At 46.8% G+C, this 57,671-nt stretch carries 53 protein-coding genes, 1 tRNA gene, 2 rRNA genes and 1 riboswitch (1 of these 57 cut by a window edge); of the genes, 36 read left to right on the top strand and 20 right to left on the bottom strand.

What is annotated here, in order from left to right; all coding sequences use genetic code 11:
• The first annotated feature begins 104 nt into the window (after positions 1-104).
• The 12 genes from KAI36_RS00430 (at position 105) to KAI36_RS00485 (ending at position 12,101) form a co-directional block, all read left to right on the top strand.
• Positions 105-3,031, top strand: a 23S ribosomal RNA gene (locus KAI36_RS00430).
• Positions 3,032-3,182: 151 nt separating this feature from the next.
• Positions 3,183-3,299, top strand: a 5S ribosomal RNA gene (rrf, locus tag KAI36_RS00435).
• A 346-nt stretch (positions 3,300-3,645) separates the two neighbouring features.
• Positions 3,646-5,103 (top strand): IMP dehydrogenase, encoded by a 1,458-nt coding sequence (guaB, locus tag KAI36_RS00440; RefSeq protein ID WP_013308172.1) that lies wholly within the window; start codon positions 3,646-3,648, stop codon positions 5,101-5,103.
• Positions 5,104-5,431: 328 nt separating this feature from the next.
• Positions 5,432-6,820 (top strand): D-alanyl-D-alanine carboxypeptidase family protein, encoded by a 1,389-nt coding sequence (locus KAI36_RS00445; RefSeq protein WP_220026572.1) that lies wholly within the window; start codon positions 5,432-5,434, stop codon positions 6,818-6,820.
• Positions 6,821-6,950: 130 nt separating this feature from the next.
• Positions 6,951-7,832, top strand: a complete 882-nt coding sequence (gene pdxS / locus KAI36_RS00450; RefSeq protein WP_025720037.1) for a pyridoxal 5'-phosphate synthase lyase subunit PdxS — start codon at positions 6,951-6,953, stop codon at positions 7,830-7,832.
• Positions 7,833-7,848: 16 nt separating this feature from the next.
• A complete protein-coding gene (gene pdxT, locus KAI36_RS00455; protein ID WP_220026573.1) occupies positions 7,849-8,415 on the top strand; it encodes a pyridoxal 5'-phosphate synthase glutaminase subunit PdxT in 567 nt (188 codons plus the stop codon).
• Between the two features lie 36 nt (positions 8,416-8,451).
• Positions 8,452-9,735 carry a serine--tRNA ligase gene (serS, locus tag KAI36_RS00460; protein WP_220026575.1) on the top strand — a complete coding sequence of 428 codons (1,284 nt, stop codon included), beginning with the start codon at positions 8,452-8,454 and terminating at the stop codon, positions 9,733-9,735.
• Positions 9,736-9,823: 88 nt separating this feature from the next.
• Positions 9,824-9,912: transfer RNA gene (locus KAI36_RS00465), tRNA-Ser, on the top strand.
• 144 nt (positions 9,913-10,056) lie between these two features.
• Positions 10,057-10,398 (top strand): hypothetical protein, encoded by a 342-nt coding sequence (locus KAI36_RS00470; RefSeq protein ID WP_013308177.1) that lies wholly within the window; start codon positions 10,057-10,059, stop codon positions 10,396-10,398.
• Positions 10,399-10,426: 28 nt separating this feature from the next.
• Positions 10,427-10,597, top strand: coding sequence for a hypothetical protein (locus KAI36_RS00475; RefSeq protein ID WP_007428073.1), 171 nt, complete (start codon positions 10,427-10,429; stop codon positions 10,595-10,597).
• Positions 10,598-10,669: 72 nt separating this feature from the next.
• Entirely contained in the window at positions 10,670-10,825 is a 156-nt protein-coding gene (locus KAI36_RS00480) for a small acid-soluble spore protein P (RefSeq protein WP_025720032.1), read from the top strand.
• Between the two features lie 199 nt (positions 10,826-11,024).
• On the top strand, positions 11,025-12,101 hold the full coding sequence (locus KAI36_RS00485) for a hypothetical protein (RefSeq protein ID WP_220026576.1): 1,077 nt from the start codon (positions 11,025-11,027) through the stop codon (positions 12,099-12,101).
• 115 nt (positions 12,102-12,216) lie between these two features.
• Here KAI36_RS00485 and KAI36_RS00490 read toward each other — a convergent pair whose 3' ends face one another.
• Together KAI36_RS00490 and tadA are read right to left on the bottom strand one after the other, a co-directional pair.
• Positions 12,217-12,783, bottom strand: a complete 567-nt coding sequence (locus KAI36_RS00490) for a GNAT family N-acetyltransferase (RefSeq protein ID WP_220026578.1) — start codon at positions 12,781-12,783, stop codon at positions 12,217-12,219.
• Between the two features lie 60 nt (positions 12,784-12,843).
• Positions 12,844-13,344 (bottom strand): tRNA adenosine(34) deaminase TadA, encoded by a 501-nt coding sequence (gene tadA / locus KAI36_RS00495; RefSeq protein WP_220026579.1) that lies wholly within the window; start codon positions 13,342-13,344, stop codon positions 12,844-12,846.
• A gap of 328 nt (positions 13,345-13,672) precedes the next feature.
• Between tadA and KAI36_RS00500 the strand changes: the two genes are divergently transcribed.
• Both KAI36_RS00500 and rluF read left to right on the top strand, forming a co-directional pair.
• On the top strand, positions 13,673-15,949 hold the full coding sequence (locus tag KAI36_RS00500) for a PAS domain S-box protein (protein WP_220026580.1): 2,277 nt from the start codon (positions 13,673-13,675) through the stop codon (positions 15,947-15,949).
• Between the two features lie 51 nt (positions 15,950-16,000).
• Positions 16,001-16,702 carry a 23S rRNA pseudouridine(2604) synthase RluF gene (gene rluF, locus KAI36_RS00505; protein ID WP_025723782.1) on the top strand — a complete coding sequence of 234 codons (702 nt, stop codon included), beginning with the start codon at positions 16,001-16,003 and terminating at the stop codon, positions 16,700-16,702.
• A gap of 135 nt (positions 16,703-16,837) precedes the next feature.
• Here the strand turns inward: rluF and motB are convergent, their stop codons facing one another.
• On the bottom strand, positions 16,838-17,665 hold the full coding sequence (gene motB, locus KAI36_RS00510) for a flagellar motor protein MotB (protein ID WP_025723781.1): 828 nt from the start codon (positions 17,663-17,665) through the stop codon (positions 16,838-16,840).
• Positions 17,658-18,452 carry a flagellar motor stator protein MotA gene (gene motA, locus KAI36_RS00515; protein ID WP_025723780.1) on the bottom strand — a complete coding sequence of 265 codons (795 nt, stop codon included), beginning with the start codon at positions 18,450-18,452 and terminating at the stop codon, positions 17,658-17,660. Before motA ends, motB begins: the two co-directional genes overlap by 8 nt.
• A 187-nt stretch (positions 18,453-18,639) precedes the next feature.
• Between motA and KAI36_RS00520 the strand changes: the two genes are divergently transcribed.
• Both KAI36_RS00520 and KAI36_RS00525 read left to right on the top strand, forming a co-directional pair.
• On the top strand, positions 18,640-18,933 hold the full coding sequence (locus KAI36_RS00520) for a hypothetical protein (RefSeq protein ID WP_013308186.1): 294 nt from the start codon (positions 18,640-18,642) through the stop codon (positions 18,931-18,933).
• A gap of 117 nt (positions 18,934-19,050) precedes the next feature.
• Positions 19,051-19,350 carry a 4a-hydroxytetrahydrobiopterin dehydratase gene (locus KAI36_RS00525; RefSeq protein WP_007428083.1) on the top strand — a complete coding sequence of 100 codons (300 nt, stop codon included), beginning with the start codon at positions 19,051-19,053 and terminating at the stop codon, positions 19,348-19,350.
• Between the two features lie 78 nt (positions 19,351-19,428).
• Here the strand turns inward: KAI36_RS00525 and KAI36_RS00530 are convergent, their stop codons facing one another.
• From KAI36_RS00530 to KAI36_RS00545, 4 genes are all read right to left on the bottom strand, one after another.
• Complete coding sequence (locus tag KAI36_RS00530; protein ID WP_025723777.1) at positions 19,429-19,935, bottom strand: GNAT family N-acetyltransferase; 507 nt, start codon at positions 19,933-19,935, stop codon at positions 19,429-19,431.
• Positions 19,936-20,238: 303 nt separating this feature from the next.
• The gene (locus KAI36_RS00535) at positions 20,239-20,739 is read right to left on the bottom strand and encodes a C40 family peptidase (protein WP_025723776.1); all 501 of its coding nucleotides are present in this window, start codon (positions 20,737-20,739) and stop codon (positions 20,239-20,241) included.
• 5 nt (positions 20,740-20,744) lie between these two features.
• A riboswitch (cyclic di-AMP (ydaO/yuaA leader) is annotated at positions 20,745-20,882 on the bottom strand.
• 276 nt (positions 20,883-21,158) lie between these two features.
• The gene (locus KAI36_RS00540; RefSeq protein WP_220026581.1) at positions 21,159-21,986 is read right to left on the bottom strand and encodes a hypothetical protein; all 828 of its coding nucleotides are present in this window, start codon (positions 21,984-21,986) and stop codon (positions 21,159-21,161) included.
• An 11-nt stretch (positions 21,987-21,997) separates the two neighbouring features.
• Positions 21,998-24,010 carry a M1 family metallopeptidase gene (locus KAI36_RS00545; RefSeq protein WP_220026583.1) on the bottom strand — a complete coding sequence of 671 codons (2,013 nt, stop codon included), beginning with the start codon at positions 24,008-24,010 and terminating at the stop codon, positions 21,998-22,000.
• A gap of 124 nt (positions 24,011-24,134) precedes the next feature.
• On the opposite strand from KAI36_RS00545, the gene KAI36_RS00550 reads away from it, so the two are divergent.
• Both KAI36_RS00550 and KAI36_RS00555 read left to right on the top strand, forming a co-directional pair.
• On the top strand, positions 24,135-24,641 hold the full coding sequence (locus KAI36_RS00550) for a YwhD family protein (RefSeq protein ID WP_220026584.1): 507 nt from the start codon (positions 24,135-24,137) through the stop codon (positions 24,639-24,641).
• A 170-nt stretch (positions 24,642-24,811) separates the two neighbouring features.
• A complete protein-coding gene (locus tag KAI36_RS00555; protein ID WP_025723773.1) occupies positions 24,812-25,363 on the top strand; it encodes an NAD(P)H-dependent oxidoreductase in 552 nt (183 codons plus the stop codon).
• Positions 25,364-25,372: 9 nt separating this feature from the next.
• Here KAI36_RS00555 and KAI36_RS00560 read toward each other — a convergent pair whose 3' ends face one another.
• Positions 25,373-25,732, bottom strand: coding sequence for a winged helix-turn-helix transcriptional regulator (locus KAI36_RS00560; protein ID WP_025723772.1), 360 nt, complete (start codon positions 25,730-25,732; stop codon positions 25,373-25,375).
• 304 nt (positions 25,733-26,036) lie between these two features.
• On the opposite strand from KAI36_RS00560, the gene KAI36_RS00565 reads away from it, so the two are divergent.
• The gene (locus KAI36_RS00565) at positions 26,037-26,543 is read left to right on the top strand and encodes a PTS sugar transporter subunit IIA (RefSeq protein WP_025723771.1); all 507 of its coding nucleotides are present in this window, start codon (positions 26,037-26,039) and stop codon (positions 26,541-26,543) included.
• Positions 26,544-26,641: 98 nt separating this feature from the next.
• Here the strand turns inward: KAI36_RS00565 and KAI36_RS00570 are convergent, their stop codons facing one another.
• Positions 26,642-27,391 (bottom strand): MBL fold metallo-hydrolase, encoded by a 750-nt coding sequence (locus tag KAI36_RS00570; RefSeq protein WP_220026585.1) that lies wholly within the window; start codon positions 27,389-27,391, stop codon positions 26,642-26,644.
• Positions 27,392-27,532: 141 nt separating this feature from the next.
• Here KAI36_RS00570 and KAI36_RS00575 point away from each other — a divergent pair, with 141 nt between their 5' ends.
• Entirely contained in the window at positions 27,533-28,078 is a 546-nt protein-coding gene (locus KAI36_RS00575; protein WP_220026586.1) for a histidine phosphatase family protein, read from the top strand.
• A 57-nt stretch (positions 28,079-28,135) separates the two neighbouring features.
• Positions 28,136-28,489, top strand: coding sequence for a YunG family protein (locus KAI36_RS00580; protein ID WP_220028016.1), 354 nt, complete (start codon positions 28,136-28,138; stop codon positions 28,487-28,489).
• 314 nt (positions 28,490-28,803) lie between these two features.
• Here KAI36_RS00580 and KAI36_RS00585 read toward each other — a convergent pair whose 3' ends face one another.
• Positions 28,804-29,616 carry a pentapeptide repeat-containing protein gene (locus tag KAI36_RS00585; RefSeq protein ID WP_025723767.1) on the bottom strand — a complete coding sequence of 271 codons (813 nt, stop codon included), beginning with the start codon at positions 29,614-29,616 and terminating at the stop codon, positions 28,804-28,806.
• A gap of 118 nt (positions 29,617-29,734) precedes the next feature.
• Positions 29,735-30,127: a VOC family protein gene (locus KAI36_RS00590; protein ID WP_220026587.1), complete on the bottom strand. Its 393-nt coding sequence runs from the start codon at positions 30,125-30,127 to the stop codon at positions 29,735-29,737.
• A 119-nt stretch (positions 30,128-30,246) separates the two neighbouring features.
• Between KAI36_RS00590 and KAI36_RS00595 the strand changes: the two genes are divergently transcribed.
• Together KAI36_RS00595 and KAI36_RS00600 are read left to right on the top strand one after the other, a co-directional pair.
• Positions 30,247-31,296, top strand: coding sequence for a hypothetical protein (locus KAI36_RS00595; protein ID WP_220026589.1), 1,050 nt, complete (start codon positions 30,247-30,249; stop codon positions 31,294-31,296).
• Between the two features lie 135 nt (positions 31,297-31,431).
• Positions 31,432-31,899, top strand: coding sequence for a transporter (locus KAI36_RS00600; RefSeq protein WP_220026590.1), 468 nt, complete (start codon positions 31,432-31,434; stop codon positions 31,897-31,899).
• 147 nt (positions 31,900-32,046) lie between these two features.
• Here the strand turns inward: KAI36_RS00600 and KAI36_RS00605 are convergent, their stop codons facing one another.
• A complete protein-coding gene (locus KAI36_RS00605) occupies positions 32,047-34,104 on the bottom strand; it encodes a transglycosylase domain-containing protein (protein WP_220028017.1) in 2,058 nt (685 codons plus the stop codon).
• A 281-nt stretch (positions 34,105-34,385) separates the two neighbouring features.
• On the opposite strand from KAI36_RS00605, the gene speE reads away from it, so the two are divergent.
• Together speE and KAI36_RS00615 are read left to right on the top strand one after the other, a co-directional pair.
• Positions 34,386-35,213, top strand: a complete 828-nt coding sequence (gene speE / locus KAI36_RS00610; RefSeq protein ID WP_053324352.1) for a polyamine aminopropyltransferase — start codon at positions 34,386-34,388, stop codon at positions 35,211-35,213.
• 269 nt (positions 35,214-35,482) lie between these two features.
• Positions 35,483-36,775, top strand: coding sequence for an MFS transporter (locus KAI36_RS00615; protein ID WP_220026592.1), 1,293 nt, complete (start codon positions 35,483-35,485; stop codon positions 36,773-36,775).
• A 214-nt stretch (positions 36,776-36,989) separates the two neighbouring features.
• Here the strand turns inward: KAI36_RS00615 and KAI36_RS00620 are convergent, their stop codons facing one another.
• The 4 genes from KAI36_RS00620 to KAI36_RS00635 all read right to left on the bottom strand — a co-directional run bounded on the left by KAI36_RS00620 (position 36,990) and on the right by KAI36_RS00635 (position 41,599).
• Positions 36,990-37,571 (bottom strand): LOG family protein, encoded by a 582-nt coding sequence (locus tag KAI36_RS00620; RefSeq protein WP_025718467.1) that lies wholly within the window; start codon positions 37,569-37,571, stop codon positions 36,990-36,992.
• Between the two features lie 13 nt (positions 37,572-37,584).
• Entirely contained in the window at positions 37,585-37,899 is a 315-nt protein-coding gene (locus tag KAI36_RS00625; RefSeq protein ID WP_025718465.1) for a MazG nucleotide pyrophosphohydrolase domain-containing protein, read from the bottom strand.
• A 209-nt stretch (positions 37,900-38,108) separates the two neighbouring features.
• Positions 38,109-39,848 (bottom strand): ABC transporter ATP-binding protein, encoded by a 1,740-nt coding sequence (locus KAI36_RS00630; protein WP_220026593.1) that lies wholly within the window; start codon positions 39,846-39,848, stop codon positions 38,109-38,111.
• Complete coding sequence (locus KAI36_RS00635; protein ID WP_220026595.1) at positions 39,845-41,599, bottom strand: ABC transporter ATP-binding protein; 1,755 nt, start codon at positions 41,597-41,599, stop codon at positions 39,845-39,847. Before KAI36_RS00635 ends, KAI36_RS00630 begins: the two co-directional genes overlap by 4 nt.
• A gap of 153 nt (positions 41,600-41,752) precedes the next feature.
• Here KAI36_RS00635 and KAI36_RS00640 point away from each other — a divergent pair, with 153 nt between their 5' ends.
• From KAI36_RS00640 to argS, 3 genes are all read left to right on the top strand, one after another.
• Positions 41,753-42,643: a LysR family transcriptional regulator gene (locus KAI36_RS00640; protein ID WP_028542580.1), complete on the top strand. Its 891-nt coding sequence runs from the start codon at positions 41,753-41,755 to the stop codon at positions 42,641-42,643.
• A 92-nt stretch (positions 42,644-42,735) separates the two neighbouring features.
• Positions 42,736-43,170 carry a YwiB family protein gene (locus KAI36_RS00645; protein ID WP_013308207.1) on the top strand — a complete coding sequence of 145 codons (435 nt, stop codon included), beginning with the start codon at positions 42,736-42,738 and terminating at the stop codon, positions 43,168-43,170.
• A gap of 2 nt (positions 43,171-43,172) precedes the next feature.
• Complete coding sequence (gene argS, locus KAI36_RS00650; protein WP_220026596.1) at positions 43,173-44,852, top strand: arginine--tRNA ligase; 1,680 nt, start codon at positions 43,173-43,175, stop codon at positions 44,850-44,852.
• 111 nt (positions 44,853-44,963) lie between these two features.
• On the opposite strand, the gene KAI36_RS00655 is transcribed toward argS, so the two are convergent.
• The gene (locus tag KAI36_RS00655; protein WP_220026598.1) at positions 44,964-45,824 is read right to left on the bottom strand and encodes a hypothetical protein; all 861 of its coding nucleotides are present in this window, start codon (positions 45,822-45,824) and stop codon (positions 44,964-44,966) included.
• Between the two features lie 126 nt (positions 45,825-45,950).
• On the bottom strand, positions 45,951-46,844 hold the full coding sequence (locus KAI36_RS00660; RefSeq protein ID WP_220026599.1) for a LysR family transcriptional regulator: 894 nt from the start codon (positions 46,842-46,844) through the stop codon (positions 45,951-45,953).
• A gap of 202 nt (positions 46,845-47,046) precedes the next feature.
• Here KAI36_RS00660 and KAI36_RS00665 point away from each other — a divergent pair, with 202 nt between their 5' ends.
• From KAI36_RS00665 to KAI36_RS00680, 4 genes are read left to right on the top strand one after another with little or no spacing between them, the layout of a single operon-like run.
• A complete protein-coding gene (locus KAI36_RS00665; protein WP_220026601.1) occupies positions 47,047-48,045 on the top strand; it encodes an ABC transporter ATP-binding protein in 999 nt (332 codons plus the stop codon).
• Between the two features lie 18 nt (positions 48,046-48,063).
• On the top strand, positions 48,064-49,134 hold the full coding sequence (locus KAI36_RS00670; protein WP_220026602.1) for an ABC transporter substrate-binding protein: 1,071 nt from the start codon (positions 48,064-48,066) through the stop codon (positions 49,132-49,134).
• Between the two features lie 4 nt (positions 49,135-49,138).
• Complete coding sequence (locus KAI36_RS00675) at positions 49,139-50,809, top strand: ABC transporter permease (RefSeq protein WP_220026603.1); 1,671 nt, start codon at positions 49,139-49,141, stop codon at positions 50,807-50,809.
• Positions 50,806-52,191: an MBL fold metallo-hydrolase gene (locus KAI36_RS00680; protein WP_220026605.1), complete on the top strand. Its 1,386-nt coding sequence runs from the start codon at positions 50,806-50,808 to the stop codon at positions 52,189-52,191. The genes KAI36_RS00675 and KAI36_RS00680 overlap by 4 nt, the downstream gene beginning before the upstream one ends.
• A gap of 9 nt (positions 52,192-52,200) precedes the next feature.
• Here KAI36_RS00680 and KAI36_RS00685 read toward each other — a convergent pair whose 3' ends face one another.
• On the bottom strand, positions 52,201-53,361 hold the full coding sequence (locus KAI36_RS00685; RefSeq protein WP_025718442.1) for a S8 family peptidase: 1,161 nt from the start codon (positions 53,359-53,361) through the stop codon (positions 52,201-52,203).
• Positions 53,362-53,765: 404 nt separating this feature from the next.
• Between KAI36_RS00685 and rpoE the strand changes: the two genes are divergently transcribed.
• From rpoE to fba, 4 genes are all read left to right on the top strand, one after another.
• Positions 53,766-54,317, top strand: a complete 552-nt coding sequence (gene rpoE / locus KAI36_RS00690) for a DNA-directed RNA polymerase subunit delta (protein ID WP_013308216.1) — start codon at positions 53,766-53,768, stop codon at positions 54,315-54,317.
• Between the two features lie 402 nt (positions 54,318-54,719).
• Complete coding sequence (locus KAI36_RS00695) at positions 54,720-56,321, top strand: CTP synthase (RefSeq protein WP_013368772.1); 1,602 nt, start codon at positions 54,720-54,722, stop codon at positions 56,319-56,321.
• A 213-nt stretch (positions 56,322-56,534) separates the two neighbouring features.
• Positions 56,535-56,903: a response regulator gene (locus tag KAI36_RS00700; RefSeq protein ID WP_013308218.1), complete on the top strand. Its 369-nt coding sequence runs from the start codon at positions 56,535-56,537 to the stop codon at positions 56,901-56,903.
• A gap of 247 nt (positions 56,904-57,150) precedes the next feature.
• Positions 57,151-57,671: the 5' portion of a class II fructose-1,6-bisphosphate aldolase gene (gene fba, locus KAI36_RS00705; protein WP_013308219.1), read on the top strand. The gene runs 334 nt beyond the window's last position; the window shows 521 of its 855 coding nt (coding positions 1-521); it begins with the start codon at positions 57,151-57,153; its stop codon lies beyond the right edge, outside the window.

Raw genomic sequence — 57,671 nt, forward strand, 5'->3', positions numbered from 1 at the left:
ATCTTGTGTAAACAAGTGAAATAAAGGTAGCTGCCTTGAATTTTATTCACACGTAAGTGTTGAACCGAAATTCAAAGCAAATCGTATTTACCATGTAAATACTAGGTTAAGCTACAAAGAGCACACGGAGGATGCCTAGGCGCCAGGAGCCGACGAAGGACGTGGCGAACAACGATAAGGCCTCGGGGAGCTGTAAGCAAGCTTTGATCCGGGGATGTCCGAATGGGGAAACCCGGCTGTCTTCATCGACAGTCACTTTCTGCTGAATACATAGGCAGAATAGAGGCAGACCAGGGGAACTGAAACATCTAAGTACCCTGAGGAAGAGAAAACAATAGTGATTCCGTCAGTAGCGGCGAGCGAACGCGGATTAGCCCAAACCAAGGAGCTTGCTCCTTGGGGTTGTGGGACGTCTCACATGGAGTTACAAAGGAACCGGTTAGATGAAGAGGTCTGGAAAGGCCCGCCAGAGAAGGTAAAAGCCCTGTAGTTCAAAACTTGTTCTCTCCGAGACGGATCCCGAGTAGTGCGGGGCACGTGAAACCCCGTATGAATCCGGCAGGACCATCTGCCAAGGCTAAATACTCCCTGGCGACCGATAGTGAAGCAGTACCGTGAGGGAAAGGTGAAAAGCACCCCGGAAGGGGAGTGAAATAGATCCTGAAACCGTGTGCTTACAAGAAGTCAGAGCCCGATCTATGGGTGATGGCGTGCCTTTTGTAGAATGAACCGGCGAGTTACGTTCCCGTGCAAGGTTAAGGTGAAGAGCTGAAGCCGCAGCGAAAGCGAGTCTGAATAGGGCGAATGAGTACGTGGACGTAGACCCGAAACCGGGTGATCTACCCCTGTCCAGGGTGAAGGTGCGGTAACACGCACTGGAGGCCCGAACCCACGCATGTTGAAAAATGCGGGGATGAGGTGGGGGTAGCGGAGAAATTCCAATCGAACCCGGAGATAGCTGGTTCTCCCCGAAATAGCTTTAGGGCTAGCCTCGGAAAAAAGAATCGTGGAGGTAGAGCACTGATTGGGTGCGGGGCCCGCAAGGGTTACCAAGCTCAGTCAAACTCCGAATGCCATAGATTTAGTTCCGGGAGTCAGACAGTGAGTGCTAAGATCCATTGTCGAAAGGGAAACAGCCCAGACCATCAGCTAAGGTCCCCAAGTGTGTGTTAAGTGGGAAAGGATGTGGAGTTGCACAGACAACCAGGATGTTGGCTTAGAAGCAGCCACCATTGAAAGAGTGCGTAATAGCTCACTGGTCGAGTGACTCTGCGCCGAAAATGTAACGGGGCTAAACACACCACCGAAGCTATGGCTTGATGCTTGCATCAGGGGTAGGGGAGCGTTGAATGCGGGTTGAAGGTGTACCGTAAGGAGCGCTGGACTGCATTCAAGTGAGAATGCCGGTATGAGTAACGAAAAGATCTGTGAGAATCAGATCCGCCGAAAGCCTAAGGGTTCCTGAGGAAGGTTCGTCCGCTCAGGGTAAGTCGGGACCTAAGGCGAGGCCGATAGGCGTAGTCGAAGGACAACAGGTCGAAATTCCTGTACCACCGTAATCCGTTATGAGCGATGGGGTGACGCAGTAGGGTAGTGACGCGGACTGATGGATGTCCGTCTAAGCAGTGAGGCTGGTGTGTAGGCAAATCCGCACATCGTAAGGCTGGGCTGTGATGGGGAGCGAAAATTGTAGTAGCGAAGGTCATGATCTCAGACTGCCAAGAAAAGCCTCTAGCCAGGAGAAGGTGCCCGTACCGCAAACCGACACAGGTAGGCGAGAAGAGAATTCTAAGGCGCGCGGAAGAACTCTCGTTAAGGAACTCGGCAAAATGACCCCGTAACTTCGGGAGAAGGGGTGCCTCGGTAGGGTGAATAGCCCGAGGGGGCCGCAGTGAAAAGGCCCAAGCGACTGTTTAGCAAAAACACAGGTCTGTGCGAAGCCGCAAGGCGAAGTATACGGGCTGACGCCTGCCCGGTGCTGGAAGGTTAAGGGGAGTGGTAAGCCCTTCGGGGCGAAGCTATGAACCGAAGCCCCAGTAAACGGCGGCCGTAACTATAACGGTCCTAAGGTAGCGAAATTCCTTGTCAGGTAAATTCTGACCCGCACGAATGGCGTAACGACTTGGGCGCTGTCTCAACGAGAGATCCGGTGAAATTTTAATACCTGTGAAGATGCAGGTTACCCGCGACAAGACGGAAAGACCCCATGGAGCTTTACTGCAGCTTGATATTGAATTTGGGTACGATCTGTACAGGATAGGTGGGAGCCGTTGAATCTTGAGCGCCAGCTTGAGAGGAGGCATCCTTGGGATACCACCCTGATCGTATCTAGGTTCTAACTTGGTACCGTAATCCGGTGCGAGGACAGTGTCAGGTGGGCAGTTTGACTGGGGCGGTCGCCTCCTAAAGAGTAACGGAGGCGCCCCAAGGTTCCCTCAGAATGGTTGGAAATCATTCGAAGAGTGCAAAGGCAGAAGGGAGCTTGACTGCGAGACCTACAAGTCGAGCAGGGACGAAAGTCGGGCTTAGTGATCCGGTGGTACCGCATGGAAGGGCCATCGCTCAACGGATAAAAGCTACCCTGGGGATAACAGGCTTATCTCCCCCAAGAGTCCACATCGACGGGGAGGTTTGGCACCTCGATGTCGGCTCATCGCATCCTGGGGCTGAAGTAGGTCCCAAGGGTTGGGCTGTTCGCCCATTAAAGCGGTACGCGAGCTGGGTTCAGAACGTCGTGAGACAGTTCGGTCCCTATCTGTCGTGGGCGTAGGAAATTTGAGAGGAGCTGTCCTTAGTACGAGAGGACCGGGATGGACGTACCGCTGGTGTACCAGTTGTTCCGCCAGGAGCACCGCTGGGTAGCTATGTACGGAAGGGATAAGCGCTGAAAGCATCTAAGCGTGAAGCCCCCCTCAAGATGAGATTTCCCAATTAGTAAGACCCCTTGAAGACGACGAGGTAGATAGGTTGGGGGTGGAAGTGCAGTAATGCATGGAGCTGACCAATACTAATCGGTCGAGGGCTTATCCTAAAATAAAACGCAAATGAGTTTCGGATCCAGTTTTCAGGGTGTAACCTTGAAGGTATGTACAAGTGACATACGACAAGCGCATGGCTATTCATTCACACGATAAGTGATGAACCGAATAACCGTACGGTAGAATTTACGATGTAAATTCATGTTTGGTGGCGATAGCGGAGGGGTTCCACACGTACCCATCCCGAACACGACCGTTAAGCCCTCCAGCGCCGATGGTACTTGGACCGCAGGGTCCTGGGAGAGTAGGACGTCGCCAAGCAGCAAGCAAAGAGGATCATGATCTCATTGAGATCATGATCCTCTTTGGTATATTACGGTACAAACCACTTATATAATTGCTTCTATGCTGCGCATTCAAAGAGGAGATATGCTCTTGTAAATAGTTATTACCTTTGGAAACGCTTATTTTTAAAGGTTGTCCTTCGTAGGAGTACAGTTGTTTGTACAGGGAAATACTAAAGGTTAGGGCTATTGATGAAGGCTTGACACCCCTATACCGCTTTGCTAAGATGGCAATAATATATTTTCAGAGAGCCTTGATTTGTCCATGTCGGACAGACAACAAGACCAATACAGACTAAACAATTTGAAGGAGGATCATCTTGGTGTGGGAAGATAAATTCGGTAAGGAAGGCCTTACCTTTGACGATGTTTTGCTGGTACCTCGCAAGTCGGTGGTTCTGCCCAAAGAAGTAAGCGTAGCGACTCGTTTGAGTGATAACGTAAAGCTGAATATTCCTTTGATGAGTGCTGGTATGGATACTGTTACGGAGGCAGTGTTGGCAATCGCGATGGCTCGTGAGGGCGGTATCGGTATTATTCATAAAAATATGTCGATTGAACAGCAAGCGGTAGAGGTGGATCGGGTTAAACGTTCGGAGAGCGGTGTTATCACCAATCCATTCTCATTGACTCCGGATCATTTGGTATCCGATGCTGAAGCAGTTATGGGTAAATACCGTATTTCTGGTGTACCTGTTGTAAACGAAGAAAACAAACTGGTGGGTATTATTACTAACCGCGATCTTCGCTTTATTCACGATTTTAACCTTAAAATCAGTGAAGTCATGACGAAGGAAGAACTGGTAACTGCACCTGTAGGTACGACTTTACAGGAAGCGGAAGTCATTTTGCAAAAGCATAAAATTGAAAAGCTCCCTTTGGTCGATGATGAAAATTATCTCAAAGGCCTTATCACTATTAAAGATATTGAGAAAGCTATTCAATTTCCGAACGCAGCGAAAGATGCACAAGGCCGTCTTCTGGTCGGTGCGGCTGTCGGCATTTCCAAGGATACATTTGATCGGACTGAAGCACTTGTAAAAGCTGGTGTGGATATGATTGTAGTGGACTCTGCTCACGGGCATCATATTAACATTATTGAAGCAGTCCGCAAGCTGCGTGAAGCTTATCCTGATCTGACGATTGTAGCAGGTAATGTAGCTACTGGTGACGGAACGCGCGAATTGATTGAAGCTGGAGCATCGGTCGTAAAAGTCGGTATTGGTCCAGGCTCCATCTGTACAACACGCGTAATCGCAGGGATTGGTGTTCCACAAGTAACAGCAATTTATGATTGTGCAACAGTAGCACGTGAATATAATATTCCGATTATTGCAGACGGCGGTATTAAATACTCCGGTGAAATTACAAAGGCCATTGCGGCAGGAGCTTCTGCGGTAATGCTGGGAAGTCTTTTTGCAGGTACGGAAGAAAGCCCAGGCGAATCTGAAATTTATCAAGGACGCCGTTTCAAAGTATATCGTGGCATGGGATCTATGGCTGCGATGAAGCAAGGTAGTAAAGATCGTTATTTCCAAGATGACGACAAGAAATTGGTACCGGAAGGCATAGAAGGACGTGTTGCTTATAAAGGACCACTTTCCGACACTGTTCATCAGCTGTTGGGCGGTCTTCGTTCTGGTATGGGTTATTGCGGTACAGCTAATATTGAGGAGCTTCGTAACGATACAAGCTTTATCCGTATTACAGGCGCTGGTCTGCGTGAGAGCCATCCGCATGATGTGCAAATTACGAAAGAAGCACCAAACTACTCTCTATAAAGTTCGGCTGTAGTAGACTTGACGACAGGCAGAGCGTATTTCGCTCTGCCTGTCTTTTTTTAGAGATACCCCTGTGATAGAATAGACAAGTGTCCGCCTTTATGATGAAATTATTGATGAATTAGGGCACGTAGGTCTTTTGGACGATTCCTACCAGTGAAGAAGATTCGAGCAGGAAATGCTCATGACAGGATACAACTAAGAAAACGAAATAAAACTGGATTTTATAACATTAAAACATTAATTACATTGGCCAAGTAGAGGCTGTAACCACCGTCTCGTTATACATAGCGGATCGGGTTGAGGTACGAGAGGAGTTTGTATTCATTTGAAAGCGAACAATTTAAAGCAAAATACAAAACGCAGCATGATTAAAAAGAGTGTGACTGCAGTCATGGTGCTTAATATGATGTATATGTCGGCATTGCCTGTTGTAGGCAATTTCGATTCTAGCGTGGCTACTTTTGCAGCTGGAGCGGCAACACAGGCAACCAATATTACGGGGACAGGTTCTATTAACCCCCCTAGTCTGGCACTACGTTCTGCGATTTTGATCGAGCCTTCCACCGGGCAAGTATTGCTGTCTATGAATCCAGATGAGCCACTTCCACCAGCAAGTATGACTAAAATGATGACAGAGTACATCGTGGCTGAACAGGTTAAGCAAGGTAAACTCAAGTGGACGGATAAGGTTACGGTTAACGAGAATGCTTCTAAGAGCATTGGATCACGTATTTTTTTGGCTCAAGGGGATCAACATACGGTAGAAGAGCTTTATATTGCAATGGCGGTGGGTTCTGCTAATGACGCAACAGTAGCCCTTGCTGAACGCGTATCCGGAACCGAGCAGGACTTTGTAAAACTAATGAATGAAACAGCTCAGAAAATGGGCATGAAAAATACGTATTTTATCAACTCGACTGGTTTGGACCGTGGTGATATGCCGAAAGGCTTCCAGCCGGATACAGACCGGGAAACTGTAATGACAGCGAGAGATGCAGCGACATTAGCTAGTAACATTATAAAGGACCACCCGGATTATACACGGTTTACCACAATTCAATCTTACAAATTCCGACCGACTGATAAAGCACCAATTATTAACTACAATTGGATGTTAGAAGCAAACAAAAATATTACTAACTTTAGAAAGTTTGCTTATCCCGGCTTGGACGGAATGAAAACGGGCCATACGAGCAATGCTGGAAACTGTTTTACAGGAACCGCTGAGCGCAACGGAATGCGTCTCATCAGTGTAGTTATGGGAGCAGATTCAGAGCCTCATCGTTTTACAGAGACAGCTAAAGTACTGAACTATGGTTTTGATAATTTTGAAGTGAAGCAGGTTATTGCTCCAAAGACGGTGGTTAAGGGTGTTGAGAATGTGCCAGTGACCAAAGGTACGGAAACAGAAGTACCGATCGTCACCAAGGATGCAGTAAGCTTTATTGTACCTAAGGGTGCGAGCAATCCTAAGGTAACCTTTACAACGAACATTACACCAGCAAGCTCTCTGGTGGCACCTTTGAAGCAAGGGGCCAAAGTCGGAACCATTACGTACACTTACAAGACAGACGGTGTGGATAAAGGGCAGACGAAAACCGTTGATCTGGTTACTACGACGGCAGTAGAAGAGGGCGGCTGGTTCCGAATGCTTTTCCGGGCAATCGGTGATTTCTTCGGAGATCTGTTCCAAGGAATTAAGAACCTCTTCTAAAAAAGCAAAGCTAGGCGACTACCTTGTTTTTCATTACTTATTTTGCAGCTTGAAATGATTGTGTATTTGGCATTCGTGCGGTAAAATATTAAGTTAGAATCTAAACGTAACCCTTACAGGAGGCAACGACATGGAAACGGGAACTTCGCGTGTAAAAAGAGGTATGGCAGAGATGCAAAAAGGCGGCGTAATCATGGATGTCATGAACGCTGAGCAGGCTAAAATTGCAGAGGCAGCAGGAGCCACGGCTGTAATGGCTCTTGAACGGGTGCCTTCGGATATCCGTGCAGCTGGTGGGGTTGCTCGTATGGCTGACCCAACGATTGTGGAAGAAGTTATGAAGGTTGTTTCTATTCCTGTTATGGCTAAGGCTCGCATCGGTCACTTTGTAGAGGCAAAGGTACTGGAATCTCTCGGTGTTGACTATCTCGATGAGAGCGAAGTGCTGACACCTGCGGATGAAGTTTTCCATATTGATAAGCGGGAGTTCACCGTTCCATTTGTTTGTGGAGCCAAGGATCTGGGAGAAGCGCTGCGTCGTATTGGTGAGGGTGCATCTATGATCCGTACGAAGGGCGAACCGGGAACTGGGAATATTGTTGAGGCCGTTCGGCATATGCGTTTTATCAATGGTCAAATTCGCAAGGTGCAAAACTTGTCGAAGGACGAGCTGTATGCAGAGGCGAAAAACCTCGGAGTTGCGTATGAACTGCTGTTGGAAGTGCATGAGCTTGGCAAGCTGCCAGTGGTCAATTTTGCAGCGGGTGGTGTAGCAACACCTGCCGATGCCGCGTTAATGATGCATTTAGGCGCTGATGGCGTCTTTGTAGGTTCTGGTATTTTCAAGTCGGATAGCCCTGAGAAGTTTGCACGTGCAATCGTGGAAGCGACCACTCATTATACGGATTACAAGCTGATTGCAGAAGTCTCCAAGAATTTGGGAACTCCTATGAAAGGCATTGAAATTTCCAAACTGGCACCGCATGAGCGCATGCAGGATCGTGGTTGGTAAGAAAGAAGGGACCGGCATGAAAATAGGTGTATTGTCGCTGCAAGGCGCTGTAGCTGAACATATACGAAGCGTTGAACGTGCGGGTGCGGAAGGTATAGCGGTGAAGAAGATCGAACAGCTCGATGAGCTGTCCGGTCTTATCATTCCCGGTGGTGAAAGTACCACTATCGGTAAGCTAATGCGCAAGTATGATTTTATAGAGGCTGTACGTCAGTTTTCCAATCAAGGCAAGCCTGTATTTGGTACTTGCGCGGGATTGATTGTACTGGCTAAAACGATTCAAGGACAGGAAGAAGCACATTTGGGACTCATGGATATTACAGTATCGCGTAATGCATTTGGTCGCCAAAGAGAAAGCTTTGAAACAGACTTGAACATTAAAGGGATTGAGGAACCGGTTCGTGCTGTATTTATACGCGCGCCATTAATACAGTCTGTTGGAACGGGAGTAGATGTGCTGTCTGAGTATAACGGCGAGATCGTGGCAGCCCGTCAGGGTCATTTGCTGGCTTCATCCTTCCATCCGGAGTTAACAGACGATTACCGGTTACATCAATATTTTGTGGATATGGTCCGCGAATAGTGGAAAGTCAGGTTTGTAGTGTAGGAGGGATTACCTGTGTTAGATATAAAGATTTTACGTAATGAGCTTGGTCGGGTTGAGAAAGCTTTGCAGAACAGGGGGAAATCTCTGGATCTGATTAATGGTTTTACAGATCTGGATGTAAGCCGTCGTGAGTTACTTCAGGAAAGTGAAGGGCTCAAAAATCGTCGAAACGTGGTATCCGGTGAAGTAGCCAAGTTGAAGAAGAATAAGGAAAATGCGGATGATCTTATTGCAGAAATGCGTCAAGTCTCCGATCGTATTAAAGAATTAGATGAGCAAGTACGCGAATTGGAAGTACAGATCGACGAACTGGTGATGTCCATTCCGAATATTCCGAATGAAACAGTACCTGTAGGCGCATCGGAAGAGGATAATGTAGAAATCCGTCGCTGGTCGGTGCCGCGCGAGTTTTCTTTTACACCTAAAGCGCATTGGGAATTGGCTCAGGATCTAGATATTCTTGATTTTGAGGCAGCAGCTAAGGTAACGGGTTCTCGTTTTACGTTCTACAAAGGATTGGGAGCAAGATTAGAGCGTGCGCTGATTAACTTTATGATGGATCTGCACAGCAGTGAGCATGGTTATGAAGAAATGCTTCCTCCATACATTGTAAATCGGGATAGTTTGTACGGAACGGGTCAACTTCCGAAGTTTGAAGAAGATTTGTTCAAGCTGCGTGATACTGAGTATTATCTCATTCCTACGGCTGAAGTTCCGGTAACGAACTACCATCGTGAAGAGATTATGAATGCGGAGCAGCTTCCGAAATATTATGTGGCATACAGCTCTTGCTTTCGCTCAGAGGCAGGATCAGCAGGACGTGATACACGTGGCCTGATCCGTCAGCATCAGTTCAATAAGGTAGAGATGCTTAAGCTGGTTCACCCGGATACCTCTTATGAGGAATTGGAGAAAATGACGAATAACGCTGAGCGTGTTTTACAGCTGCTCGGACTTCCATATCGTGTGCTGGCACTTTGCACTGGAGATATGGGTTTTACGTCTGCCAAAACGTACGATCTGGAAGTATGGTTGCCTGAAAGTGGCATGTACCGCGAGATTTCTTCTTGTTCAAACACAGAAGACTTCCAAGCGCGTCGTGCAAACATCCGGTTTCGTCCAGATTCGAAGGCAAAGCCTGAATTTGTACATACGCTGAACGGTTCAGGATTGGCTGTAGGGCGGACTGTGGCCGCTATTTTGGAGAACTATCAACAAGAGGACGGAAGCATCGTGCTCCCAGAAGTCCTGCGTTCATACATGCGAGGTGTTGAGGTTATTGCTCCTAAGCAGTAAGTGTTGCATTCTTAGAAATCCTGTGGTAAAATAATTTTGTTGCGCCTGAGTATGTTAAAAGGGAAGCAGCTTTATCCATTTACCACCTGGAGAGGTACCGAAGCGGTCATAACGGGGCGGTCTTGAAAACCGTTAGGGGGCAACTCCACATGGGTTCGAATCCCATCCTCTCCGCCATATTCTAAATAAACCAAGTCATTCAAATACGATAGCTGATACATTGGCCTTTATGAGCTAATGATCAGAGATCGTGGAGAATGGCTTTTTTGTTGTATAAAAAGCTCGTTTTTTTCACACGTTATCAGATGTGGAGGTGCTGGCATGAATCGAGAAATGACAGTAGATCAGCAAAAGCTGGTAGAGGCCTGGCAGGAACAACTGCCGATTCTTTTGAATTCAGGGGACAAATCACAGGTACAAGCAGATGAAGCCAACAACCGGGCTATACGAATCCACATCGAGGTTGAAGGCCGACAAATGTACTCCTTTGATTTTGCATGTACTTATGTAGACTCCCGGGAAGTACAGGTTAGCTTAGTCGATGTAGAGCGGGACGGACAGTCTGTGGATGAACGAACAGATATCATTCAGCAGTTAGTGTCCGATTATACTCGGCATATTCACCAATGTGCCCAAACATTACAGTCGTTGACGCATTCGTAGGTCATGAAGGAATGAGGAGGAAGGCTACATGACAAAAGCCAAAAACGGACTGGATAAAAACCTGTCTAACATTGTTGATGATTTGGAGCAACGTCCAGTTAATAGTCATCAGGCACAGCAAGTGCAGCAGGATCGTAATGATCGCCGTCATCAGGATTCACTAAATCACGATAAAACGGAAGATCTACACCATCTATAGTCCTATTTTTAATGGTAATAAACGGATTCGTTGATGTACCAAAAATATAGACTGAGAATGGAGGATGCATAAATGAGCAAGCCTAAAGCCATTCCTGTCCCCGAAGCACAGGATTCTGGTGGAAGTAACGAAAAGCGTGAGCGTAGTCATCAGCAGGAGCCGTTATCCGGTTCCAAGAAGGTGAAACAGCGGAATCACGTGGATCACCATAATAGAGAAGGCTCATAAGCAGACAGACCTTTCTCCTAAAATATATTGCATAGTGTAAGACACCCTGGTCAGAGAGCCAGGGTGTCTTTGTGCTTATTGTAAGAAAATTTTCCAATAAGTGTTTCGCCGTTTGAGAATATGAGTTAAAATAGAGGGTGTGTATTTTTTTTGTTAGCATAAAAAAAGGGGTTAAATACGAGAGGAGAGAATCTACACAATGAGTAAAAAGTTATCCGTCTTGGTACTCACTATGGTGTTGCTTTTGACGGTAGCCCTGGTAGGTTGTAGCAAGAAGTTAGAGCCGAAGGAAGCTGTTACGAACGGTACAGCTAATGCAATGAAATTGAATTCTTATGAATCCAAAAGTCAATTCACGATTAAGGAACTGACCATTACATCCGCTTCTGTTCCAAGTGAGCAAAGTGCAATGGTAACTAGCATGCTGAAAAATGCTGATATTACGTTGGATGGTGTGTACCAAAAGGAACCTTTCCAATCTGAAATGACGCTCGGCATTCATTTGAAAGGTGATCTTTCCACCAGCTTCACGATTCCAATGGTAATGACTAAAGATAAACTGTACGTTAAAATTCCTAATATTCCATTTTACCCGCTTCCACAGGATGTTGTAGGTAAATTCCTGATCATTGATCCACAAGAACTGGCTAAACAATCAGGACAAGAATTTAACCCTGCAGCCATGGATCAGGAAAAATCGCAGAAATTTGCGAATGAAGTGATTGCTGCGATTATGAACGAGTATGATCAAGCTACGTACTTCTTTGATATTGATCCTAAAGACGCTAAATTGCCACAAGGCGTTGAAGCTAAACAAGTAGTTCAGTTTAAAATAACGAACGACAATGTGAAGCAAGCAACCAATACATTTATCACTAAGGCGCTTCCTAAAGTCCTTGATGTGATGTCTAAAGATGAATATGCTAGCATGCTTCAAGTGAAGAAGGAAGAGCTGGCTGAAGCGAAGAAAGAACTGCAATCCAACACCAGCGAAGTTAGCAAAAAGCTGGATGAGTTGAAAAACTACTTGACAGTGAAACAGTTTGATATTAACACAGCTTTGAACAAGGATAACATTCCTGTGTATCAAGACCTGAATGCGAATGTAGAGATGAATGATCCGGCTACAAAAGACAATGTGAAATTGTCCGTAACAGGCTACACGCAATATAGCAAAATCAATGCTAAGGCAGCATTTAAAGTGGGTATTCCAACAGGTGATCAAGTCCTGACTATGGAACAACTGCAACAAAAAATGCAAACTGTTGCTCCTTAAGTATGGGATGACATGATTGCAAAACATCATTTTTTTCGAATTTGATGTAAGAAAACCGCTCGGCATAAGCCGGGCGGTTTTTTATTTACTGTTAATGTTGCCCCTGTGCAGTCATTTAGCTCTGCCACACGTCATCCTCAGCTAAAAGTCCAAACATCTGGTGATCCTGCCATGTGCCCTGAATTTGTACAAGCTTGCGAGCAATGCCCTCTGGCTGGAAGCCGCATTTTTTTAATACACGTTGTGAGCGATCATTATGCAAAAGAGTACCCGCTTGGAGACGATGTAGAGATAAGGCACGAAAGGCATATTGTATGATCAACTTTAAGGCAGCGGTCATATGCCCTTTACCCTGTTCATGATGATCCATCATGTAGCCGATATCAGCGAATTGTCCAACTCCACGTACTAGATTGGAAATGGAGATATAACCGATGAGTCGTTCTTCCTTTAAGAGAAAGATACCGAACACGTAACCTCGATCTTCTTCGGCTTGCCGCAATTTCTGACGGATGTAATCCTGCTGTTTCTCTAATGTGAAAAATGAATCCTCGTTAAGCGGCTCATAAGGCGCATGGGAATCCCTATTTCGGTGCCTAAGGGCGAGAAGGGCTTCGCTATCCGCCAAGCTAAATGGCCGTAAAAAGATACCTTGAGGCGTATTATACAAGCTCATAGGCATGGGGTGATCTCCTTCCATAGGGAATTAGCAATGAGATGAAGTGTTTTGGAATTTTCCCCCTCAGGAGGAAGATGGGGGAGGAGAAAATTTGGCGGCCGCTCTTTTTTGCCGGAGATGCCGAAAAAAGCTCGTTAGCAACGAGGCACATTCCTCCTGAAGTACACCACTGGTTACCTCTGTGCAATGATTGAACCGAGGCTCCTGTAATAAATTCATCAGCGTGCCTGCACAGCCTGCCTTGGGATCTGTGGTGCCGTATATCAGATGGGGGACTCGTGATTGAACAATGGCTCCGGCGCACATCGGGCACGGCTCCAGGGTGACATACAGCCTGCAATCCAGCAGGCGCCAAGCGCCTAAGTGCTCACTGGCCTGACGAATGGCAACCATCTCTGCATGTGCGGTTGGGTCAGCATCCGTCTCGCGCAAATTGTAGCCGCGACCGATGATTTCATTATCTTTTACGATGACAGCTCCGATGGGGACTTCACCCAACGCTTCTGCCTTGTACGCTTCCTGAATGGCTTCTTTCATCCAATAGGCGTGATCCATAGTGGCCACTGGGAAAATGCTCCTTTCAAACGCGGAATTATCCAACGAACAAATATTCCGTTGTTAACATGATGTGAATAAAATTGTGGATAACACGGCACTTGTCCACAGGTTTATCCACAGTTTATAATAAAATCTGTGTATTTGTGGACTACCTGTGGATGATTATCTTCTTATATTGTAGGCAAACGCCCGTCTATTGACAATACTGTACACAAGGTGTGTATTTATGTATATCCGGTAAATGTAAATGCTGGTATCAGAGGCGCTATTACGGTATCATTGAGTTAGCAATTGCCAGTAATCGCCAGCATACGGCAAGAGGTGAGAAATCAGTGTGTCGATAAAAATCAGAATAACGATCATTTTGTCGGGGTCCGTCCTGTTTATCCTGTTGCTAAACATCGCACTCAATTATTACACGACCCACGAAAATCTAAGAAGTGACAGTGAAACTAAAATGGTTCTGACCGCTAAAATTATCGGAGGAGCTATCGAACAAACCCAACATAGCTGGGAGGCCGTTGACAAACAGCTCGGATATAATCTGTGGCTTTCTGCCACGTTGGCTGCCAATCAGCTCGATCCTGACATCCGAAATATTCAGCAGGAACAGCTTCAACAGATAGCCACACTCCACAGGGATATTAATATTTCTTTGATGATTCGAGACGGGCAGGGGTATAAGGTTGTCAAATCCTCCGATCCTAAAGAAGTAACGCCATCCGATCCATTGACCGGGCATTGGAAAAATGCAGTTGACCAATTATATGAGCATGGACAGGCTGCAATGGCGCAAGGTCAGAAACTGGATCATTTTTGGACCGGATCATTTGACTACACGGGTTCAGACTCCTCACATATTAATAAATGGGGATTTTATTATGACCAAAAACGTAACTACTTAATTCGAATTTCCTTTCAGGATACTTCAGTACAAAATTTCATAACCATCCTGAGTCCCGATGAGATCGTAAAGCAAACCCAACAAGTGGATTATCGCATCATGGAGATTACAGGAATTAACCCTGCAACCTTTGGTGGCGCTACGATGGACAAGAACGGGAACGACCGGAAATACTATTACATGTACAACAAACCGATTCAATTCGGCACGTATCAACTAACGAGAGTGCAGGAGGATCGTTTGGCCGTGTCCAGGGCTATCATCTCGGGGGAGAGTATTGTACAAGACTGCTATATTAAAGGCGAACGGGTTCTCGTCAGTTACATACCTTTTTATCCGGCTAACCGTGATGCCTATGTTATTCGTATTGTTATGAATTATGATACGATCACTTCTGTTATTTCTAAGCAATTGATTAGTTTAATTGCCATTTCTATTGTCCTTTTAGAGGTTGTGATCATTGGAAGCTATGTGCTTGCCAGTCTGTTTGTCCGTCCAATTCAGTCGATTCTGGGCAAAGTGAACGAGATGGCTGATGGTCATTTTGATACACGGCTAGAAATCAAGGGTGGTCATGAGCTTGCACAGTTGGGTGAGCGCATCAATGCGATGGCCTACAATTTGGGGGTGTATACGAGAAGACTCGAACAGATGTATGAAGAGAACCGTTCTGTAAAGGAGCATCTAGAATCGGTTATTAATCAGACAGCAGATGCGATTCATGTGACTGACGAGGAGGATCGTGTCGTTCGGGTCAATCATGCCTTCGAAGCTTTGTACGGCTGGACCAAGAAAGAATTGGTTGGTCGTAAGCTGGAGTTTGTACCTCCGCAGCAACAGGAGGAGTATGAATTTCAGAAGAAGAGCCTGCTTCAGGGAGAGAGCATCGTATCAAGTGAGTCCCTTAGAATGCGTAAGGATGGAAGTACGGTAGAGATTAGTATGAGCACGTCGCCTATTCTGGATGAAGAAGGCCAGATTTTGGGGTTTATCTGCGTGTCGCGTGATATCACGGGTCGCAACCGGATGGAGGAGCTGTTGCGTAGATCAGAGAAACTGACAACCGTCGGACAACTAGCGGCAGGTGTAGCGCATGAGATTCGTAATCCGCTAACCACGCTACGTGGCTTTCTCCAACTACAGCAGCAAAATCAAGTGTTGAATATGAAACACAACGATATTATGATGTCTGAGCTGGATCGGATTAATTTGATCGTAAGCGAGTTTTTAATACTGGCGAAGCCACAGGCAGTGCATTTTCAGAAAAAAGATGTTCGCTATATTGTGAGCGATGTGATTTCTTTACTAGATAGTCAAGCGCATCTGCTGGGCATTGTATTCAATCTTCAGGTCACGGACGAGCCTGCCCTGGTATACGCCGAAGAAAATCAGTTAAAACAGGTATTCATTAATTTACTTAAAAATAGCATGGAGGCTATGAGTAAAGGTGGTATCATCACGATTCATTTGTTCTTGGAGGGAGAAAGCGTTAAAATCTTCATACGGGACCAGGGAACGGGTATTCCTGCAGAAATGCTGTCCAAGCTAGGAGAACCTTTTTTCACAAACAAAGAAACAGGGACAGGACTAGGACTTATGGTCAGCCAGCGTATTATACAGAGTCATAAAGGCACACTGGATATTGAAAGCACAGAGGGAGAGGGAACGACAGCCCTGGTGCAGCTTCCGATTGCCAAGCCGGAGTAACGGGCTGGGGCGCAGGAGGAAGTGTGTTAGTAGAAATGGAGGGTACACAGGTTGCGCATTAACAAGTTTATCAGCGAAACCGGTTTTTGCTCGCGCCGGGAGGCAGACAAGCTGGTAGAGAGCGGCCGCGTGACGATTAACGGCGAAGTGGCTGTGCTGGGTAGTCAAGCGGAGGAAGGCGATGATGTTCGCGTGAACGGCAAGCCACTGCGCGAGAAGTCCGATCACGTCTATATTGCATTGAACAAGCCGGTGGGCATTACAAGCACAACGGAGAGCCACATTAGAGGCAATGTTGTTGATTTTGTGGGGCACCCGCAGCGGATATTCCCGATTGGACGCCTGGATAAGGATTCGGAAGGTCTCATTTTACTTACCAATGATGGAGACATTGTGAATAAGATTTTACGGGCAGAAGGCAAGCATGAGAAAGAATATATCGTAACGGTGGATCGCCCTGTCATACCGTCTTTTGTGCAGGGCATGTCCAGCGGGGTGAAAATACTCGGTCAGCGGACGCTACCTTGTGAGGTGACGCGTGTATCTGAGTATGTATTCCGTATTATCCTGACAGAAGGGAAAAATCGTCAGATCCGGCGTATGTGTGCTGCCTTCGGTTATGAAGTTAAAAAACTGCAACGGCTGCGAATCATGAATATTCGGTTGGGGTCCCTTCAGAAAGGTGCCTGGCGTGATCTGACAGAGGCTGAGAAGCTGGAGCTTGGGCAGATGCTCGATTATACGCTTAGCTAATGCCAGAGGGGCTTTATATAGCCTACAACGTATGATCCTCGTATCTGACAGGGCCAGAGTACAGGAAGCAAAAACAAAGAGGCACCAGCTGCATAAAAATGCGGCGGTGCCTTTGTTCATATAACATATGCATAATCAACCTTCACTCGAGCTTGAGGTAGGACTGATGACTTGTGTCCCGTTCTGATATTTGCGGAGAACAGATATTTCAACACGTCGGTTTTTGGAGCGTCCTTGACCATCTTGATTGCTTGCCAATGGACGATACTCGCCATAACCGATGGATACAAACTTGGTTGGATCGAGATCTGGATTGAGCAACAAGATACGCAAGAAATTCAGAGAGCGCTTGGCGCTCAAATCAAAGTTGGACGGGAACTGGCTGTTGGAGATCGGTACATTATCCGTGTGACCCGATACGATAACATCATAGCCAGGGAACTGCTGAAGCATACTAGAAATAGACTTGGCCAGCTTTCTTGCTTCCGGCTTTACTTCGGCCTGCCCGGATGAAAACAAGGCATTATCACTAATGGTGATCATTAGCTGCGATTGGTTTAGCTTGGTATTCAGCAACGGGGTCAGGCCGTTATTTTGAATATATTGATCCATCTGTTTTTTAAGCTTTTTTAAATCTTCTTCTTCCCGCTGGGCCAACTGTTTTTGCAGTTCAGAGGTAGAAGTAGCCTTCGATTTTAAGGGTTGTGATACTTGTTCTTTATTTTTGCCCATATCCATGGATTGTGACGACGGATTCGCGGCCGAGTGATCCAGCACGCCAGTGCCGCCACTAAAAGCTGCACTCAGGGATTGAGCCATAGTTTCAAATTTTTTGGCGTCGAGCGAGCTCATACCGAATAAGACAATGAAAAGAGCCAACAGAAGGGTCATTAAGTCGGAATATGGCAATAGCCAGCTTTCGTCAGCATGCTCTTCATGCGGTTCATGTCTCTTTTTACTCACTGGAATCGCCATCCTTCTGGGTCATCGTAGCCCGTTCGGTCGGAGTCAGGAAGATCGTCAGTTTCTGACTGATGGCAATCGTCGATATCCCCGATTGAATGGAAAGCAGACCTTCGACCATCATTAATTTAAGCTCTACTTCTTTTTTGGATAACCGTTTGAGCTTGTTGGACATCGGATGCCACAGGACATAACCTGTAAAAATACCGAGCAACGTCGCAATGAAGGCTGCTGCAATGGCATGAGAGAGCTTTTCCATGTCACTAAGGTCGGCCAGAGCGGCGATCAGACCTACAACCGCACCGAGTACCCCGAGCGTTGGAGCGTACATACCAGCTTGAGAGAAGATCAGCGCGCCAGAGCGATGTCGATCTTCGGTAGCATTGATATCCTCCATCAGAACGTCCCGTACGAATTCCTGATCATTTCCGTCAATAATCATTCGCATGCCGCCACGCATAAAGGGATCGTCGATTTCCTCTACCTTAGATTCCAAGGCGAGCAGACCTTCACGACGGGTAATGGATGCCCACTCGGTAAACGTACCGATGAGCTCTTTGCGGTCTAACAGTTTTTGTTCGGTGAAAATAACCTTGAACAGCTTCGGAATCCGTTTGATTTCTGCCATCGGGAAGGCCATAAATATACTCGCTGCCGTTCCGACGAAAATAATCATGTAAGCAGCGGGATTATTGACCAGATTGACGACCGGAGCGCCTTTTAAGATCATCCCGACGACCAGTGACACAATCCCGAGCACAAGTCCGATAATGGTTGAAATTTGCATGATACACCTCATCCATGAGAATAGATTTTGAATCCTTTCATGCCGCCGGGGTCGTCCTTGCCCCAAGCGCGTCATTACAAGACGGATTATAGTATTTATCGACAAAACTCTCTTTTTTGTTAAGTGCGAATTTCCGGTATAATAAGGTGATTATGTATTGAATGGCGGAACCATTGGAGGAAATGGCATGGGAGTAAAGCATGGACGTGAGTATGAACAAATTTTGAACGATTTGACAGAGGCTGTGGGACGCATCCCAGACAGCTATGAATTTTTTGAGATGGAAGCAGAAGATTGGGACAGGCTGGACCCGGCGGGGCGTCAGGAAGTCAATGAAGCTTTGGCAGAAGACTTATTTTATGCACTGGGTACAGAGCCCACAATCACTGTAGGCAGTGGCGTTGTGATCTATGAGCCGGAGCAGCATCGTATCTATGTACTCATTGGAGACGAGGAGCTGACGTCAGTCCCTTTGATTTGAGGTCCGTCTTATGGATTTATCAACGGGGCCGTGGTAATATGTACACCAATATATCGTAGTTTTGGCCGTATTTAAGCGGTCGAAAGGCTTCCGTATAAACGGGGAGGAGTTCGTAACATGCCTTTTACACAAGAAGAGATTGAAGCACATCTGGAGAAACTGGAGGGCTGGGAACTGGAGGAAGGACGTTGGATCGTTCGGAAATATAATTTTTCCAGTTTTATGAAAGGGATTGCATTCGTGGATGAAGTTGCCGCTATATCTGAAGCATTCAATCATCATCCATTTATTACGATTGATTACAAGACCGTGACTCTGCGTTTGACCTCTTGGGACGACGGCGGTATTATGGCCGTGGATATTAAGGAAGCCCAACAATATAATGAAGCTTTTGAAAAAATGCGCAGCAGTCATTGAGCTTGTAATGATCTGTCGTATGATGATAAAAGCGCCTTCGCTATACAACATCGCGGTTGTATGCCGAAGGCGCTTTTATCATAGAACCTGGGTTTGGTGCTCGGGACGATATACCATACAATAAAACGGTTTTTTGCCATCGGGAGTTTGGCGTTCATAGGTATCTGTAAGCTCAAATCCAGCCGCCTTGTAAGCCCGGATAGCGCGATGATTCCAAGTGAGTACCTCTAGATCAATTTCATTCTTCGGGTTGCGTCGTTGGGCTTCCTCTGCAATGGCACGGACAAAATCAGAGCCTTTGCCATGTCCGCATCTTTCAGGATGCATTCCAAGACCTAGCCGGGTCACACCGATCATAGGAAAATATTGAGCAAATCCCGTCAGCTTATTCTCTTCATCCAGTACAGCAACATATTGCTCTTGGCGAAGCGTGGGACTTCCAAATTCGACTTCAAGCGCCTTCATTTGTTCCCAGGGGAGCCAACCGTATATATTATAAGGTGGATCATAGCGCCACTCACAGATTGCAGCCGCTTGATGCTCGTCCATCGGTACGATCCGATAGTTAGATATTGAGGCCGGCATGTGTTCCATCCTCCTTTTACAGGTACTTCAACCATTAACAACAGATTGTAGACAAGTTGCAGGGGAATGGCAAGCGTGTTTATTTCATACCCAAGTCGGGTATACAATCAATAAGAAGGAATTACTGCTCATATGCTCCCCCAGCGCTGACGGTAAAACCGACGATGTTCGCTAAAATTGAAACCTTTTGAGGCTTCAGTTCGTCAGTAATGATAATAATTGCTGATGTAGTGGACATAAAAAACCGCAATTCGATTCCGGCCAGAATCAAATTGCGGCTAGGGTTAGCTTGCTGTGCGTTAGTTATTCTACGTTGTCGTCATCAGGAATTTCTGAAGCTACAGAATGGTAAGCGTCTGTGCTCATAATTCTTTTTGCACCGACATAGCGGTTAGCGTAATAATTTTCGTTCAGTGAGCTAACTACTACACCACGTGAAGTCGAGGAGTGGGCAAATTTCCCTTCACCTACGAAGATACCTACATGGGAAATGCCTCTTCCTGTAGTGTTGAAGAACACCAGGTCTCCAGGTCTCATTTCATCGCGGGATACAGAAGATCCCATTTTGAACTGTGATCCGGATTGATGCGGAAGTTTAATTCCCAGTTTGTTGAATACATACATTGTGAAGCCGGAGCAATCGAATCCCTCGAGTGTAGTGCCTCCGCTTCTGTAGCTCGTTCCTTTGGCATCTTGAATGACCTGGTCCATCTTAGAGTCTGCATATGCACTGCCGCCACCGAATGTAAAAGATGTAAAGGCAATGGCAAGACCCATAGCTGCGATCGTTAGCTTCTTCTTCAAAAAAAATATACCCCTTCCAATGCCTGCGAGGTTAGCTTAAGGATTCGGTAGAAGGTTCCCCTATGACCACTCTGTTGCGAGATCAATTCACCCAAACTGGTTCCCCCGCTTCCTAGGTGCCAGGAATTAGGCTTAACTTAAGATGTGCACCTTGGAGAGCAGTATTCACAATAACGTTATTTTTGAGATAAAGGTTACAATAAAGATTACAAAGTTGTTACTATCAGTTCACTGCGATTATTGTAACAAAGACGGCTGGCTTTGGCAAATGTTTCATTGCAAAAAGTTACAAAAAAAATCTGCTCCTAATGTCCAAGGAACAGATCTTGTTAACAGTATTCAGTTATGTGTCGTTTGCGCGGATATGAATCAAGATTTTTCGACAGACGGAAATGAAGTAAAAAACACAAAGGCAGGGCTTAACTTCTACTGGAGATATCGGTATGCCATAGTCTGTACTGCGAACTGATATGCCACAGCCTGACCAGACTAGTAACAAAATGATACGATTGCTGGAGAATGAGCGCCAGCATGCCAGTCCAAATCATCGCCACGGTGCCAAATAGACCGAAGACCAGCAGCACACAAGCACCAAGCAAAAGAGATATACCGACAGCTGGAAGGAGCTGGCGAAAGAAGGCGAGCAGGGACGATAGTATGGCGTGACCACCGACAGTCCCCAGTTGCATATACAGGATGCACTGCCGAATGAACCATCCGTATGCCATCCATCCCATGACATAGGGCAACAAATGCAGCAGATAAGAGGAAGATTGAAGTGCTCCTGCTACAATAGGGTAGAGTCTCGGTACTACCCAAAAGGAGGGAAGCAGCAGCAGTCCCAACTCGATGGTGTAATACAACAGCGACGACATGCCATGGCGTTTCATACCCTTGAAAAAGGACAGGCTTTGCGGTTCAGTCGCATCGGTATGCAGGCTTTGATATATTCCGGCTCTAATGAAGGGAGTGATCAGTATGCGTAGTACAGTCGCCCCTAGTAGTATCCACAAATACACATGTACTTCCCGGCTGTCCATCAGAGCAATCTGGCTCTCCATCCAAAACAAGGTCTGTCCCAGCTCGTTTTGACCCTGATCAGGATAACGGAGCAGTAGCGGGATAACGGCAGACTGCACCAGCCGATAGAGAAACACCCCCCACAGTAGTCGATACAGAAATAAAATGATAACGATATAGAATCGTATGCGCACCAGCGCCCAGCCCTCTTTTATAATAGTCCGCATCTATAGACACCTCACCATGACAGACTTCCAAGCAGTGTTTCTAACAGCTTGGTTACACTTACATTCCAACGGGTTTGTTGCTTTTCGTCCAATTCGGCCTTTAGGCTATTGTTAATATGCTTGTTCTCCAGTGCAATGGTATATAGAGGATCAAGGGTTACATAGGAAACGGGAGAAGTACTTTTGATCCGAAAAGTTGTGCTTTTGCCCGCGCCGTCCCAAGCCTTGAATATCGTGGTACCATCCTTGAAGGTAAATTGGACAGGAATCTTGGGGTAATCCGCCCCTTTTTTGCTGACCGTCACGACTGCTTCATATCCATTCTCCAGCTTGTGGTTCGTGATATGATCCACCGAAAAGTCCGCCATCTGGCCGTCATATACATACTGTTCAAAATAGTGGCTCCATGAGCGTCCGGTGACTCTCTCCACGATACGTTGAAAATCATGGGAGGACGGATGCTTAAATCGGTACGTCTGGACGTAGGTCCGCATAATCCGATCCATTTTTTTCATACCCACCTGACGTTCAATGCCCTGTAGTACCAGCTTGCCTCGAGAGTAGGCATTTTGCGCGTACTCAGTAGCCGAGCCGTACTTCCATGACTCGCGGTTGAGCGGCTGTGGGGAGGCTACCTGTCCCGATTGTAATGGCAAGTTGGGGGTAAGCCCATATTCTTGCTCCATAAGCCGCTCCTCTGCATAGGAGGTGAAGCCTTCATCCAGCCACGGCTCCTCAAATTCGTTATTGGCTACCATTCCGTAGAAATATTGATGTCCAATCTCATGAACTAATGTTCGTTCCAGACTATAGCCAGGATTCAGATTACCCGCAGCAGCGGCTGTGATGAGTGTCGGATACTCCATACCGCTGGCTCCATTGCCTGATTTGGGTGGAACCACGATGGATAGGGTGGAATATGGATAAGGCCCGTACCATTTGCTGTAGTACGAAAGGGCGGCCTTCGCGGCGCTCATATAGCGTCCTTTGAGCTCCTTGTGCGACGGGTCAAGGTAGAGCTTGATTTTGACACCAGGGACTTCAGCAGAAGAAAAGGGTTCTTCTACGGTTACAAAGTTGGGTGAAGCGGACCAGGCAAAATCGTGTACATCATCGGCATAAAATTGATATATTTTTTGGCCGTTCTGTCGAACGGCACCACGGGTGGGAAATCCGGTCGCTGCTACGATATGAGTTTCAGGCACCCGAATCCGTACGCTGTAAATTCCAAAATCGGCATAAAACTCGGAGTTACCATGATACTGGTGGAGGTTCCAGCCCTCCTCGGCGCGTCCACGCTGTCCTGCAGTCTCGTAGACGCTGAGCTTCGGGAACCACTGCCCTGCCATTACAAAATCATCTGTCGCACCCATACGAGCGAAGATGGCGGGCAGTTTTACCTCAAACTTCATATATAATGTGATTTCTTCGCCACCTCGTACCGGCTTGGGTAGACGCACCTTCACGAGCGAACGGTCGCCTGCGTTACCGTCATCTGGCTGCACATATTGGATGCGGTGCATGAGAGATAAACCGTCTTCTGTTTTTAGTTCAGTCAGCGTCATGGAGCCAAAGCCGTCTTTGGGCATGGTGTCTCCGCGCAGCTTTCCACCGGATTCCTTCATAAAGGTGGTTTCCATGGAAGAGAAGGCATTCGGGTATAGATGAAGATACAGATCATTCACGGTTTTCTTGCCCGGATGCTTCCAAGTCAGTGTCTCAGTGCCTCGCAAAACCTGTCCTTTTTCCAGAGACACATCAATGTGGTACTCTACTACCCGTTTGCTGAGGATTTCTGTAGCGGGCTGTGGAGGGTTCTTGGGCAGGTCAGGCAGGATGTTTGCCCCTAGAGGCTTGCCCATATTTGGGGCAAGCGCAGACTCAGACAGGGAGCCGTATAGTGGTTGGCCTATGGACTGCGGGTCGGATTGCAATTGGGGCTGCCAGGCAAACCATAACGTCCCTGCGAGGAGACCGAGGGCTAGTGTAGACAATAAAACGATTTTAGTGCGTGCTGGGGTCATACAATGGATACCTCCCGTTGACAAGCATCTACAGCATGTATATGTTTGCTTTCAGGAGATTATTAGTTAAAATATTTATAGTGTAGAATGAGTGTGAAGACGGAAAATGGAGGTCTAGTGACGCATGAGTGAAAATCAGCCGGACGGCAAAAAACAGATTGCACTGAACATTGTCAGTGGCAAGAGTAAACATAAGGGTTTCGGCGCAGGCTCAATCGACCTGAACAGCATGTCTCCGGTCATCATTGACCGAGGAGAGGCGAGAATTGATATCGGTGCCATGCATGCCAAAAGTAAAGTAGAACGTGGTATCAAGTTCTCTACGAATAAAGAGGATGTACCGAACGGACGCCAGGTATGGCTCGTATGGGTAGCCGTGGATCGCACGCCCGAAGGACGTATGTACGGCGGCGCCACCGCCTGCGAGATGCTGATTGACGACGAAGCCAAACGCGGCTGGAAAATCCTCGCCGATCACGTCAACCGTATGGATTACGCGCTCAAGCGTCGTTTCATGCTGGATGATCTCGGCAGCGAGGATAGAGCAGCGCTTAAAAGCCTGCTAATTTCGCATAACGAGGAATGGTGGGACGCTTCGCCTGAGGAATTGAAGCAGGCGCTGGAAGGATAGGCCCAGCGTTAACGTAGTAAAAAAAGCAGCCACATCTGTGGGCTGCTTTTTTTATTTATCTGAGTTGACACTAACCTTTTAGTAAGTAGTTGTCCTGAAAGTGCATACTTACATATTTGTAGCGCTCACTTTATACTCAAAAATAAATAATACTTAAGGAGGACAATTCTTTGAAAACTCTTGTTATCGTTACACATCCAAGCATCGAGGCATCTGTCATAAATAGGCGATGGGTAGAAGAACTCAAAAAATATCCAGAAAAGTATACTATCCACGAATTGCATAAGGTTTACCCTGACGGGAACATTGATGTGGAAAAAGAGCAGCACTTCATTGAATCACATAGCAATCTTATTTTACAGTTTCCTGTTTATTGGTTTAACAGTCCGCCTCTCCTTAAAAAATGGCTTGACGATGTTTTTGCTTATGGCTGGGCTCATGGTTCAAATGGAGGTGACAAATTAAAGAATCGTAAGGTTGCTTTAGCAGTATCTGCCGGAAGTAAAAAAGAAGATTATAGTGAAGAAGGAAGATATCGCCATACACTTGAGCAGCTATTATCTCCTTTTGAAACAACCTTCCTATATTGCAATGCAGATTATCGTTCGTTCTTTGCGTTTTATGGTACAGAAAAAGAGTCTGGCGAAAATGAGATGGGTACGTCCGAAAGCGAATTGGAGAAAAGCGCACGAGATTATTTGAATTTTATTGACAGCCTGTAATAGGAATGTTTATTGCTGTCCGTCCTCCAGAGCTGGCAAACCATTTTCCTCTCCCCACTCGCACATCATATTTAATAATGGAATGAGAGAAAGACCGCGTTTAGATAGTGAATATTCAACTTTTGGAGGGATCTGGGGAAATTCCTTGCGTATGATAAGGCCATCTGCCTCTAGCTCTTTTAACATGATGCTTAGTGTTTTGAAGGAAATGGTACCGATACTTCGCTTCAGCTCGTTATGTCGCATGACCTTATTTTCAAAAAGCCAATATATAATGATCATTTTATATTTACCGCTTATTAAGGACAACGTATATCCAAAGCCAGTGTCTTTTAGGACCACGCCAGACGGAACACAGGGTTCACTCATAAATTACACTCTCCTTTAGGTAAGTATATAATATGAATGTGCATACTTTACAACTGATCATTATGCAATTTTAGTGAAAGGATGTAAAGTATGCTCGCTATAAAATGTTTCTGTATCTTTAATTGGAGTGATTTTAGAAACGGAGAGGAGCATCTTGACATCCTGGAAAGGCATTCACTATAATTCAGATAGAAATCGCTTCCACTCCTCTTTTTATTCATTTTGTGGAACCGGTTCCTTAAAAGGTATAGTTAAGTCCTATTCACTGTTTATGAATGTAATCTCTAAATAAGGTGGCATCGTTATGTTTAAATGGTTGAAAAAGAAGGCGGCTCCTCGTATTGAAGAATTCGACATGGTAGCACCAATCAAAGGAAAAGTGGTTTCCCTTGAAGAGGTTCCAGATCCTGCGTTCTCTACGAAGGCTATGGGGGAAGGCATCGCTATTCATCCGACTGAAGGTAAAGTGACTGCTCCTTTTACGGGGAAAGTCGTCCACGTGATGGAGAAAAGTAAGCATGCTCTGATCATTGAGCATGAATCTGGTGTACAAATTTTGATACATGTCGGGATTAATACAGTTTCCCTCAAAGGACAAGGGTTTAACCCTCACGTTCAAACAGGAGATAACATTAAAGCAGGGCAATTACTGATGGAGTTTGATCTAGACGCGATTCAACAGGGTGGATTGCCTGTAATTACTCCAGTAATCGTTCCAGACGGGCAAGAGATGATCAGTCATGTGGAAATCTTGGAAGGTACATCTGCTTCTTCAGAAGTGCCCGTATTAAGAGTTCACTTAAAAGCCTAATTCTCATTCAGAAAAGACTAACCAGGAATTCCTGGTTAGTCTTTTCTTTGATGATTCACTGACCGGTCAAGGATCGGGTATGACCATGTGTTCAAAAGCTAGGATTCACATATTTCAGATATCCGCTGATTACAATTGCCTTCGTACAGCCCTCCATGAAAGCAAATCACTTTTTTAATATCATATGGCAGCAGGTTTTTAAGAGATTCTTTGGCCATATTGAAATCACAGCAGTATTGCGGGTCTGGAGCCAATAATTTGCCGCTTACTACGCGTAGAGCATCTCCTGCAATCAGGGTTTGACTGGATTTATGATAGAAACTTAGGTGCCCTGGTGTATGTCCAGCAGTATCTATAACTGCGATCCCCCCACAGAAGGGTAATTCCTCTCCCGCAACGATGGTGGAGTTTACAATAGCCTTTGGGGGATTTTCAAGTGTACGCCGGAATGCATGTCTCCATTCTACCGGAACGGATTCGGGCATGGAGCTTACAGCTTGATCTATTGCTTCTGGAGTCAGCTTTATAAGCTGTTTTTCTCCTTGTATATAAGGCCTTTCGATAGAACTGGCTAATACTTGAACTGGGGATGAGGAAGCCCGGATTATATCTGCTAAACTGCCGATATGATCAAGATCCTGGTGTGTTATTAATATGGAGGTAAGTTTATGGATTGCTAATCCGGTGCCTAGAATAGCCTCATGTAAAAGTGAGAGTTGCCCGGGGTAAGCCGTATCGACTAAAATCATGTTATCTTCGTCCCACATTAAAGTGGGGTGAATACTCTCTATACTTCCCATGATGTTAGCAGAAACCTGAAGTATGTGTATTCCCTTGTCTAATTGCATCGAATCCCTCCCATAAGAGTTGATGTAATACAAAGGAATCGTATCATGAAATATAAATATGTAAACCTATATTATAACATAAAAATAATTATTTGTAAATATACAGAATACTACATTTGTGTGACGGTTAGGAGCGATGATGTGAAGAAAATTTACTTTGTCAGACATGCCCAAGCAACCGGACAGGAACCAGATGCCCGACTCACCGATGAAGGTACCCGACAAGCTGAGCAGTTGGCTGATTTTATGGAGAATGCAGGTGTGGAATATATTGTGTCCAGCCCATGGAAACGAGCTGTGCGAACCATTCAGCCCTTGGCTGAGCGTAGACAGTTGCAGGTATATACTGATCCACGTCTTCAGGAACGTGTACTTAGCTGTGAGCATCTGGATCATTGGCTGGACGTGCTGGAGCAGACGTATTTGGACGAGGACTTGAAGCTGGAGGGAGGAGAATCATCTCGTGAAGCAGCAGATCGAGGAATCCAGCTTGTCCAGGAGCTTATAGAGCGGGCGGAAAAAACGGTTATCATTGTAACTCATGGAGCTTTACTATCTCTTCTCATTCGACATTACGATCCGCAGTTTGGTTTTGAGGAGTGGAAAAAACTTTCGAATCCCGACATATATTTGCTAGAACTGAAAGAAGCAGAAGCCAAGATTCACAGAGTGTGGAATACGGGTTGAAATAAATAAAGCACGTTCACCATAAGTGCAGAATGGAATCGAAAGGGGAGACGCATGTTGAATGCAAACCGTTTTTTAGAATTAGAAAAGGCGTTGTTTCAAGCTTGGTCTTTGGAGTCTAGCTCTAAATGGATAGCAAATAATCCTGCGGCTGGACAATGTGGTGTCACAGCGCTTGTCGTTCAGGACAGGCTTGGCGGCGATATTTTGAGGACATGGCTGGATAGTGGTTGGCACTATTACAACCGCATTGGTGAGGACATTATAGATTTTACGAGGTCGCAATTTTCAATCCCTCCACAGTATCAGGATGTATACTCCAACCGGGAGGAGGCTTTTTCGGACACCAATGCAGGGCAGTATGCAGCTTTAAGTCGGAGATTAAAGGAATTTCTGAACGAAGAAGAATAAGGGGATTTAAATCTGGATGCAGTCATAAAGACGTGATTTTTGAACCTGATCCAATGGAAGGTACTTTTTGTTGCCCAATATACATTAAAGAGCTGAGTAATCAGTAAAATTCTTGAAGATAAAAGCTGTATTTACGTTATAAAATGAGCTATACTGAGGTAAGAATAGTAGGGAGTCGTGCGCCAACACGACTCCAGTGTACAACCACTGCTTAAAGAGCAGTCGGCAGTAAGGTCCAACAATAGACCGTTACCTTTGTGGGGGGCGGTCTATTTCTTTTTTATGTAGGTAAGCAATGTTTCTTTAGAAAAAAACTAATGCAGCCAATGACCGGGAATGCTTAGAGAAGGGGGCAGTTTGGTTTTACAATTGCCCTTAGCCGAATTTAATTGCGCTTGTGTAAGAAAAATACTTCCTTCCAGATTAGCTCCACTTAAATCAGCGTCTCTAAAATCCGCACCGATAAGGTCGGTCATTCTCATATCGGCTTCTCGGAGGTCAGCAGCAATAAGTAAAACTCCTCTCAAATTGGCACCTCTAAGATTGGCGCCTCTCAAATTTGCCCCGATAAGGTCTCTACTCCTGATTTTTTTACTATATTTATTGTGCTCTAAGTTTTTCTTACCTTTTTCTCGTACTAACTCACTTGTTTGTAAAAGTAAATCATTGACTAACGCCCTATGGGTTGGTACATGAAGAACTATGAGGGATTTTGGATCTTGATTCGTAAGCTGCTCGATTTTCGCCATAGTTTTTTGTAAGTCTGTATAGATGGGGTGAGTTTCTTTTAAGTTAAGGGCTTCATTTAGGTAATAAAGCATTTCATGAAGCTGTTGCATGATGGGAAATATACTGAACATTTCCTCAGCTATTGCCGGGTCGTCTCGCCAGCTTTTTCCGTTGTATGTAACTTGGGAAATTTTTTGACCTGCTCCAAAGCAATCATATACCGTACAGCCTCGCAAGCCGTTGTTTCTTAGATTCTTATGAATATCACAACGATAATCCGCATTTAGGTTTTGACAAGGAGTTCCTCCATCCTTATTAAAAGCAAAATCAGCTGATTTTGCATAAGGCAAGGCTACACAGCATAAACCAAAACATTGCTCACAATTTGTACTATACAATAAACACACATCCTTTTACTGGCACCTATTAAATGTAATATTACCAAAAAAAGATGGAGCATGGTCTATTGTTTTTCTATAGACTTCTAGAGTCTGTTAGATCGTTTAGAGAAGAAATTTAGTCTTTTGCCAGGTTCAATTGCCATGAGACTCCGTATTTATCTTCAACCCACCCAAATTGTTGGCTTACGGGAGAGGCTTCAAGGGGCATTAGAACTCGGCCTTCCTGAGATAGCTGGTCAAACACGCTATGGATTTCTTCTTCCGAATCACAAGTGACGAATAGCGATAGAGCTGGGGTAAAAGGGTGTTTGTCGTGATGATTTTGGTCAATTGCCATAAAGGTCTGCCCTTTGAGGTTGAATACGGCATGTAACACGCTCCCATCCTCCTGATGAAAAATGCTCATGATACCAGACGGTTTAAATACAGAGGTATAATATTGCATGGCTTCTTCTGCTTGACCAGAGAACATGAAAAATGTTGTAATTTTTGGACTGGAATCATGCATGAGATCAACTCCCTAGACCGGATCGTAGATGATAACATCTTTCCTCTTTTTTAATAGAAATATTCAACAGTGGAGAAGTGCTTTATGAAGACGTACACAGGTAAAAGGAGAAAAACAGGATGATGGACGCGACAGCAAGGCTTATTGATATGTTCGGCTCAGGCAAGAAGCTGGACGCCAGCATCATTTCCGCCTATACGGATGTGGTTGCCCGATATGGGACAGTGGAGGATGCTTGGGAGTTATACAGGCTTTTTGTAGAAGATCCCCATCATTATATCAGGGGGTTACTCCTCCAGCCGATCATGAGATGCGGGGATGTTACTTTGGCGCAGGATATGTACGAGCGTTACGTTCAAAATCAGGCATCTCCAGAATATATACCTGACGGTGTGCTGTATGTGCTAGGTTATTTGGGTTATGTGGAGGCTGCTGCTGATCTTGTCGCTTTGGTGAATGGGCCATATGGAGTTGCGTCTGTGGATGCCTGTTTGGGACTGGTACATCTTCCATGCGAACCGTATCGTGAACAACTGGCGGCTGAATTGGAAAAAGCGCTGGATCAGAATTTGTTTAATGAATTCTTACCTCTGTTAAGCTTCAAATGCACTACTGAAGATATGATTCCGCGATTGGTACATTGGGGAGAGCAACGTGCTTCCGTAGACTGTAACGCAGGAATTATTGCTGGAATAGCATTGTTTGGAGAAGGGCAAAAGGATACGATTCGCTCTATCCTGTGGAATCCGTTTTGGGAGGCTCATGGAACGGCTACAGGCAGTTGTGTGTGGTCTTATTTTGCTATGCAGCATGTAGGGCTAACCTTTAGGGAGCTTGTTCAGGATATAAAAAGCTACGATGCATCCAAAGAAGATGTACAGGCATTGGAATACCGTTTGGACGTGCTATATGAGATGTTGGAACTCAAGCTAAGCTATACAGCCCGACCGATCCGGTTCGCTCGCAGCAATGAGGAATCATTTGGTCAGCTATATAGCGATTTGTTTAGCTGGTCTAACGAACATCACGATGACTCTATTATAGGCTGGATGAATGAACAGTTGGGCGTTGAGCACCGACTGCTGGAACGGTATTATGAGCTAAGGAAACGAGTCGAGATTAAAATGGTCCATGAAATTGAGCTGGAGCATGTTCAGAAAGGGAGTTAATCGTATCAGGAAATAAGAATTTTTGATGTAAAAGGACGAAATAGCGGAGTTTGGCGGCGATATGGGGATTCGCCCAGTCCACGGGCTGATGTCCCGCATAGGATACATCAGCCTAGAACACAAGGAGTGAAACACATGTCTTTACTGCCACAAGTTCCTTTCGGAACGCAACCGGGTACTCCGGGTCCATTCACGCCGTCAGGTCCTTCGATTCCACAATTTCCTGATATGCAGGATTCCTTCCCATCTCCGATAGGTCCACCACCAGGCCCAGGGCCATTTTCGCCACAGCCGTTCTCACCACCGCCGCCGCAGGGGCCATTCGGTCCGCAAGGTGGGCAGCAAACTCAAGCACCAACTTCCCCACCACCGCAATTTACGCCACCGAAGCCGCTGGTTTCGGCGTATGCGGTTGACCCTGGAGCCATTTTCGGTTGTTTGTTCCGCAACACGTTTGTATGGCTGACGAACGGAGAGCGTTTCTGGATGTACCCTGTCTTTGTAGGCAGGACATCCGTAGCGGGTTTTCGGTGGAGTGGTCGTTTTTGGTTTTATTATGGTGTAGACACTAACCGTATTGAGTCGTTTAGCTGTTATTGGTAATAGCGCAGCTTTAGGGAAGAGCGGGGCTTAATGGGATGATGGCTGATGGCACTGGCAAGAGAGGTAAATGGGTAAATGAGGTAAGTGAAGCGAAAATAAAAAGACTGAGAGAGCGCTCATCGCGTTCTCCCAGTCTTTTTTTTGCTATTAATCCATCCACCAACGCTTAAAATTGCCCCACCACGATTTCTTTTCGGCTTGTCGCTCCGCTTGGTCAGTTGGCGTTGCTGCTGGTGGATTATCTTGCCCCGACAGCGTCTCCTTTGGCTCCGTTCCGCTGACAAATACCTCCAGCCGCTTGTCCGGGCTGTCCGGTGCAGCCAGCTTGCCGCTGGCCGGGTCAATATAAGCGCTGACTACGCCGTCAGGGATAGGGAAGATTTTGGGCGGCACATTCTCCAGCGCTTTCTCCGTATATTGCGCAAAAATCGGAGCCGCCCGTCGGGCATCCTGTGTGCTGATGGCCTTGCCCTTGTCGTAGCCGACCCAGACAGCGGTGGACAGCTCGGGGGTAAAGCCGACCATCCACGCATCGGTGTTGGTCGTGCCGCTCTTGCCGGCAACCGGGCGCTTGATCAGCTTCGCAACCCGGTTGCCAGTGCCGCCTTCTTCAAATACGCCTTCCATGAGGCGTGTGAGGACGTAGGCGGAGGCGGGCTTCACCACCTGCACGGGCGCGGCTTGGGGCGCTTCGTACAGCGACCGCCCGGCCGCATCGGTGATGCGCAGCACTGCCACCGGAGCCACCTTTTGCCCGCCGCTGCCGATGACCGAGAAGGCCGAGGCCATCTCGAACGGGCTGACGGGCGACACGCCCAGCGCCAGCGAAGGTACGGGCTTGAGCTCGCTTGTAATGCCCATTTTGCTGGCGAGGTCCATGACCTTATCCGTTCCCACCTTCAAAATGGTGCTTACGGCATAGATATTATCGGACGCCGCAATTGCGCGTCGAAGATCTATTTCGCCCAAATATTTGTCTCCAAAATTTTTGGGCTTATAGGTCTTGCGGTTGTTATCGTAGTGGAACAACGTCGGTCGGCTTTCGAACTTGGACGTACTCGTCAATTCGCCGGAATCCAGCGCGCTCAGATACATAATCGGCTTGAAAGCGGAGCCTGGCTGCCGGGTTGTGGCCAGCGCATGATTATATTGATTCCCGACATAGTTCGTTCCGCCAACCATGGCCTTGACATGTCCGTTGCGCGGGTCCATGGAGATTAACGCGGTTTCCAGTCCGTTGCTGCTCTTCATGCCCTCGTTTACGGCCGCCTCGGCTGCTTGCTGCATGTGCATGTCCAGCGTGGTATAAATGCTCAGGCCACCATGCTCAAGCACTCCTTCGCTAATCCCAAGCTGATGAGTCGCCAGCTGGCGGACGTAATCGCGGAACCAGGGAGCGGCTTCCACTGTCCGGCGCTGGCTCTCGGGCCGCAGGGCCAGCATTTCCTCATAGGCCTTGGTGGCTTCGGCCGGAGTAATTTTGCCGGTGAGCGCCATGGAGTCCAGTACAATTTTCTGCCGATCCTTTGCATTTTTCATATGATTATACGGTGAATAGTAGGTCGGTCCTTTCGGAATACCTGCTAACAGGGCGCTTTCGGCCAAATCCAGATCCTTTGCGGATTTACCGAAATACATTTGCGAAGCCGCTCCAATGCCATAGGCGCCGTGACCATAGTAAATTTCGTTCAAATACATTTGCAGCAGCTCATTCTTGGTGTACTTCATTTCAAGCTGTGCGGTATAAATGGCCTCCTTGGCCTTGCGCGTCCACGTTTTCTCATGAGATAAGTACAGATTCCGTGCAAGCTGCTGAGTCAGCGTGCTGGCCCCTTGCGACATATCCCAGCGAGTCAGATTAACGATTACCGCCCGGCCCAGACCTTTGAAATCAAAGCCAAAATGATCGTAAAACTTCCGATCTTCCACAGCCAGGGTAGCTGCAATCAAATCGGGTGAAATGTGATCAAGCTGGACCGGAATGGATTCTTTGCCTCCGGCAGAGAAAGTGGCGATGACTTGCCCTTGACTATCGAGCAGACGTGAATTCCGATCCGTATCCGCGAGCGGAAGGCTGGTCGTGTACAAATAGGCGAGCAGGATGCAGGCGGCGATGACCGTCAGAATAGTGAGAGTCATCAGTCCTTGAAAGCATCGAAGCCAAAGCGGTTTACGCTTGGGGGATCGCCCGGTCGTATCGGTCATCATGCCACCTCCTTCCATAGTTGATGTTCTCAGTATAGTCAATCCGAAAGCGTCTATTCATCAGATACACACACGTGTCTATTTTAAACAAGATTAAATCTCCAAATTGCTTTTGCAGTCATTCAGGTATCACTTATAATGCAGAAAGTGTGAAATTCCAATGCGTTTGGTACAATAAATATAGCAAACTCGGCGTTTGCGTGTTGCTGATATAAGGAAAGTCAACGTTTATGCTACCGGATTGTCGGACACATACTTTGATCAGAAAGAAGGTTGGAATGATGGACTTGTGGTTTACGGAGAAGCAGACTCCCTCTTTCGGCATTACAGCAAAAATCAAACAAACCTACGTTTCTGAGAAAACAGATTTTCAGGATCTGGCTATGATCGAGACTGAGGAATTCGGCAATATGCTTGTTCTGGATGGCATGGTGATGACAACGGTTAAGGATGAATTTGTGTATCACGAAATGGTAGCACATCCTGCCTTGAATACACATCCGAATCCGAAAAAAGTTTTGGTTGTGGGCGGTGGCGATGGCGGCGTTATTCGTGAGGTCATCAAGCACCCTGAAGTGGAAAAGGCTGTATTGGTTGAAATCGACGGTAAGGTGATTGAATATTCCAAAAAATATTTGCCTGAAATCGCAGGAAAGCTGGACGAGCCTAATGTAGAAGTGCTGGTCAATGACGGATACATGCACATTATTGAACACAAAAATGAATACGACGTCATTATGGTCGATTCGACGGAGCCGGTAGGTCCGGCAGCCCCGCTGTTCGAGCGCGGGTTTTACCAAGGTATTTTTGAAGCGTTGAAGGAAGACGGCATTTTCGTTGCACAAACGGATAATCCTTGGTTCAAGGCAGACCTGATTCAGAAGGTCAACAAAGATGTGAAGGAAATTTTCCCGATTGTGCGTGTGTATGGTGCGAACATTCCGACCTATCCGAGCGGTCTTTGGACATTCACGTTGGGTAGTAAGAAGTATGATCCGCTCGAAGTAGACGAGACCCGAATTCCAGAGATGGACACCCGATATTACAGTCCGCGTCTACACAAAGCGGCGTTTGTATTACCTAAATTTGTGGAAGATTTAACGAAGTAAACATTTTAAGAAGCGTCTTAGTGGTCTTTATTGCCTGTTTTTGGGTAGGAAAGAGCGCTATAGGCGCTTTTTTGTGTTGGATAAGATTTGAAAGAGGCTATGAAAGCATACTGGACACCGGATTTCCTTTTAAGATAAAAGAAGGAAATTTAAGGGTGTGCGTAGAATATACAAAAAACCAGACAATTAACAGATTTGTAATATCAACAAGGGAGGTTTGGTTATGGAAATACATAAATTGGCGATGTACCAAAGAGGGGGAAACTTTTTTGATCAGACGCTCTTTTTATTACCTGTGGGGGTCTCAGACGATCTCCAACGTAGCAGATATCATCTACATGTTGAGTGTAGTGGTATTGGTGTTCAGTTCAAGTAATTCCTTAATGACGACTATTTTAATCCCGTTGTTCCGATTGTCTGCCCAAGTGCTTAGTGGGCTCGTTGCACCGATCGTCCTCGGCCGATTTCGGCTGACGCGCGTGTTGCTATTTTCCCAGTTTGGGCAGTTTGTCATCTTTACGCTACTGCTGCTTTATTTGTGGATCGTACCGGAGCAGAGGTCGTTTCTATTTATTTTTGTGATGGTGTTTGGTATGTCTTTTCTGGATGGCTGGACGAATCCTGCGCGTAATGCGCTTGTACCCCGTTTGGCTACGGGTGAAGGACTGATGCGGGCCAACGGCATGGTAGCGGTCAGTGATCAGGTGGTCAGGTGTGCAGGCTGGGCGTTGAGCGGAATTATTGTGGCTTGGCTGGGTTCCCTGAATACGCTTGTGATCGCATCCTGTTGTTATCTCGTAGCTGTAACTGTCACGTCCTTCGTCCGTGATCCACTGGATCAGAAGGAATTAAGTCTTGAAGCTTCGGATTCCTCAACAAATCTAGTAGAACCTGCAAAGGGAAAGGAAAAAGGCTCCCATTGGAAAGAGCTTGGGGAAGGCTGGAAAATCATTTGGCACAACCGTCGTATTCGTTCTCTGATGATCGTCGATAGTGTGGATAGTATTGGGGGTGTCTCCTGGCTCGGCGTATTTATTTTGGCGTACGTCAGCCAAGTACTGCATCGGGATGCAAGCTGGTGGGGCTTTATGAATGCGTCCTTTTTCTCGGGCACGATCTTGGGTGGATTGATTGTCGTTGGCTTGGTCAAGCGATTGCAAAAGAACAGCTTTTTGTACATGCTCGGAGCGTTGCTGGTGTATGTACTGATTACAATTGTATTTGCGCTGAATACAATTCCCGTTGCTGCACTTATTCTTTTTGCTGTATCAGGCTTACCTGTTCAAATGGCTGGTATCATTCGCCGTACCTTGCTGCAAACCAGTGCACCGGCAGCCCAGCTGCCCAAAGTGATGGCGGGAATTGATGTGCTTACCAATCTCGCTTTCGGCCTGTCCTTGTTATTCATGGGCTGGTATGCAGACCGTTTTGGTATGGTGCAGGTGTATTTGTTGGCTGCGATTATGACGACCATTGCTATCTTGATCGGCTGGTTGTATCGCAGGGATTTTCAGGAAAGTGAGCAAATGGACCATCCAACCGCTACGGGCGCTGGGATTTAAAATTGGGGTTCTCGTTAGGCGTGACACCATTCATTGGATGACTACATAATTGAATGCAGGTGTAAAAGTGAACGTGACGATTGGGGAGAATAAAAGCCTGCAATTCTCCTCAATTTTACAGGAACACCACTGGAATAACGTTGACGGTGGTGTTCCTTTTATAACTATTAAATTAATTGGTAAGTCTGTTGAGCAGTATGTGTCATTCCTAATGTCAGGTCCGTTTGCTCGTGAGATATGTTTTGACGGCAGGAGGAGTGTAATTTGTAAATTGCCGTAGGATTCCTTGCGGAGTGGTATCCGTAATTACCATCGCACGATATTTTTCCTGCATAAATTGTTCCTCAGCCATACGATCAAACAAGGATATAAGAGGATCGTAATAATGGTTAATGTTTAAAAGACCGCATGGCTTTTCATGCAAGCCTAATTGCGCCCATGTGAAGATTTCAAAGTATTCTTCCATTGTACCTGGGCCACCTGGTAAAACAATGAATCCGTCCGCAATCTCTGCCATTTTAGATTTTCGTTCGTGCATGGAATCAACAATGATTAATTCGCTCAGGCCATTATGTGCAATTTCACGGCTTTGCAAAAAGTGAGGGAGCACACCGATGACGCGACCTCCTGCATGAAGTGCCGCGTCAGCTACTGCACCCATTAAACCAACACTTGCTCCTCCATAAACCAGGCTTATTTCCTGTTCGGCAAGTGCCTTGCCCAGAGCAACAGCATGCTCTCGATAAATCTCAGACGCTCCATTACTGGAACCGCAAAAAACAGCAATGCTTTTCATATGAGATTCTCCTTTATGTATATCTTTTTGCAAGTTTTTGCTGGTGTGTTCGGAATATATCCTCCAAGGTGATGTCATACTTGTTGGCGATCACGATGAGATTACCCAGTACGTCTCCAAGTTCTTCGGTTAAATGGTCCTTGTTCTCCTCGAATGAACCATCGATCTCATCAGGCCGGTCTCTGCCGATCTCTAGGGCGCGAATAGCTCTCGCAACCTCCCCGGTTTCCTCTGCCAAGAAACCAATTCGGACAAAGATATCCAAATCCGACCAGTTTCTCTCCTGATAATATTGCTTTACCCACTTTTGAAATTCATTAATATCCATATTCAGCCTCCCAACTGAAACCCATGCATAGGTGTTGGCTATACACAAACCATAAGGTTTAGATGAAACAGAAACGTTTGTTCGTGTTTTATTATATAATATAAGAGGCGAATTTATCAAAGAAAAATTAAAAAGCCGTTTGCTTAAAAAGCAACCGACTTTTTTAAAGAACGTTGACCTTAATGATGCGACCGTATCCGGTCAGTCTTTTAAGCCGTAGTGAACTGGCTGTTATAGAGCGAGGCATAATGGCCGCCGCTGGCAAGCAGTCCCTCATGGGTGCCACTTTCGACGACATCGCCGTTTTTCATGTATAAAATCAAATCCGCTTCGCGGATGGTCGATAGTCTGTGGGCGATCACAAAGCTGGTGCGTCCGGCAATCATTTTCATAAATGCTTTTTGGATACGCGCTTCTGTCAGGGTGTCTATGCTACTGGTCGCTTCATCCAGGATCAGCATAGGTGGATCGACCAGGATCACTCTCGCGATAGTGAGCAGCTGTTTTTGGCCTTGCGACAGGCTGTCGCCTGACCCGCTGATGACCGTATCGTAGCCATGAGGCAGTCGTTTGATGAAGCTATGCGCATTGGCAGCTGTTGCAGCTGCGATGACTTCTTCGTCCGTGGCCTCCGGCTTCCCGTAAGCGATATTATCCCGAATGGTCCCGCTGAACAGCCATGTATCTTGAAGCACCATACCGAAGTTAGTCCGCAGGCTGTCCCGGCTCATGTCGTTGATATTCACTCCGTCGATGGATATTGAGCCGCTGTCCACATCGTAAAACCGCATAAGCAGATTGACGAGTGTGGTTTTGCCAGCTCCGGTCTGCCCGACAATGGCCACACGAGTGCCTGGCTTAACCTCCAAACTAAAGTTCGTAATGAGCGTACGTTCCGGGTTATAGGAGAATTTGACATGATCAAAAAGAATCGTGCCTTTGCTGCGCTCCAGCTGTACGGCGTTCGATTTTTCCGGCTGCTCTGGCGGTGAGTCCAAAATAGCGAATATGCGCTGAGCAGAAGCCGTAGCTGCTTGGAACTGAGTCAGCACACCCGTAATTTCATTAAAGGGTTTGGCGAACAAATTGGTATAAATCAGAAAGCTCGACAATCCGCCTACCGAGATCCCACCCAGAATGATGGAGATACAGCCAATCATGGCGGTGACTGAAAAAGTCATGTTGTTCACCAATCGAGTGGAGGGGTTAGACAATGATCCGTAAAACTGCGATTTCACCCCGGCTTGATACAATTGCTCGTTTCTGGCGGAAAATTCCTCAAGCGAGCGGTTTTCATAATGGAAAGCGGTAACTACCCGTTGTCCGCCAATCATTTCTTCCACGTAACCATTCAGGCTTCCTAAAATTTTGGCCTGTTCGCGGAACATACGCTGTGACCTTGTAGTAATGAACCGTGCCACACCGTATGTGATCGGGGCAGACACCAATACGACCAACGTCATTATCGGACTGATATACAGCATGAGTACAATGGAGCCTATAATTGTAATAATCCCGGTAATCAATGTGGAAAAGCCTTGCAGCAATCCATCCGACACAGCATCCATATCGTTCACAAAACGGCTAATGCTGTCTCCTTGCGGATGAGTGTCATGAAAGCTTAACGGAAGGATATTAAAATGATCAAATAACTCCCGCCGCATATCATTTACAGTCTGAAAAGCAATCCGGTTCGTCAAATACGTGAGCAGCCAGCTAAATAGACTGCCTACAACATATACAATGCCTAATCCAGCTAGAATCTGCGCAATACCTTTAAAACCCACTGCTCCCTTATCCACCATGTGGTCGATAGCTTGACCAATCATGTAGGGTCCGATCAGACTGGCAAGCACGCTGAGAAACGCACTGACGATGACCCAAAATGTTGTTTTTTTATATCGACCCACATAGGTTAACAATCTTCTCCACGTTTCCTTGCCACTCATTGGTCTACCTCCTGCGTTGAGAGCTGGGAATGATTAATTTCCTGATACACATCTGAGCTGCTCATCAACTGTTCATGTGTGCCGATACCGACAATCCGCCCCTCATCAAACACAATTATTTTATCAGCATGCTGTACGCTGCTTACTCGTTGCGAGACCAGCAGGACGGTCATGCTGGTGCTATTTTCCTGTAGCGATTTACGGAGGGCGGCATCGGTAGCAAAATCAAGTGCGCTTGAGGAGTCATCCAAAATGAGAATTTGCGGATTGCCGACAATAGCTCTGGCAATGGTAAGTCGCTGCTTTTGTCCTCCCGACAGATTAAGCCCCCCTCGGGTGATCGGAGCATCGAATTTCTCCGGCAAGTTGGAAATGAACTCATCCGCTTGCGCGATAGCTGCGGCTTGAGCGACTTCCTCATCGGTGGCGTGTTCATGCCCCCAACGGATATTATCCGCTATAGTTCCAGTGAACAGCAGCGCCTTCTGAGGAACAATACCGATTTTCTGACGCAATTGCTCAAGCTTATACTGCCGTACGTCAATGCCATCAACCTCTATACGACCTTCTACTACATCATAGAAGCGGGGAATGAGATTCACAAAGGTGGATTTCCCCGAACCTGTTCCTCCGATGATGCCGACCGTTTCACCGGGATAGATGTTTACCACTACATCGCTAAGTGCCAGTTGCCCTGTCGTATTGTATCCAAAGGAAACATGATCAAAAGAGATGGCTGGTACAGCGCCATGCTCAGTTGTTCCCTCCCTGTCTATAGGTGTAGAAGTAGCAGCAGTGTCGGAAATCGAAGCTTGCGTGTCTAGGACCTCCTGAATCCGCGCTGCTGAAGTGGCAGCCTTGGTGAACAAAATAATTAAATTGGTCACCACAATCAGAGCCAGTAAAATTTGCGTAATGTAATTAATAAAGGCAATAATCTCCCCTTGTGTAAGAGATCCATATTGGATATGGATGCCGCCGATCCACAGGATTGCAATAATAGCTCCGTTTACCACCAGCAAGGTGGCAGGGCTTAGCAAAGCAGAAATACGTCCGACACGAATAGCGGTCTGAGTCAGGTCATCTGAAGCAGTGTTGAATTTAACTCGTTCAGCTCCTCTTTTGGCAAATGCACGTATGACCCGTACGCCTGTAAGATTTTCGCTCAGCACAAGGGCGATTTTATCCAGTTTTTTTTGATATAGACGATACAGTGGTGAAGCCTTCGTAATGACCACATATAGAATCAAAGCCAGAACTGGTGTAGCCGCCAACAGCACCAAAGCCAGGCGGAAATCCAGGATCATCGACATGATAATAGCCCCGATACAAATAAAAGGAGCACGAATGACCAGACGAATCAGCATTGCTACAGCCGTTTGGAGCTGATTGACATCATTCGTAATCCGGTTAATGAGCGAGGGCGTACCGAACTTATCGAGATCAGCATAAGAAAACGATGAAATATGCTTAAACATCGTATTGCGCAGCGTAGTTCCGAATCCTTGAGAGGCACGGGCTGCGTAAAACTGACACACTAATGAACTGCCAAAGCCCAGTATAGTCATGAGTAACATCAAAAGACCCATCTGCCAAACATAATGGGTGTCTCCTTTACCTACACCATGATTGATCATTAAAGCAACCATAGTAGGCAGCAATAGTTCCAAGATGGCCTCAATCAATTTAAACAGAGGCCCAAGAATCGTTTCCTTTTTATAGGGTTTCAAAAAAACAGCAAATTTCAGCAAATAAACCATCACCTAACCTAAATAATGTATATAGCCTCATGCCGCAATAGCATAACTGAATTTGATTATGGCATATCCCCAACCATATGAATAATATTTAATATATATTAGAGATATAGGCTTTACATATATCAGTACCGGAGGTCCATAAGGATGGAATTGAGACATCTCAAGTATTTTTTGGCGATCGCAGAGGCCGGACAGATTACCGCAGCAGCCAAAAAGCTGCAAATCGCGCAGCCTCCCTTAAGTCAGCAGCTCATGCAACTAGAGGAAGAGCTTGGTGTAAAGCTCGTGCATCGAGGCTCACGAAGCATCCAGTTGACGGAGGCCGGCATCATTTTACAGAACAGGGCCAAGCAGATCTTGGAGCTAACAGATGCCACAACGAGAGAAATAAACGATTTTGCTTTGGGGATGAAGGGTACGCTCACCATTGGAACGGTCTCCTCTTCCGGCGCAGCCCTGATGAAAGACAGGCTTTCCGAATTTCATAAAACCTATGCGGGTGTAAAATTCGAAATTCATGAGGGAAATACCTTCATGATTCTTGATCTTTTGAACAAAGGAATTGTAGAGGTCGGCATCGTCAGAACCCCTTTTAATACCACCGATTTAGGGTGCAGATATGCGTCCTCCGAGCCAATGATAGCAGTGATGACAGAAGAACATGACTGGAACCCCGAACAGAAGACCATCCCGTTGTCTGATTTGAAAAATAGGCCGCTCATCGTATATCGCCGCTTTGAACAATTGATCCACGATACCTGTATGAAGCATGGCTTTGAGCCAAATTTCTTTTGCAAAAACGATGATGCTCGCACCACGCTTCACTGGGCTAATGAAGGACTAGGGATCGGTATGATTTCGCGCTCTGCGTTGTCACTCGGAAGCAATAACCAGTTAATCGTTAAGGAAATTATGTGTGAAGAATTGCATACGCGTGTGGCAGCTGTCTGGCTGAAGGATAAATACATGTCTTCTCTAGCCTCTCGATTCATTGAAAGTTTTAGCCAAGCATCCGATGAAGCTGACTTAAGGTAGCTAAATTTTTTGGATGAAAGCATCTTTTTGTAAAAACTCATTTGAATTGCAATCGGGAACTGGATATAGTAGTACAGTAGGATAGCAATAGAATGGAGTTTGAATACATGCCACATAATGCAAAGGTCCGAATCCGTCTTCATAGTCATCATGACGGAGAAGATGTGGTACAGGAACTTCCCGGAGAAGCGATCGTGCGTGGGAAGCATCTATATATAAGGTACGATGAGCCGCAAGAAAGTCCTGAGGGCGGTACGACACGGAACACAGTCAAAATCGGACCGGATGAGCTAAAGCTGATTCGTCACGGTGAGGTACAATCAGAGCAGTCGTTTGCGCTGGGACGCAGGTTGCCTGGATTTTACCGCTCGCCTTATTTAAACCTGAACATGTCTGCGCATACGCAGAAGCTCGATATTCGGATGGATGGATTCACCGGGCATGTGAGCTGGACCTATGATCTGTACGTATTTGAGGATTTCTCGGGGCATTTTGCCATCAGTTTGCATATACAGGAGGAGCAATAATCATGACAAGCAATCCACTGGAACTTATTAATCAAAAGGTGACTTCAGCAATCGAGGCCGCGGTGCTGTCTACCGGAATCGTGAGCCGCGAAGAGTTGCCGACCATTACGCTGGAGGTGCCCAAGGACAAGTCACACGGTGATTTGGCTACCAACGCCGCGATGCAGCTCACCCGCATTGCAAAGAAGAATCCACGGCAAATCGCTGAAGATTTGATCGCGAATATGGATTTAGCTTCTGCTTCTATTGAAAGTGCGGAAATCGCTGGACCGGGCTTTATTAACTTCCGCCTGAACAAGAGCTACCTTTATGCTGTTATTGGACAAGTGCAGGAGCAGGGGGCAGATTACGGGCGTATACAGGAAGGTGCAGGCAAAAAGGTACAAATCGAGTTTGTTAGCGCCAATCCGACGGGTAGTCTTCACTTAGGTCATGCGCGTGGTGCAGCCGTAGGGGATGCTCTCTGCAACGTGCTTGATTTTGCCGGATACAAAGTAACTCGTGAATACTACATTAATGATGCGGGCAACCAGATTTACAACATGAGCCGTTCTATTGAGGCGCGTTATTTGCAGGAGCTGGGACAGCCTGCGGAGATGCCGGAGGATGGTTACCATGGTGAGGATATCATCGGGTTTGCCAAGGAACTGGTGGCCGAAAAGGGCGATTCTCTGTTGTCTATGGAACCGGGAGATCGCGCCGCTTATTTCCGTGACTACGGTCTGGAAAAGGAACTGAACAAGATCAAGCGCGATCTGGAGCTGTTCCGTGTACCTTTTGACTCCTGGTTCAGCGAAACGTCGCTGTATGAAAACGGTGAAGTGCTTAAAGCGCTGAATGAGCTGCGTGACCGTGAGGAGATCTACGAGAAGGACGGAGCTACATGGCTGAATACGACCAAGTACGGCGACGATAAAGACCGCGTCTTGATCAAAAATGACGGTACATACACGTACCTGACTCCGGATATCGCTTACCATCGCGATAAATATGCTCGTGGGTATGACACGATCATCAACATTTGGGGAGCGGATCACCACGGCTACATTCCACGGATGAAGGCAGCAATGGAAGCACTGGGCAATGACCCGGATAAGCTTAAAGTGCTGATTGCCCAAATGGTCAGCTTGTTCCAAAATGGGGAAAAAGTAAAAATGTCTAAACGTACCGGCAAGGCCGTGACGATGGAAGATCTGATGGAAGAAGTGGGTGTAGACGCGATTCGTTACTTCTTCACTATGCGCAGCATGGATTCGCACCTGGATTTTGACATGGATTTGGCGATTTCCACCTCCAATGAGAATCCAGTATTCTATGTGCAATATGCGCACGCACGTGCATGCAGCGTATATCGTCAAGCCGAAGAGCAAGGTATTGCTGTGCTGCCGTTGGCAGAAGTTGACTTGTCCAAGCTGACGGCTGAGCATGAATACGATCTGTTACGCAAAATCGGCGAGCTGCCAGAAGAAGTATCGATGGCGGCTGCAAACTTTGCACCACACCGTATGATTCGCTATGTCTATGAGCTGGCTTCATTGTTCCACAGCTACTATAAGGCAGAGCGCGTCATCACAGAGGATGCCGCTCAAACGCAGGCACGCTTGGCGTTGTTTGGTGCGGTGCGCACGACCATTGCCAACGTACTGAAGCTGGTGGGCGTGTCTGCACCGGAACGTATGTAAGCAAGCAACTTTAACATCATGACCTTGTAGTCATATAAATAATAATAAAAGGAACCGTTCGTATCACCCTCAACAGGGTGGCGCCTCGGTTCCTTTTTATGTTGGATTAGCTTAGTAGCGTTCCAGTACCAAATTCGTTTTCAGGGAATCGGCGGGAACCAGCCATCCTTTGGATTGCAGCAGGTCCATCAGCTTGGTGCGGTTGCTGGCGGCAACACTGTAATCCGAGGTTTTGAAGGAGATTTCGATAATATTTTCTGTACCTGATCCGTTTGCGCTGCGAATAGGCCATACTTCAACGTCGGCATCCAATCCCTGAAAGCTACCCTCGTATTTACTGACCTGTACAGGACCGCGTACTCTGGAGTTTGCTAAGGTTTGTTTACCCCAATTGCTGTTTTTCCAGTTTTGCAGCTTGCCCGGAAGATTATCCTGCAATTGCTTTAATGCTTGATCTGGGGAAGGCAGAGCCAATCCTTTGGAGGCGTTTGTTTTCTTATCATTGGAAAAGCTTAATGTTTGCTTGCTGTACCCCCAATCCACCTCAGCCTCATAATTATCATCAGATGCGCTGAACCCTTCTTTATTCGCTTGGGTGAGCGCCGCGTCGATATTTCCGTTTGTGACCGTATAGCGCTTTTTGTAGGTTAATTCATAATTCTTTTTGTCCTCTTTTTTGCGAAATCTCACGTTCCAGCCCTCGTCATTCAATTGCAATGAATTTGTATCAAAATACTCGACGCTCAATCGTTGTACATTGTCGCTAATTTGAAACTCGTTGACGATGCCACTTTTTAATGAGCCATCCGCATTGAGGACCTGAGCCGTATCCAGTAGCAGCTTCACCTCATAGCTTGGTGTGGCATTGGCGGCAGCTTGTACCGGTTCTGCTCCTCTCCATCCTGTTACGAGCAGTACTGCACTCAGAGTTACTACCGACATCAATTTGGTGATACGAAGGCCTGTTTTCATTTCATCCTCTCCTGTTCGTCCGAATAGGTTACACGCTACACTTTACGGGTGTATTGTCAGTCGTATGTCAAAACAAGAGGATACTCCGGTTAAAAAATTACATAATTTCTATATGACAGGTAAGATTTAATCTTGGTTCCATGACAAATATTCGGTGAATCTGTGAATGAGCGCCGAGCGATGACGGTCTTTGTTGCTGACCATATAGATGTACCGCTCAACAGACTGCCCCGGGATAGGTCTTACAACCAGTAAGCCCCGCTCAACCTCTGACTGAACGGCAATGCGAGAGACAAAAGAGATGTGTTCTCCCAGCATAACTGCCTGTTTGATGGCTTCCAGTGAATCCAGCTCCAGATAGGAAGGAAGTCGCCGACTCCCACGTTCCAGCCATTTGTCGGTCACGTGGCGTGTGCTGGATTCCTTGCCATGTAATACGAAGGAGGAAGAAGCGATAAGCTCGGGTGTCAAATCGGTTTCGTTGGCGAGCGGATGAGTGGGTGAGCAGATGAACATCAATTCATCTTCGCCCAAGGATTCGGAGAGTAGCGTTGGGGATTGAAACGGCTCTGCCGAAATGATGCCAAGGTCAATTTCGTGGCGGGCAAGCATGTCCTTGATCACGGGCGCTGTTTTCACGGACAAGGCGATGTGAATGCCCGGATGCTCACGGGCAAAGCGGTGCAGCACAGCGGGAAGCAGGTAGGTAGCGGGTACATAGCTTGCGCCAATACGTATACTTCCCCGCTGGAGCGTATCAAACTCGCGGACGACTCGCTCAGCTTCAGCAGCCAGTGCATTAATTTTAGTGGCATAGTGCAGCAACGCATTTCCAGCATCGGTCAGGATGATTTTGCCCATACGTGTGTCAAACAGCTTTACTCCGAATTCACGCTCCAGATTTTTCATATGAAAAGTAACGGTGGGTTGCTTTAGGCCAAGAAGCTCGGCGACCGTGGTAATTTTATGGTGCTTATTCAGCAGCTCTACAATATGTAACTTTAGAAGACTTAAGTTCACTTAGAATGCCTCGCTTTCAGGTTAATCGAACAATCATGCCTATTTCTTTGGGGAGCAGCATCAATCCCCTCTATATAGATTAAATCTATGAGTGTTAACACAATTCATTGAAATAATTAATTTTGTTTTAACTTTCCAATAACACAGGTTGCGAATTCAAGTTTTACACTGGGGTCAGTCAGAAGAACAGGCAGGTAATGCGATGAATCAGGATCTATATATTCACGGATTAAGTAAAACCTTCAGCCAAATAACAGCGCTGCATGAGACGAATCTGGTAGTACGACGGGGCAGATTCACAACACTGCTCGGACCGTCCGGCTGTGGGAAAACAACGCTCTTGCGCTTGATTGCTGGTCTGGAGACACCGGATACCGGCACAATCACGATGGGAGAGGAAATTCTTTTTTCGGCAGAACGCAAAAAGGATATTCCCGCCCATCTCCGCCACTTTGGCATGGTCTTTCAGGATTTCGCGTTGTGGCCGCATATGACGGTGTTTGAAAATGTGGCCTTCGGCCTGCGTGCGGGCAAGCGTGGGAAAGGGTTCGCCAGCGCTCGAGACAAGGAACTGCGGACAGTGGTGCTGGAGGCGCTCGACATGGTCAGATTGTCAGGGATGGAGGATCGATATCCTCATCAGCTGTCCGGTGGCCAGCAGCAGCGGGTTGCCTTTGCAAGAGCGGTTGCTATCCGGCCTCGACTTGTTTTGTTCGACGAGCCGCTCAGTGCGCTAGATGCGGTGCTACGGGAGGAGATGCGCATTGAGATGCTATCGCTTGTGCGCGATCTGGGGCTGACCGCCCTATATGTCACCCATGATCAGATCGAGGCCATGTCCATGTCTGATGAAGTGGTTGTTATGAAAAGTGGACATATTTTGCAGACCGGAACACCAGAGGTGATCTACGGTTGCCCCGCTCATCCAGAGGTGGCGAGGTTTATCGGCAAATCTAACTGGCTGGAGTCGGAACGAACACTATTTCGTCCTGAACATGTCCGTTGGGAACAGGAGCAAGCGGATCAGCATGCTTTTACAGTAGAGATCCTGCATGTCAGCTATGTCGGCGATCGTTATGAAATTCGTATACTAGCCGAGAACGGCGAGCAATGGACTGCATATCATTCCATCCGCTTGCCCATAGGTCAACAAATGCACATTTGGGTATCACCGCAACACATCCACCAACTTGAAGCATAGGGAAAAGGGGTATATAAGATGATGAATAGGCATGTTTTTCGTACAGGATGGAAAAAAGGGACGATGCTCGCATTAACATTGACTTTTGGACTCGCTGTGGCGGGTTGCGGAACAGCAACGCCATCCAAGGATGGGGCGCCAGCTAATGGATCAGCAGGACAAGCTGAGGCGGCATCCACCGACCAGAAGCTGGTGGTCTACAGCGCGGGCCCGGATGGACTGGCGAAAAAGCTGGTAGCAGGGTATGAGGCGCAGAGCGGAGTTAAGGTAGAGTTATTCCAGGGAACGACAGGAAAAATTTTGGCCCGCATGGAAGCCGAGAAGACGAATCCGGTAGCGGACGTGGTTGTGCTGGCATCTCTTCCGTCTGTACAAGGCTTGAAAAAGGAAGGACTTACGCTGCCTTACCCGGATGCCAAGAACGCAGACAAGCTAAATCCAGACTGGTCCGATAAGGAGGGCAACTACTTCAGTACCAGTGCTTCTGCTCTGGGCATTGCGTATAACACGAAGCTGGTGAAAACACCACCAACTTCATGGGCTGATTTGGCGAAGCCTGAGTACAAGGATCAGGTTAATATTCCCGATCCATCCCTGTCCGGCTCAGCGTTGGATTTTATGACAGGCTATCTGAGCGCCAAGGGCGATGGAGGCTGGACGTTGTTCGAGCAGTACAAGGCTAACGGTGTTGCTATGGCTGGTGCCAATCAGGAAGCGCTGGACCCCGTGATTACCGGAGCTAAAGGTATAGTCGTCGCTGCGGTCGATTACATGACCTACAAGGCTAAAGCCAAAGGCGAGCCGATTGACATCGTCTATCCGACAGAGGGAACAGTCATCAGCCCACGTCCTGCCGCAATTCTCAAGTCAACGCAGCATGAGCAGAATGCGAAGGCATTCATTGACTATCTGTTGTCAGACGAGGCACAGAAACTAGTAGCAGATGCCTCCTTACTTCCGGGCCGCACGGATGTCAAAGCCGACAAGCGTGCCAACCTGAACGAGATTCCATTGTTGAAAACCAATTGGGAGTGGATGGGTGAGCACGGATCAGACGTGACGGAGAAGTTCACGCAAATGTTCAAGTAAGCCGATGGGAGGCTTATCCGTTAAACACATCAGAGCGTGGTGTCTGACGCTGGCTCTGATCGCGCTTCTTTTCCTGATTGTGATGCCGTTGCTGCAAATCTTTATCCAAAGTGTATATGTTGATGAAAAATTTCAATGGGATGCGCCTTTTCGAACGTTAGCTGCTTCACAATTTGCAGGAGTGCTATTCAGCTCGATTTGGCTAGGTATCTGTGTGATTGCAGGAACGACGGTGCTTGCACTTCCGCTAGCCTGGATCATGTCCAACACTCGTCTTGTACACTGGCGCTGGTTGGATGTCGTGTTGCTGATTCCGTTTATGACCCCGCCCTATATCGGTTCCATGGGCTGGATTCTGTTTATGCAAAAAAACGGATATCTGGAGCAGTTGTTCCCGGGTCTACATTTCTTAACGCCGTCCTTCTTCAGCCTTGGTGGCATGGTGATGATCATGAGCCTGCATCTGTTTCCATTCCTGTACCTGCTGCTGCGCGGGGCGCTGATGAGGATTGGCGGGAGTCTGGAAGAGGCGGGTGCCGTAATGGGCGGTGGCTTTCTGTACAGATTCCGTCGAATTATTTTACCGCTGCTGCTTTCGGCTTACGGAATGGGCGCGCTGCTCATTTTCGTTAAAACAATTGCCGAGTTTGGCACCCCCGCTACCTTTGGGCGACGGATCGGGTATGAGGTCATGACTTCGGAAATTCATAAATACATTTCCAGCTGGCCCATAGATTTTGGCAAAGCGACGTCAATGGCCTCGGTGTTGTTAACCGCCTGCCTGCTCATGTGGTATGCGCAATCGGTGATCAACCGAAAGTTTACGTACAGGCTGGTAGGTGGTAAAGGTTCGCGTCCGTCCCGTCTTCGTATATCCGGCTGGACTACGGGGCTGAGTGTTGCATTCATTCTATTGTTGCTCATTGCGTCCATTGGCATTCCTTATTTTTCAATTCTTTCAGCCTCGACGATGAAGCTGAGGGGAATTGGGCTTGCCTGGGATAATTTGACGCTCGACTCTTACAAGGAACTGCTGTCTTGGGGATCAGAGAGCATGGAGGCGCTCCTGAACAGCGTATTTCTCTCTTTGGGCGCTTCGACGCTTGCTGTGGTGCTGGGCACTTGGTTTGCGCTTGTCATTGGCGGCTCACGCACAAGAATCCAACGGACGGTTGATGCATTTAGCTTGCTTCCGAATACGGTGCCGGGAATTGTTATGGTGGTCGGCCTGATTTTGTGGTGGAACTCACCGTGGATGCCGATCCCTTTGTATAACACATACGGTATGGTCATTCTGACGTATGTTATCTTGTTTGTTCCTTATACGGTGCAGTATGTAAAAAGCGCCTTTACGCAGGTGGACACTGGCCTTTTTCAGGCGGGACAGGTATTTGGCGGGCGACCGTCTTACATATTCCGCCGGATTGTGCTGCCGCTGATTATACCGGGAATGCTCGCTGGTTGGATGATGACATTTACCATTGCTTCACGCGAGCTGGTAGGATCGTTGCTGATTTTGCCGCCATCCGTTCAGACGTCTGCAACCTACATCTTTGCACAATTTGAGCAGGGACAGGTGTCACTTGGGATGGCGATGGCCGTCATATCGGTCGGAATGACCACACTGCTGCTGATCTTAATGGAAAGCTTAAACTCGCAAAGAAAGTGGAAATGATCATGACCAAGCTTAGGATTTGGGGGGGAGCGGGCGAACATGGCCGCTCCTGCTATGTTTTTGAAGGAAAGCAGCATCGCGTCATGCTGGATTGTGGCGTGAAAAAGGAAGGAACTGGACAATATCCGGTTTTTCCGCCGCAAAAGGCGGAGGGACTTACCACTGTATTGCTGTCTCATGCACATGAGGACCATTCCATGGCGCTTCCCTTACTGTACAAGTATGGATACCAGGGGGAGGTCTGGACGACCAAGGCTACCGCTGAGCAGTTAGGCTCCTATTTTCGCTCCTGGCATACTTATGTTGAATCGAGAGGAGCCGAATTGCCATACGACGTACAGGATATCCAATCCATTGCTTATCGCTATCTAGAAGATGAAGCGCCAGCAGGAGAATGGCTTGAGGCTTGTCCGGGTGTGAGAATCATGTGGGGACGCAGTGGACATTTGGCTGGTGCAGTGTGGTATGCGGTAGAAATGGAAGGGAAGCGGTTGTTTTTTTCTGGAGATTACAGCCGCGAATCTGAGCTTCTTGCCGCCGATGCGCCAGACTTGGGTGTTGGGGAGGGGGTGCATGACCTGCCTGAATGGAAGTCAGAGCCCAATCTAGCGGACATATCCATTATGGACAATGCCTATGGCATGGATATAGACCCGCAGCCTGTTAAGCTGGAGCGGCTGAGGGTCGAGATGGAGCGGATATTATTGTCTGGTGGTCATGTGTTGTTGCCGGTGCCTGCCTTTGGCAGAGGACAGGACATGATCGTATGGGCTAGCGAGCAATTCCCTGCACAGGCAATGATTGTAGAGCACGACATATGGCAGGGATTGAAACAGTTAAAACGCTGGAAAGAATGGCTGCGTCCGGAAGCTCCAGCGCGAATAAAACATGTGCTAAACAGTGACAGGGTCTTCGTGCCTCGTGATGCTGCGGAACGAGTGAGTCTGCTGGAACAGAACCCAACGGCTATTATCATAACAAGAGACGGCATGATGGATTCCCCACAGGCGCGCTGGTACTATCAGTATCTATCGGATAACCGCAACATGGGGGAGGGTAATGAAAGCGGAGAAAGAATCAGCAACAGTGTTATATTGACCGGGCATGCTCCACATGGTTCTTTTGGCAAACATCTGTTGGAACGTGCGGATCAAAATGACAGCTGTGTAGCTCGGCATTTGATTTACAAGGTGCATCAGGGATTATCAGATGTGCGGCAAATGTTGAAGGAGCTGCCTAGCAAACAGGTTGTACTCGTTCATGCGCCAAAGCTGCAGACTGACCTGGTACGAGATGAGTTGATAAGAGAAGGGAATAGTGGGTGTGAAGGTCCTGCCAGAAAAGTTCATTCTCTGGAGCCGGGCGCTACACTAGAGGTTTAGCAACATCATTCACTTTGTGCCCTCCTGCATCAATCGGAAGGCATCGACTTCTCCAAGTTTGGTGGAGATAGAGCTACGTCCAGCGCTTTTACGCAGGCGTAGCGGTGTGGCGGTACGCTTAAGCAGCGCTTTGATTTCTCCAGGCTCCAGTTCCGGTCTCAGTGAAAGGAGAAGTGCGATGCTTCCAGTCACATGGGAAGTAGCCATAGAGGTACCGCTCATTTCGTGATGCTTGCCATGGATCCAGGAGGAGGTGATCTTTTCGCCCGGTGCGTACACATCTACAAATTGCCCTCGGTTGCTGAAAGGTGCAATGCGTCTGTATTTGTCAGTAGCCCCCACTGAAATCGTCTGGGAATAGCGGGCTGGATAGTCAATACTTCGGCGCTTGCCCTCATTTCCCGAGGACGCTACAATGACGATGCCGTTATGATATGCTTTATTCACCATATCAAGTAATGCCTTGCTGCGCGACTTCATACCAAAGCTCATATTGATGATATCGACACGATTTAATACACACCAGTCGATACCAAGAATGATATCGGAGACGTAGGCGGCTCCATTATGATCAAATGCTTTTACGGGATGAATTAAAGCTCGTGGTGCTACGCCCACCATACCTTCATCATAGTTAGACGCCGCGATAGTTCCAGCAATATGAGTACCATGGCCGTTATCGTCATAGGGTAGCATGGTTCGGTTAAGCAAATTAATACCTCTGGCGAGAGAATGACGAAGATCAGGATGTTGAAAATCCGCTCCTGTGTCGATCACACCGATTCTGACCCGATTCCCTGTCGAGGAAGGCCAAGCCTTGTATGCACGTACCTGTTTGACTCCCCATGGCATGGAAAGGTTCTTCTCTACTTTTGGTATATGAGCAGTTTCAGCGTGGACCTTCATGCGGGTATCTTCTTCAACGGTAACACCGTTGTGATATTTGCCTAGCCTGTCTCCCCCTGAAAGCGGAGCGATTAAAGCGCGGATTAGTCGGGCCGGTTGTACTTGCCGTAATCCCGCAAGCTCGGGTTTCAGCTTCCTGAGATAGGACAGGCATTCCCGGTATTGGTGTGGCTTATCGAACGTGATGATCTGTTTGTTCCGTCCACTGCCGGACGGCTCCGAAATACCCTCATGCAAACGCTGCAAAAAATCCGGATAGTCCATTTGAGACGGTCCCCCTCCGATGAGCCATGCTGAGGTATTGTATGAGCAAGCGTCAGCTGTGGCATGGGAAACCTGCCCCTTTTTTATGGAAATAGGCCTGCTTGTCGTGTCAAAGTGGCCGTGGACACATACGATACATGGAGGGCATAAGCTCTTGTGCAACAACTTTGGGGGGTTCTCCCGGAGCGGGTACAGTCGAAGACGGGGGGGACCCCGTCTTTTTATGTGTGCCGTCTTGTTTAGAGGGATATTACTGGAAATTATGACGATACCCATCTTTAACTTGCAATTTGCTTCCAAATAGGTTTTACTTAGTTTTGATAATGGATATGTTAGTATTGCATGTATCGTGTATGCTCTGAAACATGTTCTTGTGAATTACGTGTGAGAGGAAGTGTCCCTAGGTGAGTACCCCACTCAACTTGAAGATTGACCCGGAGAAAGTCCACGAGACTCCAATGGTGGACTTGGCATTTATGGTATTGAAAGCAGCCAATACTCCGTATTATTACCGTGACCTGATGAAGGAAGTCGCCAAATTGCGTGGCTTTTCCGACGAAGAAATTAATGACGTTATTGCTCAGCTATATACTGAAATCAACATTGACGGGCGTTTTGCCTGTGTCGGTACGAATCTGTGGGGCTTGAAACGTTGGTATCCGGTAGATAAATCCGAAGATGCCCTGACAGGAGCCAAGCGTCCTCGTATTATTAACGACGAAGACGATGACGATGAAGATGACTATCATGAGGAAGAAGAAACATACAACTCTGATGACGACTTCGATGCAGATAGCGAAGACGAGGATGGCGAAGATGAGCTGTTCGACGGAGAAGAAGATGATGATGATAGTGATGAAGACGTGGTTATAGACGATGAAGACCTCAGTGATGAGGAAGATTCAGAAGATGAAAATGACGATGAGTCGACGGAAGACGACGATTCGCTTCGTTAGGAACAGGCTGTAAGGGGAGATGAGTTCTCCCCTTTTTCATGACCGTTTTCTTGAAAACCTCTTCTGATTTAAAGCTTTCAGGTGGATTCTCTCCAATCTGGTTCAATGGACAAATTAACACAGATAACTTCCTTGACAGCGGATTGGACACGGGGTAAACTATTGCTTGGGCTTATGATTGATTCACTTATATGTTTGCTTTTTGTATAAAAGTGCCCCGTACTACGGGAGTGCTTTTTTGTTTTTTATAGGGGTGTTTTCACTCATGAAAGAGGGCTAAGGGCGGCGGACATGGAAAATGATTCCGCTGCCTTCTTCATGGATGATAATCCGTGCAAACGGGTTACGATAACATCATAATGTCGCCTGAATTTTGCATCTTATCTAGGAGGGTTTTGAACAGTGACAAAGTATATTTTTGTGACAGGCGGGGTTGTGTCTTCCTTGGGCAAAGGGATTACGGCAGCTTCACTGGGGAGGCTTTTGAAGAACAGGGGACTGAAGGTAACGATTCAAAAATTTGATCCTTACCTGAATGTCGATCCGGGTACGATGAGTCCTTACCAGCACGGTGAAGTGTTTGTAACGGATGATGGTGCGGAAACGGACCTTGACTTGGGACACTATGAGCGCTTTATTGATATTAATCTGTCCAAGAACAGCAATGTCACAACAGGCAAGGTATATTCCAGCGTAATCAGCAAAGAGCGTCGCGGAGAATATTTGGGCGGTACGGTGCAGGTTATCCCTCATATTACGAACGAAATCAAGGAGCGCGTGTACCGTGCAGGCCGTGAAGCGGGTTCGGACGTAATTATTACAGAAATCGGCGGTACTGTGGGCGATATTGAAAGCTTGCCATTTTTGGAAGCTATTCGTCAGCTCAAAAGCGAAGTTGGGCGCGAGAATGTGATGTACATTCACGTAACGCTCATTCCTTATATTAAAGCTGCTGGTGAGGTTAAAACTAAACCAACTCAGCACAGTGTAAAAGAACTGCGTAGTATCGGCATTCAACCGAATGTCATTGTTTGCCGTACAGAGCATGAACTGTCCTCCGATATGAAGGCTAAAATTGCATTGTTCTGCGATATTGATGCGAATGCAGTGGTAGAATGCCGCGATGCTTCGACCCTCTACGAGGTTCCGTTGAACCTGCGTGAAGAAGGCTTGGACGAAATCGTAGTTAACCATCTGAAGCTGACAACACCTGCACCAGATATGACCGAATGGGAAGGGTTAGTTGATCGAATCAGCAAGCTGGATAAAACGGTTGAGATTGCTATTGTTGGTAAATATGTTGCATTACATGATGCGTATTTAAGTGTGGTTGAATCACTTTCCCACGCTGGATTTGATGCGAATGCAGACGTAAAAATCCGTTGGGTGAACGCTGAAGAAGTGACGGACGAGAACGTAGCTGACATGCTGGGCGGCATTGGCGGCATTCTCGTACCGGGTGGCTTCGGCGATCGCGGAATTGAAGGCAAAATCAGTACCATCCGTTATGCACGGGAGCAAAAAATTCCGTTCTTCGGCATTTGTCTGGGTATGCAGGTATCTGTCATTGAGGTTGCCCGTTCCCTGGCTGGTCTCGAAGGAGCCAACAGTTCGGAAATTAACCCGGCTACGGATTATCCTGTCATCGACTTGCTTCCTGACCAAAAAGACATCGAAGATTTGGGCGGTACGATGCGTCTTGGCTTGTATCCATGCAAACTGGTGGAAGGTTCCCTGGCTTCGGCTTGCTACAATGACGAGCTGGTGTACGAAAGACACCGTCATCGGTACGAATTCAATAACGAATATCGTGAAGTTATTGAAAAAGCAGGTCTTCGTATTTCCGGTACTTCACCAGATGGACGCTTGGTGGAAATTGTGGAGCTCCCTGAGCATCCGTGGTTCCTGGCGGTACAATTCCACCCAGAATTTACTTCCCGTCCGAATCGTCCGCAGCCTTTGTTCCGTGAATTTGTAAAGGCAGCATTGCAGCTTCAAGGTTAATGTTAGGGCTTGTAAGACCTCCTCAGGGAGGTCTTTTTTTATCCCATACTTCCTGATTATGAAAGAATATTCCACAATTATGTATAAGAGCAGGATTTTCTTTTTGCAGGAGCGAATATAGTTTTAAGTATGGGACGGATATTGTACGTCATCGGACGCTGTTATGGCAATAGCTGCATGATCCTCGTTTTAAGATCTTAGGAGGTTAAAACATTGGAAAAGAAGAAAGTATTAATCGTCGATGACCAGAATGGAATACGGATTTTATTGATGGAAGTGTTCGGAAGTGAGGGTTATGAGACCTTTCAGGCGGCGAACGGAAAAATTGCACTTGAAATTGTTGAGAAGGAACCGCCTGATCTAGTTCTGCTCGATATGAAAATTCCAGGTATGGACGGACTCGAAATTCTGAAGCATCTAAAAACCATGAATCCCGATATCAAGGTTATTATGATGACAGCATATGGAGAACTGGACATGATTAAAGAGGCGACGGAGCTAGGTGCGCTAATGCATTTTACCAAGCCCTTTGATATTGACGAAATGCGGATCGCTGTGAACAAACAACTCAGAGGTGACTAGGTGAGTCGCTATGGTTGAGAACTCTGTTAACACAACAGGGTTTTTTGTTTGTGATTATGGGAAATACTGAAAGTAAATCCTCTCCTTATACAATTCTATGGAAAAACGGCGTCCTGGGCGTGATTTTTGTATGTGTTGATATGCAAAAGCTTGTTTAGTATTTAACATGGGTTGTGGTATAATAAGCCCGTATGTGATGTCGGCTAAAATATAGACAAACCCAAACACCTTTAGGAGGACTGTAACCATGCCATTGGTATCTATGAAAGACATGTTGAACAAAGCACTCGAAGGAAAATATGCAGTAGGTCAATACAACATTAATAACCTGGAGTGGACTCAAGCTATTTTGGGCGCTGCTGAAGAAGAAAAATCCCCAGTAATCTTGGGTGTTTCTGAAGGCGCAGCACGTCACATGGGCGGATTCTACACTGTTGTTAAAATGGTAGAAGGTCTTATTCATGACATGAAAATCACCGTTCCAGTTGCGATCCATTTGGACCACGGTTCCAGCTTTGAAAAATGTAAAGAAGCTATCGACGCTGGTTTCACATCCGTTATGATTGACGATTCCCACAGCCCAATCGACACAAACATTGCTACAACGAAAAAAGTGGTAGAATATGCTCATTCCAAAGGCGTTTCCGTTGAAGCTGAAGTTGGAATGGTTGGCGGTCAAGAGGATGATGTTGTCGGCGACGTAATGTACGCTAAGTTGGACGACTGTCTGCGTATCGTTAACGAAACAGGTATCGATACACTGGCACC

It is taken from the genome of Paenibacillus sp. S02 (assembly GCF_019454065.1).
Lineage (GTDB): Bacteria > Bacillota > Bacilli > Paenibacillales > Paenibacillaceae > Paenibacillus > Paenibacillus polymyxa_B.

Bases quoted from the DNA above. Each gene is read 5' to 3' on its own strand.
- pdxS (WP_025720037.1), top strand. From the start codon at position 6,951: ATGGAAACGGGAACTTCGCGTGTAAAAAGAGGTATGGCAGAGATGCAA.
- pdxT (WP_220026573.1), top strand. From the start codon at position 7,849: ATGAAAATAGGTGTATTGTCGCTGCAAGGCGCTGTAGCTGAACATATA.
- KAI36_RS00470 (WP_013308177.1), top strand. From the start codon at position 10,057: ATGAATCGAGAAATGACAGTAGATCAGCAAAAGCTGGTAGAGGCCTGG.
- KAI36_RS00475 (WP_007428073.1), top strand. From the start codon at position 10,427: ATGACAAAAGCCAAAAACGGACTGGATAAAAACCTGTCTAACATTGTT.
- KAI36_RS00480 (WP_025720032.1), top strand. From the start codon at position 10,670: ATGAGCAAGCCTAAAGCCATTCCTGTCCCCGAAGCACAGGATTCTGGT.
- KAI36_RS00485 (WP_220026576.1), top strand. From the start codon at position 11,025: ATGAGTAAAAAGTTATCCGTCTTGGTACTCACTATGGTGTTGCTTTTG.
- KAI36_RS00490 (WP_220026578.1), bottom strand. From the start codon at position 12,783: ATGCCTATGAGCTTGTATAATACGCCTCAAGGTATCTTTTTACGGCCA.
- motA (WP_025723780.1), bottom strand. From the start codon at position 18,452: ATGCAAATTTCAACCATTATCGGACTTGTGCTCGGGATTGTGTCACTG.
- KAI36_RS00520 (WP_013308186.1), top strand. From the start codon at position 18,640: ATGGGAGTAAAGCATGGACGTGAGTATGAACAAATTTTGAACGATTTG.
- KAI36_RS00525 (WP_007428083.1), top strand. From the start codon at position 19,051: ATGCCTTTTACACAAGAAGAGATTGAAGCACATCTGGAGAAACTGGAG.
- KAI36_RS00530 (WP_025723777.1), bottom strand. From the start codon at position 19,935: ATGCCGGCCTCAATATCTAACTATCGGATCGTACCGATGGACGAGCAT.
- KAI36_RS00540 (WP_220026581.1), bottom strand. From the start codon at position 21,986: ATGCGGACTATTATAAAAGAGGGCTGGGCGCTGGTGCGCATACGATTC.
- KAI36_RS00545 (WP_220026583.1), bottom strand. From the start codon at position 24,010: ATGACCCCAGCACGCACTAAAATCGTTTTATTGTCTACACTAGCCCTC.
- KAI36_RS00550 (WP_220026584.1), top strand. From the start codon at position 24,135: ATGAGTGAAAATCAGCCGGACGGCAAAAAACAGATTGCACTGAACATT.
- KAI36_RS00560 (WP_025723772.1), bottom strand. From the start codon at position 25,732: ATGAGTGAACCCTGTGTTCCGTCTGGCGTGGTCCTAAAAGACACTGGC.
- KAI36_RS00565 (WP_025723771.1), top strand. From the start codon at position 26,037: ATGTTTAAATGGTTGAAAAAGAAGGCGGCTCCTCGTATTGAAGAATTC.
- KAI36_RS00570 (WP_220026585.1), bottom strand. From the start codon at position 27,391: ATGCAATTAGACAAGGGAATACACATACTTCAGGTTTCTGCTAACATC.
- KAI36_RS00590 (WP_220026587.1), bottom strand. From the start codon at position 30,127: ATGCATGATTCCAGTCCAAAAATTACAACATTTTTCATGTTCTCTGGT.
- KAI36_RS00595 (WP_220026589.1), top strand. From the start codon at position 30,247: ATGATGGACGCGACAGCAAGGCTTATTGATATGTTCGGCTCAGGCAAG.
- KAI36_RS00600 (WP_220026590.1), top strand. From the start codon at position 31,432: ATGTCTTTACTGCCACAAGTTCCTTTCGGAACGCAACCGGGTACTCCG.
- KAI36_RS00605 (WP_220028017.1), bottom strand. From the start codon at position 34,104: ATGACCGATACGACCGGGCGATCCCCCAAGCGTAAACCGCTTTGGCTT.
- speE (WP_053324352.1), top strand. From the start codon at position 34,386: ATGGACTTGTGGTTTACGGAGAAGCAGACTCCCTCTTTCGGCATTACA.
- KAI36_RS00620 (WP_025718467.1), bottom strand. From the start codon at position 37,571: ATGAAAAGCATTGCTGTTTTTTGCGGTTCCAGTAATGGAGCGTCTGAG.
- KAI36_RS00625 (WP_025718465.1), bottom strand. From the start codon at position 37,899: ATGGATATTAATGAATTTCAAAAGTGGGTAAAGCAATATTATCAGGAG.
- KAI36_RS00630 (WP_220026593.1), bottom strand. From the start codon at position 39,848: ATGAGTGGCAAGGAAACGTGGAGAAGATTGTTAACCTATGTGGGTCGA.
- KAI36_RS00640 (WP_028542580.1), top strand. From the start codon at position 41,753: ATGGAATTGAGACATCTCAAGTATTTTTTGGCGATCGCAGAGGCCGGA.
- KAI36_RS00645 (WP_013308207.1), top strand. From the start codon at position 42,736: ATGGAGTTTGAATACATGCCACATAATGCAAAGGTCCGAATCCGTCTT.
- argS (WP_220026596.1), top strand. From the start codon at position 43,173: ATGACAAGCAATCCACTGGAACTTATTAATCAAAAGGTGACTTCAGCA.
- KAI36_RS00655 (WP_220026598.1), bottom strand. From the start codon at position 45,824: ATGAAAACAGGCCTTCGTATCACCAAATTGATGTCGGTAGTAACTCTG.
- KAI36_RS00665 (WP_220026601.1), top strand. From the start codon at position 47,047: ATGAATCAGGATCTATATATTCACGGATTAAGTAAAACCTTCAGCCAA.
- KAI36_RS00670 (WP_220026602.1), top strand. From the start codon at position 48,064: ATGATGAATAGGCATGTTTTTCGTACAGGATGGAAAAAAGGGACGATG.
- KAI36_RS00675 (WP_220026603.1), top strand. From the start codon at position 49,139: ATGGGAGGCTTATCCGTTAAACACATCAGAGCGTGGTGTCTGACGCTG.
- KAI36_RS00680 (WP_220026605.1), top strand. From the start codon at position 50,806: ATGATCATGACCAAGCTTAGGATTTGGGGGGGAGCGGGCGAACATGGC.
- KAI36_RS00685 (WP_025718442.1), bottom strand. From the start codon at position 53,361: ATGGACTATCCGGATTTTTTGCAGCGTTTGCATGAGGGTATTTCGGAG.